This window comes from Pseudomonas sp. DSP3-2-3 (assembly GCF_049898225.1).
Lineage (GTDB): Bacteria > Pseudomonadota > Gammaproteobacteria > Pseudomonadales > Pseudomonadaceae > Aquipseudomonas.
This window is the reverse complement of the sequence record NZ_JAFCXH010000009.1, coordinates 171,967-218,600: the sequence shown is the minus strand read 5'-3', so window position 1 is coordinate 218,600 and position 46,634 is coordinate 171,967. Positions and strand designations below refer to the sequence as shown.

Genomic DNA, 46,634 nt, shown 5'->3' with positions numbered 1-46,634 from the left:
AGCTTGAGGGTCTGGAGCCCACCTCCAGAGGCCTATACCAAGCTCAAAAGCTTGCTGCGCCGCCGCGCTAAACTGATTCAACATCGTGTGGCGATTAAACAAAGCTGGGCAAATGAAAGCCAGTTGAGCGAGCAGTTCGGCGAGGTTTTGGCATCAATTGATCAGTTCGAAAAGGCGATCCAGAAGACGCTGAAAGACCTTGTCGAAGAAGCGGGGATACAACAGCACGTGAAGCGGTGCCAAGCCGTAGAAGGTGTAGGAGTGCTAACTGCGACGGCAACGGCGACCGCTTTTCTGCGAGGTGACTTTTCCAATAGCGACGCGTTTATCGCTTTTTTGGGGCTTGATCTGCGCGTCAGAAGCTCAGGGCAAAAGGATCAACAGCGACGTCTTTCCAAACGGGGCGACTCGGAGTACCGGCGTCTGTTGCACACTAGCTCAATGGCGGCCAGTCGATCTGAAACCTGGAAACCTTATTACCAAAGCTACCTGGCCCGAGGGTTCAAACCCACTCAAGCGCTGGTAGTCCTCGCCCGAAAGCTCGCGCGGGTCATGTTCGCCCTAATGAAAAACCAAACGGAGTACACCCCAAACTTCATGTCTGGGGGTTGCTCACGAACATAGAATCTCCAACGGGGCCGGTATTTGCTGCACGACAACGCGGCGTCTGGACGACAGGGGATCTCCCACAGGTGAAATGAAATACGCCCCACGTTGACGGCTTAACCATAAGAAATTAACTTTCATTTATTGATATATATTTAAGTTTTCGTGTAAATTAATTTCACAACGAAAACAGAGATAACAATAATGATTACCTGTGTTCGCACCTGCTGCACCTTTGCTCCGTCCTGGGAGCGTTTAGCGATACCTCTGCCGAGATCTTCTGGAACGCCGCTGCATTGATGGGTTAACGCCCCCACTGCGCTGCGCTTTTCATACCTCCCTCTTGAGCAAGGAACCGCTGTATGCCGCCCTCCTCTGGCCTGTCGCTGCTGATTTACGCTGCTGTCGCGATCATCGCCCTGATTGTCCTGATCGCGCGCTATCGTCTTAATCCGTTCATTGTCATCACGCTGATATCCATTGGCCTGGCACTGGTCGCCGGCATGCCTGCAACCGGCGTGGTTGCGGCCTATGAAGGCGGCGTCGGCAAAACACTGGGGCACATCGCTCTGGTGGTGGCGTTGGGCACCATGCTTGGCAAAATGATGGCCGAATCAGGCGGTGCCGAGCAGGTGGCGCGTACGTTGATCGACCGCTTCGGCGAACGCAATGCCCACTGGGCCATGGTTTGCATCGCATTCCTGGTCGGCCTGCCGCTGTTCTTCGAAGTCGGCTTCGTGCTGTTGGTGCCGATTGCCTTCACTGTGGCGCGCCGCGTCGGGGTGTCGATTCTGATGGTCGGCTTGCCGATGGTCGCTGGCTTGTCGGTGGTTCACGCCTTGGTGCCGCCGCACCCGGCTGCGATGCTGGCGGTGCTGGCGTATCAGGCGTCTGTCGGGCAAACGCTGTTCTACGCCATTCTGGTCGGCATTCCGACAGCGATTATCGCCGGTCCGCTCTACGCCAAGTTCATCGTGCCGCGCATTCAGCTGGCCGACGACAATCCGCTGGCCAAGCAGTTTCTGGACCGTGAACCGCGCGCGGAACTGCCCAGCTTCGGCCTGACCATGACCACGATTCTGCTGCCGGTGGTGTTGATGTTGCTGGGCGGTTGGGCCAACCTGATCAGCACGCCGGGCAGCGGTTTCAACAGCTTCCTGTTGTTCATCGGCAACTCGGTGATCGCCCTGCTGCTGGCGACGTTATTGAGCTTCTGGACGCTGGGTATCGCGCAAGGTTTCAGCCGCGACTCGATCCTGAAGTTCACTAATGAATGCCTGGCACCCACCGCGAGCATTACGCTGTTGGTCGGCGCGGGTGGCGGTTTGAACCGGATTCTGGTCGACAGTGGTGTGACCAATCAAATCGTCGGCCTGGCTCAGGATTTTCACCTGTCGCCGTTGCTCATGGGTTGGTTGTTTGCAGCCTTGATGCGCATCGCCACCGGCTCGGCAACGGTGGCAATGACCACCGCATCAGGTATTGTCGCCCCCGTCGCGCTGGGGCTTGGCTATCCGCACCCGGAACTGTTGGTATTGGCCACCGGCGCAGGCTCGGTGATTTTTTCCCACGTCAACGACGGTGGTTTCTGGCTTATCAAGGAGTATTTCAACATGACCGTGGCGCAAACCTTCAAGACCTGGACGGTGCTGGAGACGCTGATTTCCGTGATCGCGTTCGCCTTCACCCTGGTTCTGGCGCAGGTACTCTGAGTGGACATTCTTTACCAGATCCGCGCACGCCAGGACTCGTTCAGTGCCGGTGAAGGACGCATCGCCAAACTGATCCTCAGCGATGTGGCTTTCGCCGCCAGTGCCAGCCTGGAAGATCTGGCAGCGCAGGCCGAAGTCAGCAGCGCTACCTTGTCGCGGTTCGCCCGCAGCATCGGTTGCCGTGATTTGCGCGACCTGCGCCTGCAACTGGCCCAGGCCACTGGCGTCGGCAGCCGCTTTCTGAACCCGGAACGCGCACCCGAGCAATCGGCCTTTTTCAGCCAGATTGTCAGTGATATTGAATCGACACTGCGCCAGCACCTGACGGGTTTCGACGAAGCGCGCTTCGCAGCGGCTGTTGGCCTGTTGAGCGGCGCGCGGATGATCCACGCGTTTGGCATGGGCGGCTGTTCGAGTTTGTGCAGCGAGGAATTGCAGACCCGACTGGTACGCCTCGGCTATCCCATCGCCGCCTGTCGTGATCCGGTAATGATGCGCCTGATCGCCGCCACGCTGGGCGCCGAGCAAAGTCTTATCGTCTGCTCGCTGAGCGGCCGCACCCCGGAACTGCTGGAAGCGGTGAAGCTGGCGCGCAGCTATGGCACGAAAATCCTGGCGATCACCTTGCCCGATTCGCCTTTGGCGCAGTTCGCCGACGTGCTGCTGCCCCTGCAAATCGCCGAAACCAATTTCATCTACAAACCCACGGCAGCGCGCTACGGCATGCTGCTGACCATCGACGTGCTGGCCACTGAACTGGCCTTGGTCGCTCCTGAAGAAAATCAGGAACGCCTGCGGCGGATCAAGCTCGCCCTCGATGACTACCGCGGCGGCGAAGATGGCTTGCCGCTTGGAGACTGAATCATGCTTTACGACCTGATCATTCGCGACGCACTGGTGATCGATGGCAGCGATACCCCAGGCTTCCGCGCCGATGTGGCCATTCGTGACGGACGCATCCAGCGCATCGGCAGCCTCGACGGCGTGTCCGCCAGCGAAGAAATCAATGCGGCGGGCCGCGTCCTGGCGCCGGGCTTTATCGACGTGCACACCCATGACGATACCGTGGTGATTCGCAAGCCAGCGATGCTGCCGAAGATTACTCAGGGCGTCACCACCGTGATCGTCGGCAATTGCGGGATCAGCGCTGCGCCGGTGACGCTGGCGGGCGACCCGCCCGACCCGATGAACCTGCTGGGCACCCGCGAAGCTTTCGCCTATCCGCGCTTCATTGATTACCGCAACGCCGTGGACAAGGCCCGTCCGGCAGTGAACGTCGCCGCGTTGATCGGCCACACGGCGCTGCGCAGCAACCACATGGCGGATCTGCTGCGCACCGCCAGCGCCGAAGAAATCAGCGCCATGCGCGAGCAACTGCGCGACAGCCTGCAAGCCGGTGCGCTCGGGCTTTCCACCGGTTTGGCCTACGCTTCGGCTTTTTCGGCCGAAACCGATGAGGTCAAGCAGTTGGCCGAAGAGTTGACCGCGTTCGGGGCGGTCTACACCACCCACTTGCGCAGTGAGTTCGAGCCGGTGCTGGAAGCCATGGATGAGGCTTTCGCCATTGGCCGCCACGCCAAGGCGCCGGTGGTGATCTCGCACATGAAATGCGCCGGCGCGGGAAACTGGGGGCGCAGTCCGCAAGTGTTGGCGGCTCTGGAAAAAGCCGCGCTGGATCATCCCGTCGGGTGTGACTGTTATCCGTATGCCGCCAGTTCTTCAACGTTGGACCTGAAGCAAGTCACCGATGCTTTCCGCATCACCATCACTTGGTCGACGCCGCATCCGGATCAGGGCGGCCGCGACTTGCAGGATATCGCCACCGAGTGGAATCTTTCGTTGCAGGACACCGCCCGTAAATTACAACCCGCAGGTGCGGTGTACTACGGCATGGATGAACAGGACGTACAAAATATTCTGCGTCATCCACTGTCGATGATCGGCTCCGACGGCTTGCCGGAAGACCCGTTTCCGCACCCACGTTTATGGGGCGCATTTCCGCGGGTGCTCGGGCATTTCAGCCGCGATCTTGGCCTGTTCCCGCTGCACACAGCCGTGCACAAGATGACCGGGCTTTCTGCGGCGCGATTCGGGCTGCATGAACGCGGGCTGATTCGCGAAGGTTATTGGGCCGACCTGGTGTTGTTCGACCCTGAAACAGTGCGCGACATCGCGGACTTCAAAGACCCGCAGCGCGCTGCCGAAGGCATCGATGGCGTGTGGGTCAACGGTCAATTGAGCTATGCCGACGGCAAGGCTCAGGGTGAACGGCAGGGGAAATTCCTGCCGCGTGAAGGATCGTTGGTTGAAGGGTTTTCGGCCTTTTAAGAAGTTTGAGCAATTTGTGGGAGCAAGCTTGCTTGCGAAGGCTGTATTTCAGCTTAAAGCATGCGTTGAAGGTACCTCACCGTTCGCGAGCAAGCTCGCTCCCACACATCATCAGCCCACCACAACACCTCGACATTCGCCAAACCCGATGGAGACCTGCCCTTCGCGCTTGCAGCGGGCGCGCAGGATCACTTCATCGCCGTCTTCAAGGAAGCGTCGCTCCTCGCCGCTCGGCAAGGTGACGGTAGTTTTGCCGCCTTCGGTCATTTCCAGGAGGCTGCCAAATTGCCCGACTTGGGGGCCGGACAACGTGCCGGTGCCGAACACATCACCCGGCTGCAATTTGCAGCCGTTGACGCTGTGATGGGTGACCATCTGCGCCAGGGTCCAGTACATATTCAGCGTGTTACTCAGGGCCAGCCGCTCGGCGGGCAAGCCTTGTTCCTTCATCTGCCGCGTCAGCAGCAGGACTTCCAGTTCAATATCCAGCGCGCCGTTCTGTTGATCCGCTGCATCAAGCAGGTACGGCAGCGGCTGCGGATCGCCATCAGGTCGTGCGGGTTGCGGGCTGCGGAATGGCGCAAGAGCTTCAGCCGTCACCACCCAGGGCGACAACGTTGTGGCGAAGCTTTTCGACAGAAACGGACCCAGTGGCTGGTATTCCCAAGCCTGGATATCCCGCGCCGACCAGTCGTTGAGCAGACATAAACCGGCAATGTGTTGCGACGCCTCGGCGATATCGATTGCCTCGCCGCTGGCATTGCCCGGCCCGATCCACACGCCCATTTCCAGTTCGTAATCCAGGCGCTTGCAGGGACCAAACTGCGGCATGTCCTGGCCCGGTGGCAGTGTCTGGCCGTTGGGCCGTTTGACCGGCGTGCCCGAGACACACAGCGTCGAGGCGCGGCCGTGATAGGCAATCGGCACATATTTATAGTTGGGCAACAGCGGGTTGTCGGGGCGGAACAGCTTGCCGATGTTCATGGCGTGATGGATTCCGACATAGAAATCGGTGTAATCGCCGACCCGCGCCGGCAGATGCATCTGGCATTCGCTCATCGGGTGCAACAACGCAGCGGTTGCGGCTTGCAGGCGCGCACGTTGCGGGCTGTTTTCATCCAGCAGATGCAGCAATTCACGACGCAACGCCTGACGTGCACTCGTGCCGAGGGCGAAGAAATCATTCAACTGATCGCGGCTGGCGGCCTCGGCGGCGGCTCGTGGGGCACCGTTGAAATAACCCGCCTGGAGTGCCGCTTGCAGATCAAAAATCGAATCGCCGATGGCAACGCCGCCGCGCGGGGTCAAGCCTGGGCGACTGAACACACCCAAGGGCAGATTCTGCAACGGGAAATCAGCGTGGCCGTTGGCGGTCTCGACCCAGCTGCGAGTATTTGAAGAAGCATTCATTGCGGCATTTCCCTGTTGAAAGTCTTGGCCATGCCGGTCCAGCAGGCGTCGTAGTCGGGTTGCAGTTGCGGGCATTCCAGCGCGAAGCGGCTCGGGCGCAACACTTTGCCGGTCTCGAACATGAAGGCCATGGTGTTTTCGATCTTATGCGGCTGCAATAGCGTGGCGACGGCTTTTTCCGCCGTGGCGTTATCCGGCCCGTGAGCGCTCATACAGTTGTGCAGCGACGCGCCGCCCGGCATAAAACCTTCGGCCTTGGCATCGTAGGCGCCGTCGATCAGGCCCATGAATTCGTTCATCAGATTGCGGTGGAACCACGGCGGGCGGAAGGTGTTTTCCGCCACCATCCAGCGCGGCGGGAAGATCACGAAATCGATATTGGCTTGGCCATGCACAGCACCCGGCGCAGTGAGCACGGTAAAAATCGACGGATCGGGATGGTCAAAACTCACCGTGCCAATGGTGTTGAAACGGCGCAGGTCATATTTGTACGGCACGTTATTGCCATGCCAGCCCACCACGTCGAACGGCGAGTGATCCAGCTGCGTCCCCCATAGCTCGCCAAGGAACTTCTGCACCAGCAGCGTTGGCTCGTCGCGATCATCAAACCAGGCAACCGGTACCTGGAAATCCCGGGAGTTAGCCAGACCGTTGCTGCCGATGGGGCCCAGATCCGGCAAACGCAGCGCGCTGCCGTGGTTTTCACAGACATAGCCCCGGGCGCAGTCGTCCAGCAGCTGTACGCTGAATTTCATGCCACGCGGCAGCACGACGATTTCCTGAGGCTCGACGTCCAGCAAACCCAGCTCGGTAACGATGCGCAGGCGGCCCAGTTGCGGCACGATCAGCCATTCGCCGTCAGCATTGAAGAACGCCCTTTGCATCGAAGCATTGACCACGTAGTTGTAAATGCTGACGCCGTCAGCCTGCTCCGCCGAAGCGGTGCTGGCCATGACGTGCAGGCCATCGATGAAATCCGTCGGCTGAGTGGGCAGATCGAAAGCGTTCCAGCGCAGTCGATTGGGCGTGATCTGGCCCATTTCCCGACCGTCGATCTGCTGTTCCAGACGTTCATATCGAGGATGACTGGCAGAAGGTTTGATGCGATACAGCCAGGTACGCCGCGCTTCAGCACGGGGCACGGTGAATGCTGTGCCGGAGAGCAATTCAGCGTACAGGCCCCGAGCATGTTTTTGCGGGGAGTTTTGACCTACCGGCAAGGCGCCGGGCAGCGCTTCACTGCTGAACTGGTTACCGAAACCTGTCAGGTAATTCAGAGACTCGGCGTGTGGATGCGTGAACATCTCGACCTCTTATTGTTTTCTTCAGGTTATACCAAACCGAATAAACGTAATTCGATTACGCATAACGTAATTTGAGTTTGAAACCGGGTCAAGCTATAAAGCAGCCTTCCCAGACCGGCGCACCTGTGTAATGACCGTTGAAATCGAAAGTCCCTCAAGCGGACGCCAACAAAAGGTGCAAGCCGCCGAAGTCGGCGTGGGTGTCCTCAAGGCATTGGCTGAACTGGCGCCGTCGACCTCGCTGTCCCGGCTTGCCGAGCACGTTGGTATGCCCGCCAGCAAGGTGCATCGCTATTTACAGGCACTGATCGCCAGCGGTTTTGCCGAACAGGACGCGGTCACCAATCACTACGGCCTGGGCCGCGAAGCGTTGTATGTCGGGCTGGCGGCGGTCGGTCATCTGGACGTACTGAAAATCACCGCGCCGCATCTGGCAACGCTGCGTGACGAGCTCAACGAAAGCTGTTTCCTGGCGGTGTGGGGCAACAAGGGGCCGACGGTGGTGTATGTCGAGCCTTCCAGCGGCGCGGTGACGCTGGTGACCCAGATCGGCTCGGTGCTGCCACTGCTCGGTTCGTCCACCGGACTGGTGTTCAACACCTTCCTCAACGCCAGCGAAACCGCCAGCTTGCACCAACAGGAATGGGCCGCCTTGAATACTGGCCAACGGCAGATGGTAGAACAGCATGTGCAGGATATCCGGACCACGGGCGTGCATCAGATTCATGGCTTGTTGATGGCCGGCGTCAACGCCGTGTCCTCGCCACTGTTCACCGTTGGCAATAAGCTGGCCGGGGTGATCACCATGGTCGGTTCGGCCTCGGTGTTCACCGGTGCCGTGCAGGCTGATGCCGCGCAACGCTTACGGGCGACTGCGCAGGTGATCAGCGCCAGGATGGGTGGGCAAAACCCTGTTGGTCCGGGATTTAATCCGCCGTCAATACGCCGCGCTTGATCTGATCACGCTCGATGGATTCAAACAGCGCCTTGAAGTTGCCTTCGCCAAAGCCGTCGTCGCCCTTGCGCTGGATGAATTCGAAGAACACCGGTCCCATCAGGGTTTCCGAGAAAATCTGCAATAGTAGACGCCGCTCGCCGCCGTCTGACGTTCCATCGAGCAAAATCCCTCGGGATTTGAGCTCAGCTTCCGGCTCGCCATGATCGGGCAGCCGCCCCTGGAGCATTTCGTAGTAGGTTTCCGGCGGCGCGGTCATGAAGCGCATGCCCATGGCTTTCAGGGCGTCCCAGGTCTTGATCAGGTCGTCGGTGAAGAACGCCACATGCTGAATGCCCTCGCCGTTGAACTGCATCAGGAACTCTTCGATCTGCCCCGCGCCCTTGGAGGACTCTTCATTCAACGGAATGCGGATCATGCCATCCGGTGCAGTCATGGCCTTGGAAGTCAGGCCGGTGTATTCGCCCTTGATATCGAAGTAGCGCAGCTCGCGGAAGTTGAACAGTTTCTCGTAGAAATTCGCCCAGTACGCCATGCGCCCGCGATAAACGTTATGCGTCAGGTGATCGATGAATTTCAGACCCGCGCCGACCGGATTACGGTCCACGCCTTCGATGAAATTGAAGTCGATGTCATAGATCGACGTGCCTTCGCCAAAACGGTCGATCAGATACAACGGCGCGCCGCCAATGCCTTTGATCGCCGGCAAGTTCAGCTCCATCGGGCCGGTGGCAATTTCCACCGGTTGCGCGCCCAGCTCCAGCGCGCGCTTGTAGGCTTTGTGGGAATCCTTGACCCGGAACGCCATGCCACACACCGATGGACCATGCTCGGCCGCGAAGTAGGACGCAACGCTGTTCGGCTCGTTGTTGAGGATGATATTGATGCCGCCCTGACGGTATAGCGTCACATCCTTGGAGCGGTGCGTAGCGACTTTGGTGAAACCCATGATCTGGAACACAGGTTCCAGGGCACCGGGGGTTGGCGAGGCGAATTCAATGAATTCAAAGCCCATCAGGCCCATCGGGTTTTCGTATAGATCAGCCATGGTCTGGCTCCTTGCAGGAAAGTGGAATTCTGGTGGTCAGATCACTTTCCAGCGGGCGGCGCGCAGGGAATTCCGCGCACACTGCGAGCGAGGAAATCACCGAAGATCAGTTGCAGGCCGAGAATTTTCATAAGGCCAAGACTACTCCGGCTTGTCGGATTGCGCATCGGGATGCGCCTGTTGGAATGCCCGATGTTCCAGGGCCATTTGCTCGACCCGGACAATGCGCGGGTAGGGGCCAAGGTCAACATTGAAACGTCGAGCGGCATAAACCTGAGGCAGAACGTACACATCGGCCAGGCTCGGCGACTCGCCAAAACAGTAACCTTGCTCGCCGATCATTGCCTCGACGGCAGCGAATCCCTGATTGATCCAGTGGCCAATCCAGGCGCCGATATCGTCTTCGTCATGGCCAAGGCCGCGCAAGCGATTGAGCACTGCAACGTTATGCAGCGGATGAACATCGCAGGCAATCAATGCCGCGACTGACCGCTGAGCAGCACGAAGCTCGATATCCGCAGCCAGTAGCGGCGGCTCGGGATAGCGGTCTTCAAGGTACTCGATGATCGCCGGAGATTGCGTCAGCACCCGACCATTATCCAGGCGCAACACCGGCACTCGACCTTGTGGATTGATGGCCTTGAAGTCGGGTTTGAGGTGCTCGCCGCCGTCGCGAATCAGGTTGACGGGGATCGCAGTGACGTCCAGCCCCTTCAAGGCCAGCGCGATGCGTACCCGGTAACTTGAAGTGGATCGGTAGTAAGTAAAGAGGTCCACGGCAGATCACACCATTGTTGTTATTTTTCGTAATCGGTTTACGTAATGCGTAAATTGCGGGATTGACGAGGCAGTGTCAAGAGAACACGGATCGGGTCGAATGCGCTGTCCTGTGCAGGCTGTGTGAAAACGTCACGAGCGAAGGCAAGACAAGGCAAAAACAGACGGAAAAGCGGAGTCCAGGTGTTCTAAATGAGTATTTTCCGCCTGTTTTTAACGCAGTATTGCCGAGCGCAGTAGTTTTCACGCAGTCTGTGTGGGACCGGATTTATCCGGGAATGCGTCGGGTCTGACAAGGACGTTCTGCAGCGTTTGCGCTGACCTCTTCGGGGACAAGTCCCCTCCTACCGGGTTTCCTCAGCCCCACCCCCAATAAACCAGAGCAATTCAAACCCAGCCTTCCAGCCGTAACGTCGCCCGCACCAGGCGTTGTTCCTCATTTTCGATCTCGCGCAGGTTCTCGCAGATGCTTTGAATATGCGCGACCGCCGCCTTGCGTGCCTGCTCTGGCAGACGACCGGTGACGGCGTTGTACAGCCGCGCGTGGTGGCGGTCGATCTGGCGTTTCTGGGGTTCGCGGTGATAGAGGTTGTTGACCGAAGCGAAGACCGTATTGAGCAGCAAGTCAGTCAGTGAGCGCAGGGTCTGCACCAGCACCGGATTGTGCGACGCCTCGCAGATCGCCAGATGAAACGCGTGATCCAGACGGGCATGGCCGGACGCGTCCAGATCACTGCCATGGCCGGCGACCAACGCGTCGTAGCTGCGGGTGATCAGGACAAAATCGGCATCGGTGCCGCGCAACGCGGCCAGGCGCGCCGACTCCCCTTCCAGCAGGCTGCGCACTTCGAACAGGTCATACAGCGTGCGCGGTTGCGAGCCGAACAAGTGCATCAAGGGCGAAGGTTGCTGATGACTGTTCATCTGCGCGACAAACGAGCCCTTGCCCTGCTCCGTTTCAATGATGCCTCGGGCGCGCAGCAGTTTCAGGCCTTCGCGCAAGGCAGTGCGCGACACACCCAGCTTTTCCGTGAGGCGTCTTTCGGAGGGCAATAATTGCCCGACCTTGAGTACGCCATCGACGATCAACCGCTCAATACGCTCGCAAACAACGTCCGCGACTTGTGGCGCTCGTGGTTTTGCAGTGTTTTTCATACAACACCTACTGGTATGACCAGTTGATACGCGAAAACCGATAAAGTGCGCGATCAACTTCAAGCCATTGTTTTTGTTTGGTTTTATTTAATTATTAAAACCTCTCAAAGCAAAAAACTGGTTCGACCACTGTTTTAGGTGATAGACAGTAGTCCCTGCACGGCCAATGATGCAACTCAGCCGTTCACTGCCTGATTCAATCGAACAGCCCACTATAAAAACAACTCAGGGTCAGAAGCCCATCATGAATATTCTCTACGACGAACGCGTTGACGGCGTTCTGCCTGTCATCGACAAGCAAGGCTTGCTGCAAGATCTGCAACGCCAAATGCCCGACCTGGACATCCTGCATCGTCCCGAAGAGTTGCGTCCGTATGAGTGCGACGGGCTGTCGGCCTATCGCACCACGCCCATGCTGGTCGCCCTGCCTCGCCATCTGGAAGAAGTGCAGACGCTGCTGAAAATCTGTCACCAGCGGCGCGTGCCAGTGGTTGCTCGTGGCGCAGGTACCGGACTTTCCGGTGGCGCCTTGCCACTGGAAAAAGGCGTGTTGCTGGTCATGGCGCGGTTCAACAAAATCCTCGAAATCGACCCCGCAGCCCGTTTGGCCCGCGTGCAGCCAGGCGTGCGCAACCTGGCGATTTCCCAGGCCGCAGCGCCGTTCGACCTGTATTACGCGCCAGACCCATCGTCGCAGATTGCCTGTTCCATCGGCGGCAACGTTGCAGAGAATGCGGGCGGCGTGCACTGCCTGAAATACGGCCTGACTGTGCACAACCTGCTCAAGGTGGACATCCTCACGGTCGAGGGCGAACACATGACGCTCGGTTCCGACGCGCTGGATTCGCCGGGCTTTGACCTGCTGGCGTTGTTCACCGGCTCGGAAGGCATGCTCGGCATCATCACCGAAGTCACCGTCAAGTTGCTGCCCAAACCTCAGGTCGCCCGGGTCCTGCTCGCAGCGTTCGATTCGGTAGAAAAGGCCGGTCGCGCCGTGGGCGATATCATTGCTGCCGGGATCATTCCTGGCGGGCTGGAAATGATGGACAACCTCGCCATCCGCGCCGCCGAGGATTTCATTCATGCCGGTTATCCGGTAGACGCCGAAGCCATTCTGTTGTGCGAACTGGACGGCGTCGAAGCCGATGTTCATGACGATTGCGCAACGGTCCGGGAAGTGCTGACCAACGCTGGCGCCACCGAGGTGCGCCAGGCAAAAGACGAGGCCGAACGGGTACGCTTCTGGGCTGGACGCAAGAACGCCTTCCCGGCGGTCGGGCGGCTGTCGCCGGACTATTACTGCATGGACGGCACCATTCCCCGTCGGGAATTACCAGGCGTTTTGCGTGGTATATCCGCGCTGTCCGAAGAATATGGCCTGCGGGTCGCCAACGTGTTTCATGCGGGCGACGGCAATATGCACCCGCTGATTTTGTTCGATGCCAACCAACCCGGTGAACTGGATCGCGCCGAGGCGTTGGGCGGCAAGATCCTCGAACTCTGCGTGAAAGTCGGCGGCAGCATTACCGGGGAGCACGGCGTCGGCCGCGAAAAAATCAATCAGATGTGCGCCCAGTTCAACAGCGATGAGCTGACCTTGTTTCATGCGGTGAAAGCCGCATTCGATCCCGGCGGCATGCTTAACCCCGGCAAGAACATTCCGACCCTGCATCGCTGCGCCGAATTCGGTGCCATGCATGTGCATATGGGCAAGCTGCCCTTCCCTGAACTGGAGCGTTTTTGATGGCTGTCGACAATAACTTCCAAGGCCGGGACACCAGCGAGCAACTGCTGGAACAGGTCAATCGGGCGCTGCAAAAAGCTACGCCACTGCGCATTCAGGGCGGCGGCAGCAAGGCTTTTCTCGGCCGTGAAGTCGCGGGGGAAATACTCGATGTACGCGCCCATTGCGGCATCGTCAGCTATGACCCCACCGAACTGGTGATCACCGCGCGCGCCGGTACGCCCTTGAGCGAACTGGCCGCCGCGCTGGACGCGGCCGGGCAAATGCTGCCCTGCGAGCCGCCGGACTTTGGCGACGCCACCGTCGGCGGCATGGTTGCCGCCGGGTTGTCTGGCCCGCGTCGTCCATGGTCCGGCTCGGTTCGCGACTTCGTGCTCGGCACACGAGTGATTACCGGGCTTGGCAAACATTTGCGCTTCGGCGGCGAGGTGATGAAAAACGTTGCCGGTTATGACCTGTCGCGCTTGATGGCTGGCAGCTTTGGCTGCCTTGGTGTGCTCACTGAAGTTTCTCTCAAGGTGCTGCCCAAGCCGCGCCTGTGCAGCAGCATTGCCCTGGAAATGGACAGCGAACATGCCCTGCGGCGCCTGGCCGAATGGGGCCAGCAACCGATTCCGATCAGTGGCGCAAGTCATGACGGACGCGTGCTGCGCCTGCGTCTGGAAGGTGGCGAAGGTTCGGTGGCTGCGGCTCACGAGCGTCTGGGCGGCGAACAATTCGACCCGGCGTATTGGCAGGAACTGAACGCCCAGCGTCTGGAATTTTTCACCAGCGGCCTGCCATTGTGGCGCTTGTCAGTGCCCAACAATACCGGCGTACTGGAGCTGCCTGGCGAGCAACTGCTCGACTGGGCGGGCGCCCAGCGCTGGCTGAAATCCGCTGCCGACAGCGCGACGATCCGCGCCATTGCCAGCGCCGCCGGTGGCCACGCTATGTGCTACAGCCATGGTCTGGAGGACAGCCCTTTTCACCCGCTGCCTTCGCCACTGCTGCGCTATCACCGCCAGTTGAAGGCGCAACTCGACCCGCACGGAATCTTCAATCCGGGCAGGATGTACGCGGAGATCTGAACCATGCAGACCACCCTGAGTGACAAAGCCCGCCAGCTGCCCCGCGCCGAGGAAGCCGAAAGCATTCTGCGCAGTTGCGTGCATTGCGGTTTTTGCAACGCCACCTGCCCGACTTATCAGTTGCTGGGCGATGAACTGGACGGCCCACGCGGCCGGATCTATCTGATCAAGCAGGTGCTGGAAGGCAACGAAGTCACGGAAAAAACCCAACTGCATCTGGACCGCTGCCTGTCCTGTCGCAACTGCGAAACCACCTGCCCGTCCGGCGTGGATTATCACAACCTGCTGGACATCGGCCGCGCCGTGGTCGATGCCGCCGTGCCGCGCCCGTTGGGCCAGCGTCTGCTGCGTGAAAGCCTGCGCGCCGTAGTGCCTAACGCGACGCTGTTCAAATCCCTGACGCAGCTGGGCAACACGTTTCGCCCGCTGCTGCCGGGCAGTCTGAAAATCAAACTGCCATCGAACATTACGCCAGCCAAGGCGCGACCTGCGGCTCGCCATGCGCGCAAAGTGTTGATGCTTGAAGGCTGCGTGCAACCTGGCCTGTCGCCCAATACCAATGCCGCCACTGCGCGGGTTCTGGATCGATTGGGCATCAGCGTCACGCCCATCGCTCAGGCCGGTTGCTGTGGCGCGGTGGATTATCACTTGAACGCGCAAGAGGCAGGCCTGAATCGGGCGCGGCGCAACATCGACGCGTGGTGGCCGAGTGTCGAGGATGGCGCGGAAGCTATCGTGCAGACCGCCAGCGGTTGCGGGGCGTTCGTCAAGGATTACGGGCATCTGCTCAGCGGCGATCCAACCTATGCCAGCAAAGCGCAACGCATCAGTGCGCTGACCAAGGATCTGGTTGAGGTGCTGCGCGATGAACCCCTGGAAAACCTCGGGGTTGCCAGCGATCTACGTCTGGCGTTTCATTGCCCCTGCACGTTGCAGCACGCGCAGAAACTCGGTGGCGCCGTAGAAAGCGTACTATCGCGACTCGGCTTCAACCTGACCGCCGTGCCGGACGCGCATCTGTGCTGCGGTTCGGCCGGTACGTATTCGATCACGCAACCGGAGCTTTCCCGACGGCTGCGCGACAACAAAATGAATGCCCTGGAAAGCGGTCGGCCGGAGGTCATCGCCACCGCCAACATCGGCTGCCAGACGCATCTGGCTGGCGCAGGCCGCACGCCGGTGCGGCACTGGATCGAACTGATTGAAGAAGCCTTGCACTAAACAATGATCGCCTATAACAACTCGCCTATCACAACCTTGTGGAGACACCGATGAAAACCAAAGCTGTCCTGACCCAGACCGAAGTCACCCAGATCCTGGCCGCCGCACGTACCGAAGCCAACAGCAACAGCTGGGCGGTGTCCATCGCCGTGGTGGACGATGGCGGTCACTTGCTGGGTTTCGAACGTCTGGACGGTTGCGCGCCAATTGGTGGCTACATCTCGATCGAAAAAGCCCGCACCTCGGCGCTCGGCCGTCGCGAATCCAAAGGTTACGAAGAAATGGTCAACGGCGGCCGCACGGCATTTCTGTCCGCACCGCTGCTGACCTCACTGGAAGGCGGCGTTCCGCTGATCGTTGATGGTCAAGTCATCGGCGCGGTGGGCGTGTCCGGCGTCAAGGCTGATCAGGATGCACAAGTGGCCAAGGCCGGTGTTGCAGCGATTGGCTGATTAAGCCTTTGGTGGGAGGGAATTTATTCCCGAAGAGGTCAGTGCAGACGCTGAAGCCCCAAGTGCGTTCACGACCGCTTTCCCGGATAAATCCGGTCCCACATGACCGCGCCCTGAGATAAAAAATCCATTCAACCGGAGAACCCAGATGACCGATTTCGTCCAATGCCAACGCCTGAAGGTGGCAGTCAATCTGCAACGCTTCGTCAACGACGATGTACTGCCCGGCACGGGCCTAGATCAGGAGGCTTTCTGGGCCGGATTCGATGCGCTGGTTCACGAACTGGCGCCGATCAACCGCAAGCTGTTGGCCGAACGCGACCGCCTGCAAATCGAACTCGACACGTGGCACAAGGCTAATCCCGGACCCATCACGGACATGCCGGCCTACCGCACCTTTCTCGAATCCATTGGCTATCTGCTGCCGGTTCCGCAGCAGGTCGCGGCTACCACCGCCAACGTCGACATCGAAATCAGCGAACAGGCCGGCCCGCAATTGGTGGTGCCGGCAGTCAATGCCCGTTATGCCCTGAACGCCGCCAATGCGCGCTGGGGTTCGCTGTATGACGCGCTGTATGGCACCGATGCAATTTCCAGCGCCAACGGCGCCGACATCAGCGCCGGTTACAACCCTTTACGCGGTGCGAAAGTCATCGCCGCCGCCCGCGCCTTGCTCGACGAAGCGGCGCCGCTGCTCAAGGGTTCCCACGTCGACGCGACCGGCTACAGCGTCGCAACCGGCCAGCTCAGCGTAACTCTGGCCGATGGCAGCCAGACATCTCTGCAACAGCCAGAAAAATACCTCGGTTATCAAGGTGAACTGAACCAGCCCAAGGCGATTCTGCTGAAGAATCATGGCCTGCACATCGAGATCCAGATCGACCCGCAAAGCCCGATCGGCAGCAGCGATCCGGCGGGCGTGAAAGATCTGCTCCTGGAAGCGGCCGTCTCGACCATCATCGATTGCGAAGACTCCGTGGCTGCCGTGGATGCCGACGACAAAGTGTCGGTCTATCGCAACTGGCTGGGCCTGATGAAAGGCGATCTGACCGAAGATCTGGTCAAGGGTGGCAAGACCATCACCCGTCGTCTCAACGCTGACCGCCAATACACTCGCGCCAGCGGCGGTGAAATAACCCTGCACGGCCGTTCCTTGCTATTCATTCGCAACGTCGGGCACTTGATGACCAATCCGGCGATTGTCGACGGCGAAGGCCACGAGATCCCCGAAGGCATTCTCGACGGTGTGATCACCAGCCTTATAGCCCTGCACGACCTGCAACGACGCGGCAATTCGCGCACCGGCAGCGTCTACATCGTCAAGCCGAAGATGCACGGCCCGTTGGAAGTAGCATTCGCCGAGCAACTGTTCAGCGGCATTGAAGACATCCTCAAGCTGCCGCGCAACACCCTGAAAATGGGGATCATGGACGAAGAGCGACGCACCAGCGTCAACCTCAAGGCGTGCATCAATGCGGCTTCGGCGCGGGTAGCGTTCATCAATACCGGTTTCCTGGATCGCACCGGCGACGAGATTCACAGCGCCATGCAGGCAGGTCCGATGCTGCGCAAAGGCGACATGAAAAACACGCCGTGGATCAAGGCTTACGAACGCAGCAACGTGCTGGTCGGCGTGGCGTGCGGCCTGCGCGGCCGGGCACAGATCGGCAAAGGGATGTGGGCCATGCCCGATCGCATGGCGGACATGCTCGAACAGAAAATCGCCCACCCGAAATCAGGCGCAACCACTGCCTGGGTGCCCTCACCTACCGCCGCAACCTTGCATGCACTGCATTATCACAAGGTCGATGTCCGGGCGATTCAGGAAGACCTCGAACAGGTCAGCCTGACCAGCGTCAGCGAAGAAATCCTCAACGATCTGCTGACCATTCCGGTGGCGGCAGAAGCCAAGTGGACCACCGAACAGATTCGCGAAGAAGTGGAAAACAACGCGCAGGGTTTGCTGGGTTATGTGGTGCGCTGGGTCGAGCAAGGCGTCGGCTGCTCCAAGGTGCCGGACATCCACAACGTCGGCCTCATGGAAGACCGCGCGACATTGCGAATTTCCAGCCAGCACCTGGCCAACTGGCTGCATCACAAAGTCATCGATGATAGCTTCACGCGCGGCATTCTGGAACAGATGGCCAAAGTGGTGGACAAGCAAAACGCCGGCGACGCGCAGTACACGCCGATGGCCGCTGATTTCAAGAAGTCGGTAGCCTTCCAGGCGGCTTGTGCGCTGGTGTTCAAGGGTCTGGAACAGCCGAGCGGCTATACCGAACCGTTGCTGCATGAGTTCCGGTTGGAGTTCAAGAAGGCGCAGTGATCGCAGCCCTGTTGGAGCGAAGCTTGCCCGCGAATCGGAATTTCAATCGACATATTCATCGGCTGAAATAAAGCCTTCGCGAGCAAGCTGGCTCCCACAGAGTTCGCGTTTTCACACAGCCTGTGTGGGTGAAATGCGGTCATCTCGTGGGACCGGATTTATCCGGGAAGGCGTCCCACAGGTTGTACGCCTTCAGGAGCTCTCCCGCACCACCAACTCAAATCCCAGGTCCACCTGGGGTTGTTGTGCAATGCCATCGATCAAACCCAATAGCAACTGCGCGGCGCGCTGGCCGACTTCCTCGCGAGGGGTGCGGATCGACGTAAGGCGCGGGACCATATGCGCCGATCCCGGCAAATCGTTGAAACCGATCAGCGACACCTGTTGTGGAATCGCAATGCCATGGCGCAATGCTTCCAGCGCCGCGCCCTGGGCCAGGTCATCGTTACAGAAAAACACCCCGTCCACGTCCGGATGCTCAGTCATCAACTTCATGAACAACTCGCCACCCAGGCCGATCGACGAAGGCAGTGGCGTGGAGACCTGCAGTTCAGGGTCATAGATGCCCTCTTCCTCCAGCGCCTGCCGAAATCCCTTACCCCGAAGCAGCACACGTGGATCAAGCTGCGCGGCGATATAAGCCAGACGCTTGCGCCCGCGCCCCACCAGATGTCGCGCGGCCTCGGCCCCGGCCTGTTCCTGGGAAAACCCGACGCAGTACGCGCCGCTGACGGTATCCAGTTCCATCATGTGCACGCAGGGCACCCCGCTGGCGGCGAGCAACTGACGCAACGCAGGCGTGTGGTCGAATCCGGTCAGCAACATACCGCGCGGCCGATTCGCCAGATAATTGCGCAGCAGGTTTTCCTCTTCCACCGGCGAGTAGTGATAGTTGCCGATCACCACTTCGAGGCCGCGAGTGCGCAGCACGTTTTGAATGGCTTCCAGGGTTTCGATGAACAACTGGTTGGACAGCGATGGCACCAGCACCACCACCGTCTGGCTTTGAGAAGAGGCCAACGCACGCGCCGCCGGGTTGGCGACATAGCCGAGGCTCTGCGCGGCGGCGCGAACTTTCTCTACCAGTTCGGGCGCAACCGTCGTAACGCCGCGCAAAGCACGGGAGGCAGTGATGGGGGAAACAGCCGCCAGACGTGCGACTTCATTGAGGGTCGGACGACCGGTGGAACGGGAACCAATGCGTGTCATGCGTTGCCAACTAACATAGGAATGAGCAAGGGGGTTGCCAAAAGTGGCGAATGGGCTCTAAGGTAGCGCTGTCTCACGGCCCCTACAATGCTTATTCGCGGTTCATGTAACTGACGCGAGTAGCTCCGATGACGACCGATGCAACTAAAACAATGACAAGAACTGGAAGCAGAACTGACTGTATTTTCGTCCACGACGACAAAGACAGCGCTGTCTCCGGAAGAGGTGGAAAATTGTGACAACTGCGAATTCTGCAATTACCGCCCTCGTGGTGATGGGTGTTTCCGGCTGCGGCAAAAGTGTCGTCGGCGATGATATAGCCAAGAAAAGTCAGGGCGTTCTGATTGAAGGCGATTCTTTCCACCCGCAGGCCAACATCGACAAGATGAGCCACGGGCACCCTCTTGATGATCAGGACCGCGAAGGTTGGCTGAACCGCCTTGGCGAGGAAATGGCCACTGCCCTGCGCAATGGTCAGCATCCGGTGCTGACCTGCTCTGCACTCAAGCTTATTTATCGTGAACGCCTGCGTAAGGCCGTGCCGGGCCTGGGCTTTGTGTTTCTGGAGCTGACCAAGGAAGTCGCTACTGATCGCTGCTCGCATCGTCCCGGTCACTTCATGCCTGCCAGCCTGGTCGATAGCCAGTTCGCAACGCTCGAACCGCCTTATGGCGAAGATCGCACCTTGGTAGTCGATGCCACACAATCGATCAGCTCGATCGGCACGCAAGCCGCCGACTGGTGGAAAGCGTCTAAAGCCGATTAAAGGCGTGAGCGCGAAAGACAGCGCTGTCTCATCGCCGAAACAGGTCGATGTGGCAGCGCCAACAGTAGCTCCATAAAAAACAATGACAACCGGAGAGACATCCAATGTTCGGCATGAGCCATGACACGTACCTGTTGGTCGATGCGGTGGTAACCATCATCGGCCTGATTTTGTTGATCACCAAATTCAAGGTCCACCCCTTCATCGCGCTGACGATTGCCGCAGGCTTTCTCGGCCTGACTTCCGGCATGCCGGTGGACAAGGTGATGAAAGCCTTCCAGGACGGCTTTGGTGGCGTACTGGGCTTCGTTGGTATCATCCTCGGCCTGGGCACCATGCTCGGCAAGCTGATGGCCGACTCCGGTGGTGCAGACCAGATTGCCCAGACCCTGATTCGGGTATTCGGCAAACAGCGCGTGCACTGGGCGATGATGTTCGCCGCGTTCCTGGTGGGCATCCCGCTGTTCTTCGAAATCGGCTTCGTCCTGCTGATCCCGCTGGTCTACATCGTCGCGCGTCGTACCGGCGTGTCCATCGTCAAGATCGGTATCCCGTTGCTGGCTGGCCTGTCGGCCGTACACGGTCTGGTTCCGCCGCATCCGGGTCCGCTGCTGGCCATCGGGATCTTCGGTGCTGACATCGGCAAGACCATTTTCTACGGCCTGCTGGTTGCCCTGCCGACCGCGATCATCGCCGGTCCGATCTACGGCAAGTGGATTTCCAAATATGTACCCGGCACGCCATCACCTGAACTGATGGAACAGATTGGCAAGGAATCCAGCAGCGACAACCTGCCGGGCTTCGGTATCACTCTGGTGACGATCCTGCTGCCAGTGTTCCTGATGCTGCTCAAGACGTTCGCCGATATCGTGTTCCCGGACGGCAATACCTTCCGCATCTGGATGGACTTCATCGGTCACCCGATCACCGCCCTGCTCGCGGCCCTGCTGCTGGCGTTCTACACCTTTGGCGCGGCCCGTGGCTTTGATCGCACCAAGATCATGAAACTGCTCGACCAGAGCCTGACGCCGGTTGCGGCCATCGTGCTGATCGTCGGTGCTGGCGGTGGCTTCAAGCAGATGCTGGTAGCCAGCGGCGTGGGCGATCTGATCGGCCACATGGCGGTGCAGGCGCAGATCAATCCGATCATGCTGGCCTGGCTGGTGGCAGCGGTGATTCGCATCGCGACCGGTTCGGCAACCGTGGCGACCATTACCGGTGCGGGCATCGTCGCTCCGGTGGTCGGCCTGATTCCAGGCGTGAACCGCGAACTGCTGGTGTTGGCGACGGGTGCAGGTTCGTTGATTCTGTCTCACGTCAACGACGCTGGTTTCTGGCTGGTGAAACAGTACTTCAACATGACCGTGACCGAGACGTTCAAGACCTGGACTGTCATGGAAACCATCCTGTCGGTGGTGGGCATCATCTTTATCATGTTGTTGTCGATGCTGGTCTGAGTTGAGTGATGTATGACGACGCCTTGAACCGAGTGGCCCCAACAGCATTCGCATTGTGGCTTATTGAGGTTTCGCCCTGACGGTCGACCCCCTTTGTTTCGGCAAAGGGGGGAAACCATTCTGCGCTGACGTCCGGCCCCTGCTTCGCAGGGGTTCCTTCGCTCCGGTGGCGTGGTGTGGTGTCTGCCAGATCGCGGTACGGAAAGCTAAAATCTCAGCGCTTCATCCCGATCCGCTTGCGCATATCCGCCGTAATCGTCTGTTTCACCTTTGCATATCCCGCCCACGGATCGTCCTGATCCGCCAGCCGCTCCATGAAATTATGAATATTCCAGCTATTGGCGCCTTTAAGCTGGGCGACTTCTTCGCGCAAAACCGGTACTGAAATCGGCAATCCATCCCGCGTACGCGCCGAGAAGGCACAAATCGTCGTCGCGCCCTGACTGTTGCGCAGGTAATCGATGAAGATCTTGCCCACCCGATTCTTCGGTCCGGACACTGCGGAAAAGCGCTCCGGCAATAATTTAGCCATGTGGGTGACGATGGCCTGGCTGAACGCCTTGACGTCGTCCCAGCCAGCCTTGGGTTTGAGCGGCACGACAATGTGAATGCCTTTGCCGCCACTGGTTTTCAGGAATGACTGGAGGCCCAGCTCATCCAGGATGGTCAGGGTCAGTTGCGTCGCCTCGACCATATGCTTCCAGGGCAAGGCCGGATCGGGGTCGAGGTCCAGAATGAAGCGGTCAGGATGTTCCAGATCAGCCGAAGTGGCGTTCCAGGTGTGCAGCTCGATGGTGCTCATCTGCACCGCACCAATCAGCGCTTCGGGGTTATCGATGATCATGATGGGCTGGCCGGCGTGCTCCTTGCCGAGGCTGATCAGACCTGGAATCGCCAGCTTGTCGGCGTTCTTCTGGAAGAACAGCTCTCCGGCGATACCTTCCGGCGCCCGGACCAGCGCAACCGGCCGGTCCTGCAAATGTGGCGCGATCCATGGGAAAACCTGCGCGTAATACTGCGCGAGCTGCATTTTTGTCGCGCCGCTGCTGGCATCAATGACGCGCTCGGGATGGGTGATGCGGATCTTGCCGTCGCCGGATGCCTTTTCGGCAACTTTGGTTTTAGCGGGAGCCGTTTTCCCGGATTTGGGCGAATCTTTTTTCGCGTTATGGGGTTTCGGCTTCTCGACCTCGGCGGCGGGCCTGGCCTGTTCCTCACTGATCTGGGTGGCGGCTTTGTCATCGCGCAAACCCTGGAATACCGAATGGCGCACCGAACCTTCCCGAGTGATTTCCGCAAAGGCTACTTCGGCCAACAATTGAGGCTTGAGCCAATGCACGCCTTTGGCTTCAAAGCCGGTGGGCGGATTGACGACGGGAATGGTTTTGGTTTCCAGAGGCTTGAGGCGTGCATGAATGCTGCGCAGCGTGGCCTCGTTGAAGCCGGTACCTACTTTGCCCGCGTAACGCAATTCCCCGCTGTCAGCATCATGCAGCCCCAGCAGCAAAGCACCGAAAGCGCTGCGACTACCCTTGGGTTCACTGAAGCCGACCACCACGAATTCCTGACGATGCTTGCACTTGAGCTTGATCCAGTCCGTGCTGCGTCGGGACTGATAAAGGCTGCCGACGCGCTTGCCGATCAAACCTTCCATCTTCATCTGGCAGACACTGTTGAGCATGTTGTCCGCCGATTCGCTGAAGTCCTCGGAGAAACGCAGCGCCTCCTCGGTAACCGGTTGCAGAACCGCCGCCAGTGCGGCGCGGCGTTGTTCGAGCACCACCTCGCGCAAATCCATGCCATTGAGATACGGCATGTCGAACAGGTAAAACACGATGTTGTCGTGACGCCCGCTTTCAAATGCATTTTGCAGCGCCTGAAAATCCGGCAACCCCTCTTCGTCCGCCACGACCACTTCGCCATCCAGCCAGGCAGACTCCAGGCCGAGGTTTTTCAAGGCCTTGGTCTGGCGCGGCATTTTTGCGCTCCAGTCATGGCCGTTGCGGGTAAACAGCTGAACCTTGCCATTATCGATGCGGGCCATGATGCGGTAGCCATCGAACTTGAGCTCATAGCGCCAGTCACCGTCAGGCGCACTTTCCACCAGGGTCGCCAGTTGCGGCTTGATGGATTCCGGTAATTGGGCGACCTGAGCGCCGGTCAGGGCGATGACCGGCTGGGCGGTGGTTTTGGAGTTCTTCTTTGCAATTTGTTTCTTGGGTTTTGCCGGGGCTTTTTCGGTGGCGCGCTGCTTTGCGATCAGGGTGCGCTCGCTCAGGACGCTATCAGGCTGGTCCTCGACAATGTCGTATTCGGCTTTGGCGCGAGCGAAGGAATCCTTGGATTTGATCAGAAACCACTGTTCCTGCTTACCCTCCAAATGAGTGCGAACCAGGTTCCACAGGCCGCCGAGCTTCTCCCCTTCGAGCTGGAACTTGAGCCGGCCTTTTTCATACGCCGCCTGCGGATCACCTTGGGGAATCCAGACTCCGCGATCCCAGACAATCACATCGCCCGCGCCGTAATGACCTTCCGGAATATGGCCCTCGAATGCGGCGTAATCCAGCGGGTGATCCTCCACATGTACGGCCAGGCGCCGCACTGTCGGGTCCAGGCTAGGGCCTTTGGGCACGGCCCAGCTCTTGAGTGTTCCGTTTATTTCCAGGCGAAAGTCATAATGCAGGCGAGTAGCGTCGTGCTTCTGGATACAGAATTGGAGGGCGTGCTCGGGAACCTGTTTCCTACGCGACCTGACGCCTTTTTCTATTTTATTGCCGGAAGGCTCCGGCGTAGCTTCAAAGTCACGCCTACGCTGATACTCGTCCAGGGATCTGTTCATGGTTCACCTCTGCGCATTGCAATAAAGAGCAAAGCGGTCGGTGATAGTTCAGCGCCAGGGAATGAAAGCTTTTTTAGACCCCCAGTAAACTCGGGCATTTGCAAGCAAAAACAGGCAGAATTGGCGTACTCACCACGTCAGTGATTCAAATACCCGTGACAGAAGAACGAGCCAAGGGAATTAAATTCACCCCGGCACCGTCATACTGATGGACGCATTTGGATGTACTCGGCAATATTCACCACGCAAAGGCAAACGCCAGCTTCTTGGTAGAGGCGTTTCAAGAGGCCATCAAGGAAAAGATTATGTTGATACTCACCCGCAAAGTAGGCGAAAGCATAAACATTGGTGACGAGATCACCGTCACGATTCTTGGCGTTCAGGGTCTTCAGGTCCGGCTAGGCATCAACGCACCAAAAAATGTTTCTGTGCATCGTGAAGAAATCTACAAACGCATTCAGGCGGAGCTTGCGCCCAACCAAGACCCACAATGAATTCGTAGCGTCACCCAAATTCAAGCCGACCTGCCTCTTCGTAGCAGGCAGATCGGCCGCACGGCGTCCACTATGACGCCGTTTTTTATGCGTGGGATTCAGTCGAATGTACTGGCCTCTTCGCGGGCAAGCCTCGCTCCAACAGATCCCGCAAGGCATCTCCTACCATTTGTCTGACTTTCAGAACTCTGCGAAAAAATCACCCCTCCATCTCAAGTAAGCATTGAGACCGACGCTGAGCCCGTTGTCCCCGCTGTCGTTGTGAGCTGAGCACGTCTTCTTTTGGTGAAACAGAATGGACGGTGAATAAGAGATGAACACAACTTCTGAGAACTCGACTGGCAACACCCAACATACAAGTGCGCCGCCCGAAGAACATCTGCAGCACCTGCAGGATGATGCCAAGGCTGCTCTGGAAAGTGCCAAGGAGCATGGAACGGCACAATTCGAGCAGTATCGGGACACCGCTGCCGAACAGCTCAATGCACTGGCGCAAGGAGCGCAGTCCGCTGCGCAACAAATGGAGGGCAGCGATACCCTCGGCCTCTCGCACTACGTCACTGACATTGCGCAGAACATGACCACTCTGGCCGACAACCTGCGTGGTAAAAGCGCTGACGAACTGTTGCAGCAGGCGGGCAAGCTTGCGCGGGACAATCCGGCGCTGTTTCTGACCGGCAGTGTTGCGCTGGGCTTTGGCTTGTCACGCTTCCTGCGCGCATCGAGCCCTTCGACAACGTCTACGCCTTCGTTTTCCTCGGCGACGTCCTCCGAACCAAGTAATTCATCGGATGATCGTGACCAGACTGAAATCAACCCGGCCATCGCCGCTGACGAAGAATTGCCTGTAACGCCAGCGCATACCGATGACGTTTATCACAGCGCCAGGCCTGGCATTCCCGACCGCGCGGCGTCGCCCGACCCGTTGGGCAGCTCTGCCACCTATCCGGATACCCATGGCTCGGACACCGGTCCAGACAAGTTGCCTAAAAGCGGCTCTTCCAGAGGAGACCTGTAATGGCCACCACACCCAATATTCCACCAACCGGCCCTGAGAACGAGACGTCGGTGCTCGGCCTGATCCGCCAGCTGGCCCATGAAGTGCCAGCGCTGGTCACCAAGGAACTGGCCCTGGCCAAAGCCGAACTGAGGGAAACCGTCGAGACCACCAAGGCTGGCGTGGCTGCAGTCAGCGGCGGCGCCGTGGTGATGCTCGCGGGCCTGATCATCGTTTTGCTGGCGGCGGTGTACGCGCTGGCGATGATCATGCAGCCCTGGCTCGCTGCGCTGATCGTCGGCGTGGTGGCCATGGTCATAGGTTTCATCATGATTCAGTCAGGTAAAAAACAGTTCGAAGCCTCGAACCTCACGCCTGAGCGCACGGTTAACTCATTGCAAAAAGACAAGGAAGCCATCCAGAGGAAAGTCTCATGAGCATTGATAGCAGCTTTGAAAGCAGCCTTGAAAAGAAGGAATCCTTTGCCGTGGAATCCGAAAAAAGTCCGGAAACCCTGGAGCGCGAAATCGACGCCCAGCGTTCAAGCATCGGCAACATCGTCGACGCCCTGGAAAGTAAATTCTCCCCCGGCCAACTGGTCGACCAGGCTTTGGCGTATGCCAAAGGCAATGGCGGGGAGTTTTTCGGCAATCTGGGCAATACGATCAAGGCCAATCCGGTGCCGACCGTCCTGACCTCGGTAGGCCTGTTGTGGCTGATGCTGGGCCAGAATCGCAGTCCTGCGCCCTCTTCCGCCGCTACGGGTTCCGGGGCTTCCAGCCTTGGTCATCTTGGCGAACGCCTCAGTGACATGGCCCACAATGTGACTGACTCACTGGGTAACGCGCGCAGCCGCATTGAAGAAACCGCCCATCGCATGCACGACAAGACCAGCGATGTGACCGACAAGGCCGCTCACCTGACCGGCAGCGTCAGCGTCAGCGACACGCTCTCATCCGCCGGAGAACGGCTGAACAGGAGCAGTCACGACGCCAGCGACGCTTTGCTGGAGCAAGCCCGCAAGGCGCAGTCGAGCTTCAACTACCTGTTGCGCGAACAACCATTGGCCCTGGCGGCCATCGGTATCGCGCTGGGCGCAGCGATAGGCGCGGCGTTGCCTTCGACCCAGCGGGAAGATCAGCTGATGGGTCAGGCCAGCGATCAACTGACTGACAAGGCCAAACAGGTCGCGACCGAGGGTTACGACAAGGTCAAGGAAATGGGCGCTGATCTGGCGGGCGAAGCCAAATCGGTTGCGTCGTCAGCAAGCTCACCCAACACCGGCAATATGGAGTTCAGCAGCCCGAGTAACACCGCACCCAATGCAGGTACCGGCCTGGGCTAGGCAGCCATCTGTCGGCAATAACGCATGAAAACAAGAATCGGGCCGTAATGGCCCGATTTTTTTACTGCTCCCGTCACTCGGGACTGGTGAGTCGCTGGACGATCTTGTCCTTGATCAGCAGGCGTTTTTCCTTGAGCTTCTTCAACTCGTCATCGCTGATATTACCCGCCGAACCGGATTCGGCATCGAGCACGCCAGTGTCTATCTGGCCGTAGTCACTGAGCAGCTGGTGGAGTCTCTTGTCTTTTTTCGTGTGCTCGGCAACCTGCTCTTTGGTAAGCCCCAAATCCTTGTACAAATCGTGTTTGACCGGCATAGCGACACCTCTCTTCTGACTGCGATGATCTTAAGGTTATGAGGCTGGGCGCTGTCTTAGGTTCGATGCAATCGTCATTGCTCGCGTAGCCGCCGCGCTTCATAGGCCTTCAAATGAGTGTAGGCAAACTCAAGTACTGACAGCTCGCCCGATGCTACGCCCTGTGCATCGCGCCGGGCCAGCAGGTCACCGAGGACGTGCCCGGCTTCCGTGGGCGCCCCGCGCTCGATGTCACGCAGCATCGACGCCATCATTTTCGAGCCCGGTGCAGTCAGCATCTTCAACAATCGCTGACGAACCGGTTCACGCAGTGGAAAACCGCACGCCGCCGCGACACTGGCACATTCTGCGAACAACCTGACGATCAGCGGTTTGCCGTCGGCGACCAATATATCGCCGAGACTGGCACGCATGGCACAGGTGATACCGGCACCGGTGGCGATGAAGCACCATTTTTCCCACATCTCCTGCACGATGAACTGGCTGAGATTGGCCTCGAAGCCAGCGTCGGCCAGGGCTTCCGCGACGCGCAGGATGCGCGTGGTCAGGGCGCCGCTCAACTCACCAAACGACAGCTGGTTGGTGTCATTCAGATGCAGGATCGCGCCCGTGGCGTCCCGGTCCAGGGAAATCAGGCACTGGCCGCCCAGCACGTTGGCGCCGTCGAAACGCGCGCAAAGCCGGTCCAGATGAGCCATGCCGTTCAGCAACGGCAGGATTACCGTGTCGGGACCGACTGCAGCAGCGAACGAGTCCATGGCGGCATCAAGATCGTAAGCCTTGCAGCTGAGAATGATCAGTTCATACGGATCGCTGAGCATCTGCGTCAGTACGTGGGGCGGCGATGGGTACTGGATGTTGCCCAGCGGGCTGCGCACGACCAGACCATCGCGGTTCAGCTCTTCGGCGCGGCCGGGACGCACCAGAAAGGTCACATCGCGTCCGGCCTCAAGCAACCTGCCGCCAAAATAACCGCCTATCGCTCCCGCCCCAACGATCAGAATCCGCATGATGTCGTTCTCCTGTCAGTCTGCTCGCGCCCACCCAAGTATCGAGAGTAGTGGATGTGCAACGGGTGCTCAACGAATGATCAATAATGCGGAGGGTGCGCAGGACAAAAAAATCCCGAGCCGCCCTGGAGCGACTCGGGATTTCTTGTGCCTGCGACTGTCCGGCGTGTCAGCTATTGGCGCTGCTCAGGCTCGGAAACAGAAACGGCAACCCTTCCTCCAGACGCTCTGCCAGGCTGCGGCTCGGTACCGCAAGCTCCGGCGTAGTCTGTTGCAGCCTGGCAACCACCGATTCGATGACCGCCCGGCTCGCATCGTTGTGGAACTGCCACACGCCATAGATGCGCCCATCAAAGGATGGCTCACTGCCCAATCGAGGATCAATGCCCAACCCTGATCCAAGCCCGAACAGATGCAAACCGTGAAGGCGCAGACCTGTGGTGTCCATGGGACAGCCCGCAGAGTCCGAATCCACACCACCTTTGACTTCGCGCAGCGTGATAGGCGTGCCGTCCGCATAGCTCATAGTCGGCAGATTCGGCTGATAACCCGTGCATTGCACCACGGTATGCGACTCAAGCAACGCCAGGGCAGCGGCCTCGTAATCTCCCGGTGCGCCGCCTTCGGTCTGGAACGCCTGGACGCGCACGCCGGTCTTGCCAACCCGCGCCTGCTCGATAACGGCGCGCCCCACATCCAGAGCGCGGTAACGCAGGCCGCCGGAACGATTGACCCTGCCGGAGACCGGACAGATATCCTGGACGGGATCGAATGTATAACCGGCAGCCGCCGCCAGTTCGGCACTTTCGTAGAACAGTCGGATCGCCGAGCGATGGATCAGGGTAATCTCCTGCAAACCGGCAAATTCAAGGGCATCAGCCAGATTCTCAAGCATGGAAAAGGCACTGTGCGAACCGCCAACCACAGTGATCCGCCCGGAACAGGCGAGCGCTGGCGCAAAGGTTTCGCGCAATTTGACGGCATTCATGCGCAGCAGTTCATCAGCGCTCTTGATCATGGCAGAGGGTGCTACCCGTAAACCTTGCTGCGCGAGCCCCTTCACCAGATGCTGCGGATCCTGCCGCCCGCCGAGGTTGAGCACCAGCGTACGGCAACGAATACGCCGCGTACGCCCCTGAGCCTGGACCCAGACAAAGAATTCGTCGTTATCGCGCACCACTTCGGTGATGGTCGTGTTGCGCCAGAGCCTCGCTCCGTAATGCTGGACTATAAAGTCCAGCACCAGCCGCGAGGCCTCGGCCAGCAACTCGCCGATGTCCGACAGCTGAGGCGCATGTTGGGCTTGACGCCGGATGCGCCAATACGCGGGCGATTGCTCAAGCGGGGCAAAAACATCCCTCAAGGCAGGATCGCGCAGACATTCGAGGATCACGTCGCCGACCGAGTTGGCCGTAATGCGGTACTCGCCGAGGCGGCCGGTTCCCGGATCGGCGCTGGCATCGACAATGATCAGCCCGTCTCTGGCCAGCTCGGGCAAGGTTCCGCTTTTCAAGGCATTGAACAGCATGCCCATACCCGCTGGCCCGGCGCCGCCAACCACACAACCGCAAGAAGTTTCCAGATAATCTCCAAACATAGCGCTGCTCCATAGTTTGATCGACGAGTTAATACAATCCAACAGTTCCTGAGCAGTCCGTTGTTACGAGGGCTACTGCACTTTCCCGGGCCGAGCAACAGCCTGCCGCTTAGCGGGCATACAAGAAAGCGTGTCGCATCGATCTAGCATCGGCGGGCCGACTTTTAATACATACGCAAGGGATGCGGCAATTGTTAAAGCACCGGTTACTGCTCTGTTTAGCGTGCAGACAAAGCTACCGCCTGGTGCAATTCTGGAGGCTGTTTGGAGTATGGAAGTAAGTACACACAAGAAAGGTATGACGGCTGGACTCGCCGCTCGCATTTTATTGCCAACCGTCCCGCCTAGAAACCGCGGCGACGTTAACATCTGGCAAAGACAGCCAGAAATCAACACCTTAGGCAAACCGCTTACTACCAAGGCCCGACAAATGATGTACGGGATGGCAAGATAATTCCAAAGATCACTGCAAGTGTCAACTTTTCGTTAAATGTACAGAACCGGACACAGCTCATGTTAACCCATTGATAATATTCATGTTTATTTTTTGACGGTTGTTTAGCAGCCTAAAAACCCGGAAAAGAGCACTGTCGCGCATCATTATATTTTTAGTTAGCCGGAATTTAATTAACCAAACGCCAGCGCCGGTAAGTTGACGATTTGCAATTCAACTTTTTAGCCTGAGTGCACCCAGAGGCTTGATAAGCTTTTCCCTTCACAAATTTTGACGCGCAATAAGAAATACGTGCAACACCCGTTACTTTCGGTGTATGGGCATGGCATCTAAGGTGCTTACAGTTCTGCAGAGACTAAGGGCGGTCGATCAACGGCGCTGCCTCTCAGTACTGAAAGCAGAACTATTCAGATTCACAGGTATCAATGCATTAACGACGGAGAACTGATGTATAGGAGCAATCGCCATGAGCACTGACCAAGACGACCGAACAAGCATCGCCGAAATCGACTACTCACGCGATACCCTGTTTGGGCCGATTCCGATGCAAGCCACCTGCCGGGTCCGCTTGACAACCGTGGAGCATGGCGGACACCACTTGCGCGAGTTGACCATCCTGGGGGATGTGCCCGATTACCTGTCCAAATCGACAGTAATCCGGGTTGCATTGAACGGCCGTATCGAGGCAGGACCGATTCGCGACCAGTTTTCAATTCCCGCCGCCGATGAAGCCCAGTTCAAATTGCTGTTTGAGAATGAACACCAGCCTGCGACGCCCTGACAGGCAAGGCCCAGCTTGCAAGCTGTCCCTGGGCTCTGGAACTGGCATGGAGATATGCAGCCCCCAGCGCTAACGGCGAAATTCGCCTGCTGGGTAATACCTGTTGTTCGCGGATGTCAGATGTCAGACATGTGTCTCGCGCCTGTAACGGCGCGTGTTTAGATGATTAAACCCTTATTGAACTTGATTCTAATACAACATATCGTACAACTAAAAATCCCAGCAACGCGGCTGACTGCGAGATTTACTTTCCGCCAGGCAAAAAAAAGCCGCTAGTTTCAGCAAGCTGCTCATAAACATCGCGGCGTTTACAACCTGTCAGATACCTTCTATCTAACCGACGGAACGTACTGGCATTTGCATGTGTCTCGCATTGTCCAGATCGTAGCGCAGCTCAGCGACAAGCTCCGCAATCTCCCGACTGGTGTTAAGTCGATCCAGTGATATACCGGTAACGAAAAGTTCTACGCGACCGGTGGTGGGGTCTACGATTTGCACCGTCATCGAAGAGCGCGGCGCTACGCTGCAAATGCAGCGTAAAGGCAGGAAAGCCCCCTCGATGATGCTCCGTAATTCGAGGGTGGAAAGTCGGCAAGCAAACATGTGCATATCTCCTTATCGCTGCTGAACGCGACCAAGTCGCAGACGACAGCATTTTTGTTGATCCAGAGGGTTGAATATCCTTGGCCTGACAAGTAAATGTCGCCATTTATTTGAGGGCATAATTCTTTATACGCTGCACGTCCTCGCTTTCGCAACTTTGTTTTTTGATGTAACAACTTGTTAACTTATTGAACTTTCAGAGAATCCAATAGCAGAAACGATTCACTCAACGCAGTTATTTGTTATTCACCTGACTTGGATCAAGCCAGGTGAATCTTCATTTTTTCAAAAAGCCCGCCGATTGGGTAGGACGTCGACTCGACTGACCGTTAATCGGGACTGCGCGGCAGACGGAAATGAATCAGAGCGACTCGACCCCCATGCTTGTCCCGACGCTCATCCACGGCGTACGGCCGAAACCCCAGCTTCGGGTAGAACAGCAGACCCGGTACGTTATGGTTATAGCAGGAGGCCGTCATCTCCGTGGCCTCGTGCTTATCGAAGGCCAGATCTTTCATGCAGCCGATCAGATAACGGCCTACCCCACGCGACCTGGCCTTCGGTGCAATGATCACGTTGCCCAGCGAGCAGCGCCCGCGAAAATCGCTGCGCGAAAAATTGGCGTAGCCGACGACTTCGCCGTCCATCTCGATGACCGTCGAGTCTGAATGATTGTCCAGAGCATCCACGAGCTGAGGGGGCGTCAGCGGATAAATGGCCCGGGGGAACATATAGAACAATTCATCGACACTCTGTGGCAGCTCACACACGACGGCTATGTCTTTTTCTTCCAGGGGACGATGTAGGAACATTTAGAAGTAACCTCTTGAAGAATCAGGGTAAGGCACCTAGACACTATATGCGATATGGCGTGTTGCGCACCCGTGGGATGCGAATCCAGCAACACTCAGCGCGCCTGCCCGCCATACGTCTGTGGGTAAGACGGAACACGGCGGATCAAGTTCAGGCGATCCACCCCGATTGCGCATGGATTCACCGGACAAGGCCGTTCAGCTTCGTTACGTAACCCCTTGAAGCCCCTGTCATTACAGCTCATGCATTACGCCTGCTGAAAACCTCGCGACCTTGCAAAATGCATGAAGCCGATTGCAAGTTTCATTTTCAAGCCATTGAATTCTTTGAGTTTTTGTTTTTTTAGAATTGGCATAGACGCTGCAATACTCCCATTGGAAAGATGTAACAACATTATTCATGGAGTAGAACAACAATGATTTCATCCCCCGATACTTACGTAACTGCCCCGCAGGATTCGCAAAATCACTCAGGTGTATCCTGGGGTGCGATCTTTGCCGGTGCCGCTGGCGCCGCTGCGTTGTCCCTCATCCTCGTCCTGTTGGGCTTCGGCCTGGGCTTCTCTGCTGTTTCGCCATGGGCTGACAGCGGTATAAGCGCAAAAGGACTGGGCATTTCCACGATTATCTGGCTGGCGCTGACGCAGATCATTGCATCGGGCCTGGGCGGCTACATTGCCGGCCGACTGCGTGTTCGCTGGGCAAATCTGCATGGTGACGAGGTCTACTTCCGTGACACGGCACATGGCTTCCTGTCATGGGCTGTGGCAACGCTGGTTGCCGCGACACTGATTGTCGGCTCGATCGGCAGCATCGTCAGCGGTGGCGTTCAGGCTGGCGCGAGCATGGCCTCCGGCGCAGCTGGCGCGGTGACTCAGGTTGCCGGCAGCGCTGCCAGCAACACCAGCAGTCAAGACTACGGCTACTTCATCGACAGCCTGTTCCGGGACGATCGTCCGGCTGCCGTCAGCGATGACGCTGCCCATGGCGTGGTGTTCCGCATCTTCGCCAAGACCCTGAACAACGGTGGTGACATGGCTGCTGAAGACCGTACGTATCTGGCGCAGATGGTTGCCCAACGTACCAACCTCAGCCAGGCCGACGCAGAACGTCGTGTGGATCAGGTCTATGGCCAGGCTCGCAAGGCTGTTGAAGACGCCAAGCTGGCGGCCAAAAACGCTGCTGACACCGCTGCAAAAGTGGCTGCCTGGACTGCGCTGTGGATGTTTATCTCGCTGCTGTGCGGTGCGTTCTTTGCCAGCTACGCAGCTATCTTCGGTGGTCGTCGTCGCGATGCAGTGACTTACACCGAAGCCCGCGCCTACACCACTACAACAACGGCTCGATAAGCCAGGAGAAAGACAATGCGCTCATTACTACTGCTGTTCCTCGGCGTGCCGATCCCGATCATCATCCTGATCGCGCTGTTCATGCACTGATGTGCTGACCGGCTAAATAAAGAAGCCGTCTTCTCTCGCGAGAAGACGGCTTTTTTGTTGCGGCTGTAAATGAGATTTTACTTACGGCATGCCCAGCCAGTCAGGCAGTGCCAGCGAGATAAACGGTACGTAGGTCACCAGAATCAGGAACGCCAGCAGGATCGTCAGCCAAGGCATCGCTGCACGAATGGTCTGACCCAGCGTGAGCCCGGTTACCGCCGACGTCACGAACAGGTTCAGCCCGACTGGCGGATGCACCAGTCCGATCTCCATGTTCACCACCATGATGATGCCCAGGTGAATCGGATCAATACCCAGCTTCATGGCAATCGGGAAGAAGATCGGCGCCAGGATCAGGATGATCGCCGAAGGCTCCATGAAGCTACCCGCCACCAACAGCACGATGTTGACCATGATCAGGAAGCCGATAGGCGTCAGCCCTTCGGAAAGCACCCAGCTGGTGATCTGTTGCGGGATTTGTTCAGTGGTCAGTACATGCGCGAACAACATTGCGTTGGCAATGATGAACATCAGCATGATGGTCAGTCGACCCGACTCCAGCAGCACCTTCGGGCAGTCGCTGAATTTCATGTCCTTATAGATGAACAAGGCAACGAAGGCTGAATAGACCGCTGCAACTGCCGCCGCCTCGGTTGGCGTAAACATGCCGCTGTAAATCCCGCCAAGAATGATCACCAGCAGTAACAGGCCCCAGAACGCCCGTTGTGCGGTGTGCAGCCATTGGCGAAAGGTCACCCGTGGCTGGGCAGGTAATTTCTTGACCCGGGCGACGATGTAGATCACGACCATCAGGATCACGCCGAGGAGAATCCCCGGAATCACGCCGGCAATGAACAACTTGCCTACCGAAGTTTCAGTGGCAGCGGCATATACCACCATCACGATGGACGGCGGAATCAGAATGCCCAGTGTGCCGGCATTACAGATAATCCCTGCGCCGAACTCCTTCGGATAGCCGGAGCGCACCATGCCCGCGATGGCAATGGAGCCCACTGCTGCGACGGTTGCGGGCGAGGACCCTGACAAGGCGGCGAACAGCATGCACGCCAGCACGGCGGCGATAGCCAGTCCGCCCCGGATATGCCCTACGCACGCGTTGGCGAAATCGATCAGGCGTTGCGCCACGCCGCCGGTGGTCATGAACGCACCGGACAACAGGAAGAATGGGATGGCCAGGAACGTGTAGCTGTCAGACGTTTCGAATAACTTGATCGCCAATGAACTCAGAGAGTCCTGGCTGAACATCAGAATCGACACCGCGCCCGACAAACCCAGGGATATCGCGATGGGCACCCCAAGGAACATGAACACGAACAGCAGCAGAAACAGACATATGACTGTCATCAGTGTTGCTCCTCGTTAGACTGCGCCAGTTTGCTGGCTTCGGCAGCTTCATCAGCCAGCCCGAGTCCGGTTTGACGATGGGTATAGATGCGCCAGAGGATTTCCAGATAACGCACCAGCACCAGGGTGAAGCCGATTGGCACGATGATCGCGATGTGTGAAACCTGGATGCCAAAACGGTCAAGATCCTCGGCACCGATGTGCGCCGTGAAGAGCGCAGACACCCACTTGTAACTGGCAACCACGAACAGCCCTGCGTAGACCAGGCAGCACACACAGGCAAGCATGGCCAACAGACGCTGGACCGGTTTACTGGTGAGCTTGACCAGCGCGTCGACGCCCAGGTGGCCGGCAGTGCGCACGCCATAAGAGATACCAAAGAAGATCAACCAGCCGAACAGCGCCTTGGTCAGGGCCACACTCCAGGTCATGCCTTGGGCATAACCCATCATGTGGTCACCGATGTAGCCGAAGAAGCCGCTTGTTACCGCCCATTGATCGCTCAGGGTATAAAACAGCGTGTAAATGTTGTTGAGCGCCACATAGACGAATGTCACCAGCGTCATTGCGGCCAGCAGGAAGGCAATCATGCCCTCCTCAAAATGCTCCCAGAGTCGCGTCAGCGAATGCATAGGAATTCTCCGTATATAGAGAGAGAGTGGCCATTCAGAACGAATGGCCAGCTGCCTTGATTACGTCATGACGAGGGCGTTACAGGGCTTTGTTCGAGTCGTCCGCAGCCTTGATCAGGTCGGCACCGATGTCCTTGGAGAACTCTTCCCAGACCGGCTTCATGGCGTCGCGCCATTTTCCACGCTGTTCAGGGGTCAAGGTCACGATTTCGCTGGTCTTGGAATCGATGATTTTCTGCTTGGCTGACTGGTTGAGTGCTTCGGCCTGTTTGTTAACTTCGACCGATACTTCGGCGAGGATCGCTTCCAGCTCGGTACGTACATCAGGTTGCAGGCCGCCCCAGAACTTGGAGTTGGTGATCACCATGTAGTCGATCAGGCCATGGTTGGACTCGGTGAAATACTTCTGCACCTCGTTAACCTTCTGGCTTTCGTAGTTGGACCAAGTGTTCTCGGTGCCATTTACGGTGCCGGTCTGCAAGCCTTGATAAACCTCGGCAAAGCTCATTTTGCGCGGGTTGGCTTTTAGTGCGACGAATTGGGCTTCCAGGATGCTGGAAGCCTGCACCCGGAACTTCAGGCCACGGGCGTCTTTGGGCTCAACCATTTTCTTGTTGGCTGAAAGCTGCTTCAGGCCATTGTGCCAGTAGGCAAGGCCGTGAATCCCCTTGTCGTCCATGGAGGTCAGCAACGCCTTGCCCTGCGGCCCTTGCTGGAAGCGGTCGACAGCGGCGAGGTCGTCGAACAGGAACGGCAGGTCGTAGATTTGCACTTGCTTGGTGTAATGCTCGAACTTGGCCAGGGATGGCGCCAGCAATTGCACGTCGCCCAGCAGCAGCGCTTCCATTTCCTTGCCGTCACCGAACAAGGAGGAGTTCGGGTACACCTCGACCTTCACTTTCCCCGCCAGACGCTCTTCGGCAAGTTTCTTGAACAGCAGCGCGCCCTGGCCTTTGGGCGTGTTTTCCGCCACGACGTGAGCAAACTTGATAATGACGGGATCGGCGGCCTGTGCGAGCGACGCCACGGACACAGCGGCGGCGCAGAACAGCGCCCTGGTCAACTTCAACATTGATTTCACCTTCTTATTGTTGTGTAAGAGTCAGCCTCTACGGGCCTTCTTTAGCGAAGCAGTAGTAGCAAGATGCCCAACTGTCTGTGTTTGTAGAATCAGCTTTTATGTAACCCCGCGTTTGGTTTAGCTGAATGCTGGCATTTTGCACGACAAACGTGGATTTTTTCGCCGTTGCACACGGCATCATGCCGTTTCAGAGGGCTGCTTGACCATCAGCAGGCGCTGGGCACGGATCAGCACTGGCGCGTCGATCATCTGCCCGTCAAGTTGAAAGGCCCCTGCCCCACTCGCTTGAGTACTGGCGTCGACCACGCGTCGGGCCCAGGCCAGATCGTCGGCGCTGGGTGCCAGGGCCTCATGAATGATCGGGACCTGTTTAGGGTGGATGCATAGAGCGCCGCCGAAGCCCATGTCGTAGGCGTGACGAACCGAATGCCGCAGCCCTTCAGGATCGCCAATGGCCGGATAAACCCCGTCCAGCGGCGCCAGCAATCCGGCCGCGCGGGAATGCAGCTGCACGGACATTCGCGATTGGTCGAGGACGAACGCAGCAGCCGCCGAACCGTTATTCAAGTTAAGGTCCAGCGCCAGGTCCAGACCGCCAAATGACAAGCGCTCGACGCCCGGGGCCTGGGCGATCTGATCAACAGCGAGCAAACCTCTGGCGCTCTCGATGATCGGCCAGATCGGCTTGCCGCCTTGCCACACCGCTGCAATCTGTGCAGCGGTTTCCACTTTGGGCAACAGGACTCCGGCCACGCCAGGCTGCGCAGCGCAGAACTGCAGATCCGCGTCATGTTCGGCGTGGTCAGGCGCATTGACCCGCACCCACACTGCGGCCTCGGGATTGGTCGCCAGAAACGCCGCAAGGTTATCCCGCGCCTGACGTTTGAGAGGTTCTTCGACGGCGTCTTCAAAATCGACGATCACCGCATCGGCGCCGGCGGCCAGCGCCTTGGCGAACCGCTCGGGTCGACTGCCCGGCACAAACAGTGCGGAGCGGATGATGGGTTGAGGCATGGTGGTGTTCCTCATGAGTGGATGGTTGTGCCATTTCCTTGTGGGAGAGGACTTGTCCTCGATGGCTGTAATTTCAGCACTGCATGTGGGTCAAGCGGATCACGGTCGTCTGGGCTAGCTATCGAGGACAAGTCCTCTCCCACAGAGTCGGGATCGGAGGCTCAAACTACCCCCGCCGCCGCCAACCGCGCATGATCCGTCGCCGACAATCCCAGCTCATCGAGAATGCTCGCGGTGTGCTGCCCCAGCGCCGGCACGGCGTCCATGCGTGGGGTGAAGGCGGCGTTGCGGCCCGGCGGCAACAGCGACGGCAGTTTGCCAGCCGGGCTGTCGACTTCGCGCCAGCCATCCCGAGCCTTGAGTTGCGGATGGTCCCAGACGCCTTGCATGTCGTTGACCCGGGCGTTGGCGATTTGCGCGGCTTCGAGCCGTGCGACCACTTCATCAACGCTCAGTTGCGAGAAACCGTCGACAATGATCTGGCGCAGCACCTCACGATTTTCCGAGCGCTTGAAGTTGGCGGAGAAACGTTCGTCGGTGATCAAGGCACTATCAAGCAGGACTTTCTCGCAAAACAGCGCCCATTCGCGCTCATTCTGTAAACCGAGCATGATCGTACCGCCGCCTTTGGTCGGGAACGGGCCATAGGGATAAATCGTTGAGTGCGACGCTCCGGCTCGTGGCGGTGGCGGCGCGCCGTTGTAGGCGTAATACATCGGATAGCCCATCCACTCCACCAGGCTTTCCAGCATGCTGACGTCAATACGGCTGCCGACGCCGGTCTTGCCGCGCAGCAACAGCGCGGAAAGAATCCCGGTGTAGGCGTACATGCCAGCGGCAATGTCGGCAATGGAGCAACCGGCCTTGGCCATTTGCTCTTCACCCGGCCCACCGGTGACCGACAGGAAACCGCCCTCGCTCTGAATCAGCAAGTCGTAGGCTTTCTTCTTTTCATAAGGGCCGCCCTCGCCGTAGCCGGAAATGTCGCAAACGATCAGCTTCGGGAACCGCGCATGCAGCGCTTCAAAGGACAGGCCCATGCGCGCAGCGGCGCCGGGCGCAAGGTTTTGTACCAGTACATCGGCCTTGCCCAGCAGCGATTCGAGAATATCCCCGGCTTCGTCGTGCTTGAGGTCCAGGGTAAGGCTTTCCTTGGAGCGATTGGTCCAGACGAAGTGCGAGGCCAGGCCATCGACGCGCTGGTCATAGCCACGGGCGAAATCACCGCTGCCGGGACGCTCGATCTTCACCACGCGGGCGCCCATGTCTGCCAGTTGCCGGGTGCAGAACGGCGCGGCAATGGCGTGTTCCAGGCTGACGACGGTGATGCCGTCCAGAGGACGGGGGTTTTGTTGATTCATGTTGGTCCACCTTGATGTCGCGGTAACTCTGAAAGAACTGGTGTGGGAGCGACCGGGGTGGCGATCCACCTTGCTCGCGAAGCTCTTCGCCAACCAGCTGGCTCCTACAGGATCGGGTTACCAATCAAATGAGTTCAGTTAACGTCTGCGCATCCCGCAAACCCCAGACCTTGTCGATCAGCTCCTTACCCTGTTCAGGCGTGCGTGCGCCGGAGAACGCCAGCAGGCGCTGGAATTTGTCTTCCAGCTCAGGCCGCGACAAGGTATTGCCCGGATCGCCCTTGGGTTCGTCGATGGCGCCGCTCAGCGTGCGGCCATCGGTGGTGGTGACAATCACGCGGCCCAGCCAGCGCGCGGGATAGGCCTGATCGACCTCGTCATCCAGCTCCATGCTGACTTTCTCGCGAAACGCCGCCACGGCCGGATCGGTCAAGGCGTGCTGCTGGAATTCGATCAGTTGCGCCTTGCCATGCACGGCAATGAGACCCAGCACGGCGCCCATGGAAAACTTCGCCTGATGCACCGTGGTCGGCACGACAACTCGCCCCAGCACGTCAATCGCACCCTGATGCACCCGCGTAATCACTTTGGCAATTTGCTCGTGACCCAAGCCTTCGCGCTGCATCAAATCCAGCAAAGCGTCGGCGGCAGGATGGGTGTGACGGCAGGACGCGTGGAACTTGAACGAGGTCTCGACCAACGCCCAACGGCTGCCGAGGCGATCCGACAATTTGCTTGGGTCAGCGTCGCTGGACATCCCCGCCGCCATGCCTTGATCGCCTTCGAGAATGTTGCGTGCGCCGGTCAGACCTTCTTCGGTCATGTACGCCGCGAGCAAACCATCGGCTGCGGCCTTGGCGGTGTGCAGTTGTTTGGAGTCGGCCGCATCGCGCAGGAACTCCCACAAACCGGCCGCCTGAGTGCCGGCGTTGCCCAGCAGGTTGATGAACTGCTCCTTGTCAAAACCGAGCAACTTGCCTACGCCGACAGCGGCCGCAAGGGTGCCGACTGTCGCTGTGGTGTGGAAAATCCGGTAATGGGAACGGCCCATGAACTCGCCGATGCGAATCCCGGCTTCGTAACCGGCGACCGACGCCAACAGCAGATCCTTGCCGGATTTGCCGTGATCCTGGGCCGCCGCCAGCACCGCCGGGAACACCACCGTGGCCGGGTGCAACACTGAGCTGTTGTGCAGATCGTCCTGCTCGACCAGGTGCGAAGACGCGCCGTTGACCAGCGCGGCGAAATACGCCGAACTGCCTTGGCCATTGACGAGGATTTTCGCCGGGCCATCAGCCGGGCCCATTTTCGCTGCGTAACGCTCGAACAGCGGGATCGGCCGCGAGCCCTGGCTGGCCAGCGCGGAACCGACCCAGTCGAGGAACAAATCCTCGGTGCGGTCCAGCACGGAGTCGGGAATCTGCGAGTATTCGAGGTCGGCCAGAAACGCCGCCAAGGCTTGGGTATGGCTCATGTTCAGGCCCTCAGAAGCTGCGTGGCAGTTCGAGCAAATGCTCGGCGACGTAGGAAAGAATCAGGTTGGTGGAGATCGGCGCGACCTGATAAAGACGGGTCTCGCGGAATTTGCGCTCCACATCGTATTCACAGGCAAAGCCGAAGCCGCCGTGGGTTTGCAGGCAGGCATTGGCCGCTTCCCAGGACGCCTTGGCGGCCAGGTATTTCGCCATGTTGGCGCTGGCCCCGGCGTTCTTGCCGCTGTCGTACTCCTCGCAGGCGCGCCAGCGCATCAGGTCGGCGGCTTCGATTTCGATGTGCGCTTCGGCAATCGGGAACTGCACGCCCTGGTTCTGGCCGATGGGCCGCCCGAACACCACCCGGTCGCGGGCATAGGCGCTGGCTTTCTCGACAAACCAGCGACCGTCGCCGATGCATTCGGCCGCGATCAGCGTGCGCTCGGCGTTCAAGCCATCAAGGATGTAGCGGAAGCCCTTGCCTTCTTCGCCGATCAGGCTGTTCAGCGGCAGTTCGAGGTTGTCGAAAAACAGCTCGTTGGTTTCGTGGTTGACCATGTTGGCGATGGGCTGCACGGTCAGGCCGTTGCCGATGGCATCGCGCAGGTCGACGAGGAAAATCGACATGCCTTCGGATTTCTTCTTCACCTCGGCCAATGGCGTCGTGCGCGCCAGCAAGATCATCAGGTCCGAATGCTGAACCCGGGAGATCCACACTTTCTGGCCGTTGATCACATACTTGTCGCCCTGCTTGATGGCGGTGGTCTTGATCTTGGTGGTATCGGTGCCGGTGGTCGGCTCGGTGACGCCCATGGATTGCAGGCGCAATTCTCCGCTGGCCAGCTTGGGCAGGTAATAGCTTTTCTGCGCCTCGCTGCCGTGACGCAGCAAGGTAAACATGTTGTACATCTGGCCGTGAACCGTGCCGGAGTTACCGCCGCAACGGTTCACCTCTTCGAGAATCACCGAAGCTTCAGCCAAACCCAAACCGGAGCCGCCATATTCGGTAGGGATCATTGCCGACAGCCAACCCGCGTCAGTCAGCGCCTTGACGAAAGTTTCCGGAAAGCCTTTTTCTTCATCGATCTTGCGCCAGTACGCCGCGTCGAATTCAGCACACAAGGCACGCACGCCTTCGCGGATGGCATTGAAGTCTTCATTGTCGTTGGGATTCATCAATCTGCTCTCTTGAGTTCGCGCGCCAACAGAACCGGCACGGTCTGGCTAATAAGTGAAGTGCATGCGTGAAGTGCTGCCGCGCTATTGGTCGAACAACACTTCGGCACTTTGCGCGACACCATCCTGGTTGCCGACCCACAGCTGCGCCTTGCCCGGCTCAGTGACACGGCCGCTGACCGTGAAGGGCGTCGGTACATTCAACGGACGCACGCCGCGATAGGCGAAATGCCGCAGACGCGCTTCGGGATGGGCGCGACAGAACGCGCGCAGGTTCAAGGTGGCGATCATCGGTCCATGCACGACGAGCCCCGGATAGCCTTCGGTGGCGGTGACATACGGATAGTCGTAATGGATGCGATGGCCATTGAAGGTCACTGCCGAGTAACGAAACAGCAGGGTCGGCGTCGGCGTGACGACTTCGTTCCACTCACCGGTTTCGGCAGCGTCGCCACTGTGCAATTTCGGCGGATTCGGCTCGCGATAGACAATGTCCTGCTCTTCGCGAATGCACAGTTGGCCGTCTTGCGAGTAATCATGGCGAACGGTGACGAATAGCAACGCGCCAGTGCGGCCGTGCTTTTCTTCGATGTGGGTGATGGTGGACAAACGATGGGCTTGGGCGCCGACTTTCAGCGCCTCGATGAACTCGACACGACCACCGGCCCACATGCGATTGCGGTTGTCCGCAGGTGGCAGAAAGCCGCCGCGTGCCGGATGGCCATCGGTGCCCAGCAGCGATTCTTCAACCGGTTCCTGGAAGAAACACCACTGCCACAACGGCGGCAGCGCATCGCCATCGGCTGGCGTGGCTTCGCCGAACGTGGCCGCGATGCGTTTGATCAGGTTACGGCTCAGATGATCGTGAGCCTCTTCAGTGCGTCCAAGCCAGGCAGTGAAATCCTTTGGCGACTCTGCAGCGCTCATGCGGGTAACCCCTTAGCATTTGTTGTTATGCCGGAATCATGCAAGGCGCTGGGCATTCTGTGAATTTGCATTTGCGTAAGGCCGCGTTCATATATGCTGAACACAGCTGACACCGATAATTCCAATAACTTTCACCGGACGCCCCCCATGCATTTCGACCTGGCCGATCTACGCCTCTTCATCCACATCGGCGAATCCCCGAGCCTGACCCAGGGCGCGCGCCGCGCATTTCTGTCGCCCGCTGCTGCCAGTGCGCGGATCAAGGCACTGGAAAGCCAGTTCGATACACGCCTGCTGTATCGCGACAGCCGTGGCGTGGAGCTGACCCCGGCCGGGCAACGTCTGCTCAAGCACGCACGGCTGATCATGCGTCAGGTGGAGTACCTGAAAAGCGAGTTCACCAGCTACGGCACCGATTCGGCCGGGCACATTCGCATCTTCGCCAACACTACGGCGGTCACCGAGTTCCTTCCGGAAGTACTGGCCGGTTTTCTCGCGCAACGACCCGGCGTTACCGTCGATCTGCAAGAACGCCTGTCCCGGGACATCGTGCGCGGCGTGCTGGATGGCAGCACCGACATGGGAATTATCGCCGGGCCGGTGGAAGCGGCGGGTCTGCAAGTGATGCACTTCAGCACGGATCGCCTGGTGCTGGCGGTGCCGGTGGGCCATGCTCTGGCCGACCAAAGCCCGGTGACCCTCAAGCAGACGCTGGCCTTCCAGCATATCGGCTTGCATGAAGGCAGTACGTTGCTGAGTTTTTTGCGCGATCACGTCGAGCGCCTCGGCCAGAACCTGTCGTTGCGCATTCAGGTGTCGAGCTTCGAGGCGATCTGCCGCATGGTCGAAGCGGGCGTGGGCATCGGCATCATTCCCGAGTCCGCCGCGATGCGCCACAGCCGCACCATGAAACTGGTGACGGTGCAGCTGGACGAACCCTGGGCGATTCGCGAACGGAGCATTCTGGTTCGCGAACTGGATGCGTTGCCCGGCACAGTCCGCGCCTTGATCGCGACCTTGATGCCGGAGGCTGAGGCGCCTTGCGCTACGGCTGCGGACGCCTGAGAAACGGCAGTCCCGCCAACGTCAGCGCCACGCCAACCAGCGCGCTGACGGCCAGCGGATCACCGAATTGCAGATACGCCCAAAGCATCGTCACCGGCGGTGTCAGGAACAACGCGCCGCTGACGCTTTGCAGGGTGAAACGGCGCAGGCACATCCAATAAAATCCGTAGCCACCCAACGTCCCGAATACCACCAGCCAGAGCACACCCAAGCCAAAGCCCGACGTCATCACCGGACGCAGACTGCCTTCCTGCCGCGCCAGCAGGGCAAACACCGGCAATATCGCGCAAACCTGAATGAACAAGCCCAGTAGCCCCGGCAATGGCGGGTGACGCGACTGTTTCTGATAGATCGTCGCCAGGGCCAGTGATACCACCCCAAGCAGCGGCAACGAGTACGCCCAGATCGACGCCCGGGAAAACTCCAGGCTGCTGCCACTGGCGATCAACATGCCGATCAGGCACAAGCCGATGCCCAGCCACTGCCAGCCACGCGTTGCCTGGCCGGGAACGAAACCCGCCAGCAGGACGATGCTCAGCGGCAGCAGATTGGCGATCAACGAACTGGTGCCCGGCGCCACGCCCAAAGCAATAGACGCGGCGATGGGCCCGATGTAACCGGCGATGCCCAGCAAACCCACCACGCCCTGATCCGCCCAATTGCGCCAACTCAGCGTGCGCAATTGCCGCCATACCAGCGGCAGCAACAGCAAGGCCGCGAGCACGAATCGCCAGAACGTCGCGAGCATCACCCCGCTCTGCTCCGACACATAGCGATAGCCGATAAACCCGGAACTCCAGCTGAGCACCATGGCGACCAGCAGCAGCGCGCTGATCCACGTAACTGAAGATGATCTGTGTGGGAGCAAGCTTGCTTGCGAAGGCCGCGCCGCCGGTTTCGCCTCATTGAAACTGCAAAAGTCAGCCTGCTGCCCGCCTCTATGCATGTCCATCATCCCCGCCCCCTTTCCATCACATGAACCTGATGGTATGAATGACCGGGTGATTCAATCAAACGAGATGATAAGCATCACTGATGCAGGATTTGTGAACCATGCAAAGTACTCTGGATATCGACCTGCTGCGCACCTTCCAGGCGGTGCTGCGCTTCGAACAGTTCCTCGCCGCCGCGACCTTCCTTAATCGCAGCCCGTCAGCCGTGAGCCTGCACATTCGGCGCCTTGAAGACATCACCGGCGGGCGTTTGCTGGAGCGCGACAACCAGACCGTCACGCTGACGCCCCTGGGTCGCCGCTTTGCCCTGCAGAGTGCGGAATTGCTGCAGATGCACGACCGAATGCTGGCCGGTTACAACGCGCCTTCGGTCAGCGGCAAAGTCCGGCTGGGGATTTCCGAGGAATATGCGGGCGCGCTGTTGCAATGCGCCCTGCCGCCCTTGTCCGAAGGTTTTCCCCACATCGAACTGGAAGTCGAAACGGCGTCCAGCGGCCGCCTGCATAGCCAATTGCAACGCGGGCAAATGGACCTGGCGTTGGTGGTTGAGCTGCTGGATGCGCAAAGCGCGGGCGAGCCGCCGCTATTTCGTTTCGGCACCACCGAGCCGGTCTGGGTCGCGGCCCACAGCTACCTGGCCGACCCTGACAAACCGCTGCCGCTGGCGTTGCACGGCAATGGTTGTCCATATCGCAGCGTGGCGCTGGATGCGCTGACCCGACTGGGTCGACCCTGGCGCACCATGGTCATGAGCGCCGGCACCAGCGCGCTGGAAGCCACTATTTGCGCCGGTCTGGTGATCGGCATCATCGACCGGGACCGGGTCAGCCCGCAGATGCGCATCCTGACCGAAGAAGACGGCCTGCCGACCTTGCCGCTACACGAACTGCAACTGGTCAAAGCTCCCGGCTCACCCAGCGCGGCGTGTGAGGTGTTGATACGGTTGATCGGGGATCATTTTCGGTTGTGAAGATATCGGATTGCCCGTTGGCGAGGCTTGCCCGCGAACTAAACGACGCGGTGGCCCAGATTCACCGCGTCATCGTTCATCGCGGGCAAGCCTCCAACGGGAGTTGCAATGTACAGCCGATGCATTTGTATCTGGTGGAATGCCGTCTTCCCGGATAAATCCGGTCCCACAAAATCAGCGCGAGCCAGTGGGACCGGCTTTAGCCGGGAAGGCGTCGGTTCAGACAACACTTCTGCGGCGCCTGGCGGTTGCCCCCCAGACATAGAATCTCCAACTGGATTTGCAATATCCTGTAACCAACCGGTTAATCGGTATCATGACAACGTCGTTACAGTCGGCACTTGGCCATTTCGTTGGGGAATCGATCCATGCCCTATTTTTCCCTGGCACG

Annotated in this window: 42 protein-coding genes (1 of these 42 running past the window's edge); 21 read left to right on the top strand and 21 right to left on the bottom strand. The window is 58.8% G+C overall.

Features of this window, described 5'->3' with window-relative positions; all coding sequences use genetic code 11:
- The 4 genes from ACP7E4_RS13300 to ACP7E4_RS13285 form a co-directional block, all read left to right on the top strand.
- A partial coding sequence (locus ACP7E4_RS13300; protein WP_426114282.1) for a transposase occupies window positions 1-624 on the top strand: 624 nt, incomplete at its 5' end.
- A gap of 344 nt (window positions 625-968) precedes the next feature.
- Window positions 969-2,318 (top strand): GntP family permease, encoded by a 1,350-nt coding sequence (locus tag ACP7E4_RS13295; RefSeq protein WP_426114280.1) that lies wholly within the window; start codon window positions 969-971, stop codon window positions 2,316-2,318.
- Window positions 2,319-3,179 carry a MurR/RpiR family transcriptional regulator gene (locus ACP7E4_RS13290; RefSeq protein WP_426114278.1) on the top strand — a complete coding sequence of 287 codons (861 nt, stop codon included), beginning with the start codon at window positions 2,319-2,321 and terminating at the stop codon, window positions 3,177-3,179.
- 3 nt (window positions 3,180-3,182) lie between these two features.
- Entirely contained in the window at window positions 3,183-4,646 is a 1,464-nt protein-coding gene (locus tag ACP7E4_RS13285; RefSeq protein ID WP_426114276.1) for an N-acyl-D-amino-acid deacylase family protein, read from the top strand.
- 111 nt (window positions 4,647-4,757) lie between these two features.
- Here the strand turns inward: ACP7E4_RS13285 and fahA are convergent, their stop codons facing one another.
- Together fahA and hmgA are read right to left on the bottom strand one after the other, a co-directional pair.
- On the bottom strand, window positions 4,758-6,056 hold the full coding sequence (gene fahA / locus ACP7E4_RS13280; RefSeq protein ID WP_426114274.1) for a fumarylacetoacetase: 1,299 nt from the start codon (window positions 6,054-6,056) through the stop codon (window positions 4,758-4,760).
- Window positions 6,053-7,360, bottom strand: a complete 1,308-nt coding sequence (hmgA, locus tag ACP7E4_RS13275) for a homogentisate 1,2-dioxygenase (protein WP_426114272.1) — start codon at window positions 7,358-7,360, stop codon at window positions 6,053-6,055. Before hmgA ends, fahA begins: the two co-directional genes overlap by 4 nt.
- Before the next feature lie 130 nt (window positions 7,361-7,490).
- Between hmgA and ACP7E4_RS13270 the strand changes: the two genes are divergently transcribed.
- The gene (locus tag ACP7E4_RS13270; RefSeq protein ID WP_426114270.1) at window positions 7,491-8,315 is read left to right on the top strand and encodes an IclR family transcriptional regulator; all 825 of its coding nucleotides are present in this window, start codon (window positions 7,491-7,493) and stop codon (window positions 8,313-8,315) included.
- On the opposite strand, the gene hppD is transcribed toward ACP7E4_RS13270, so the two are convergent.
- From hppD to glcC, 3 genes are all read right to left on the bottom strand, one after another.
- Window positions 8,287-9,363 (bottom strand): 4-hydroxyphenylpyruvate dioxygenase, encoded by a 1,077-nt coding sequence (hppD, locus tag ACP7E4_RS13265; RefSeq protein ID WP_426114268.1) that lies wholly within the window; start codon window positions 9,361-9,363, stop codon window positions 8,287-8,289. The genes ACP7E4_RS13270 and hppD overlap by 29 nt on opposite strands.
- 141 nt (window positions 9,364-9,504) lie before the next feature.
- The gene (gene maiA, locus ACP7E4_RS13260; RefSeq protein ID WP_426114266.1) at window positions 9,505-10,140 is read right to left on the bottom strand and encodes a maleylacetoacetate isomerase; all 636 of its coding nucleotides are present in this window, start codon (window positions 10,138-10,140) and stop codon (window positions 9,505-9,507) included.
- A 387-nt stretch (window positions 10,141-10,527) separates the two neighbouring features.
- Window positions 10,528-11,295: a transcriptional regulator GlcC gene (glcC, locus tag ACP7E4_RS13255; RefSeq protein ID WP_426114264.1), complete on the bottom strand. Its 768-nt coding sequence runs from the start codon at window positions 11,293-11,295 to the stop codon at window positions 10,528-10,530.
- 244 nt (window positions 11,296-11,539) lie between these two features.
- Between glcC and glcD the strand changes: the two genes are divergently transcribed.
- The 5 genes from glcD (at window position 11,540) to ACP7E4_RS13230 (ending at window position 18,108) form a co-directional block, all read left to right on the top strand.
- On the top strand, window positions 11,540-13,039 hold the full coding sequence (gene glcD, locus ACP7E4_RS13250; protein ID WP_426114262.1) for a glycolate oxidase subunit GlcD: 1,500 nt from the start codon (window positions 11,540-11,542) through the stop codon (window positions 13,037-13,039).
- The gene (glcE, locus tag ACP7E4_RS13245) at window positions 13,039-14,109 is read left to right on the top strand and encodes a glycolate oxidase subunit GlcE (protein WP_426114260.1); all 1,071 of its coding nucleotides are present in this window, start codon (window positions 13,039-13,041) and stop codon (window positions 14,107-14,109) included. The genes glcD and glcE overlap by 1 nt, the downstream gene beginning before the upstream one ends.
- 3 nt (window positions 14,110-14,112) lie before the next feature.
- The gene (glcF, locus tag ACP7E4_RS13240) at window positions 14,113-15,330 is read left to right on the top strand and encodes a glycolate oxidase subunit GlcF (protein ID WP_426114258.1); all 1,218 of its coding nucleotides are present in this window, start codon (window positions 14,113-14,115) and stop codon (window positions 15,328-15,330) included.
- Window positions 15,331-15,380: 50 nt separating this feature from the next.
- Complete coding sequence (locus tag ACP7E4_RS13235) at window positions 15,381-15,782, top strand: heme-binding protein (RefSeq protein WP_020292860.1); 402 nt, start codon at window positions 15,381-15,383, stop codon at window positions 15,780-15,782.
- Between the two features lie 148 nt (window positions 15,783-15,930).
- Entirely contained in the window at window positions 15,931-18,108 is a 2,178-nt protein-coding gene (locus tag ACP7E4_RS13230; protein WP_426114256.1) for a malate synthase G, read from the top strand.
- 192 nt (window positions 18,109-18,300) lie between these two features.
- On the opposite strand, the gene ACP7E4_RS13225 is transcribed toward ACP7E4_RS13230, so the two are convergent.
- Entirely contained in the window at window positions 18,301-19,317 is a 1,017-nt protein-coding gene (locus tag ACP7E4_RS13225; protein WP_426114254.1) for a LacI family DNA-binding transcriptional regulator, read from the bottom strand.
- 274 nt (window positions 19,318-19,591) lie between these two features.
- Between ACP7E4_RS13225 and ACP7E4_RS13220 the strand changes: the two genes are divergently transcribed.
- Together ACP7E4_RS13220 and ACP7E4_RS13215 are read left to right on the top strand one after the other, a co-directional pair.
- Complete coding sequence (locus ACP7E4_RS13220) at window positions 19,592-20,083, top strand: gluconokinase (RefSeq protein WP_331150086.1); 492 nt, start codon at window positions 19,592-19,594, stop codon at window positions 20,081-20,083.
- 104 nt (window positions 20,084-20,187) lie between these two features.
- Window positions 20,188-21,540, top strand: a complete 1,353-nt coding sequence (locus ACP7E4_RS13215) for a GntP family permease (RefSeq protein ID WP_065831955.1) — start codon at window positions 20,188-20,190, stop codon at window positions 21,538-21,540.
- Window positions 21,541-21,754: 214 nt separating this feature from the next.
- On the opposite strand, the gene ligD is transcribed toward ACP7E4_RS13215, so the two are convergent.
- Window positions 21,755-24,379, bottom strand: coding sequence for a DNA ligase D (ligD, locus tag ACP7E4_RS13210; RefSeq protein WP_426114252.1), 2,625 nt, complete (start codon window positions 24,377-24,379; stop codon window positions 21,755-21,757).
- A gap of 305 nt (window positions 24,380-24,684) precedes the next feature.
- Here ligD and csrA point away from each other — a divergent pair, with 305 nt between their 5' ends.
- The 4 genes from csrA (at window position 24,685) to ACP7E4_RS13190 (ending at window position 27,215) form a co-directional block, all read left to right on the top strand.
- Window positions 24,685-24,873: a carbon storage regulator CsrA gene (gene csrA, locus ACP7E4_RS13205; protein WP_002554157.1), complete on the top strand. Its 189-nt coding sequence runs from the start codon at window positions 24,685-24,687 to the stop codon at window positions 24,871-24,873.
- A gap of 313 nt (window positions 24,874-25,186) precedes the next feature.
- A complete protein-coding gene (locus tag ACP7E4_RS13200) occupies window positions 25,187-25,891 on the top strand; it encodes a hypothetical protein (protein ID WP_426114250.1) in 705 nt (234 codons plus the stop codon).
- On the top strand, window positions 25,891-26,307 hold the full coding sequence (locus tag ACP7E4_RS13195) for a phage holin family protein (RefSeq protein ID WP_426114248.1): 417 nt from the start codon (window positions 25,891-25,893) through the stop codon (window positions 26,305-26,307). The genes ACP7E4_RS13200 and ACP7E4_RS13195 overlap by 1 nt, the downstream gene beginning before the upstream one ends.
- Entirely contained in the window at window positions 26,304-27,215 is a 912-nt protein-coding gene (locus ACP7E4_RS13190; protein ID WP_426114246.1) for a DUF3618 domain-containing protein, read from the top strand. The genes ACP7E4_RS13195 and ACP7E4_RS13190 overlap by 4 nt, the downstream gene beginning before the upstream one ends.
- A 73-nt stretch (window positions 27,216-27,288) precedes the next feature.
- On the opposite strand, the gene ACP7E4_RS13185 is transcribed toward ACP7E4_RS13190, so the two are convergent.
- The 3 genes from ACP7E4_RS13185 to ACP7E4_RS13175 all read right to left on the bottom strand — a co-directional run bounded on the left by ACP7E4_RS13185 (window position 27,289) and on the right by ACP7E4_RS13175 (window position 30,138).
- Window positions 27,289-27,531, bottom strand: coding sequence for a DUF465 domain-containing protein (locus tag ACP7E4_RS13185; RefSeq protein ID WP_426114244.1), 243 nt, complete (start codon window positions 27,529-27,531; stop codon window positions 27,289-27,291).
- A 74-nt stretch (window positions 27,532-27,605) separates the two neighbouring features.
- Window positions 27,606-28,541: a ketopantoate reductase family protein gene (locus ACP7E4_RS13180; RefSeq protein WP_426114242.1), complete on the bottom strand. Its 936-nt coding sequence runs from the start codon at window positions 28,539-28,541 to the stop codon at window positions 27,606-27,608.
- A gap of 169 nt (window positions 28,542-28,710) precedes the next feature.
- Entirely contained in the window at window positions 28,711-30,138 is a 1,428-nt protein-coding gene (locus ACP7E4_RS13175; protein ID WP_426114240.1) for a pyridine nucleotide-disulfide oxidoreductase, read from the bottom strand.
- 920 nt (window positions 30,139-31,058) lie between these two features.
- On the opposite strand from ACP7E4_RS13175, the gene ACP7E4_RS13170 reads away from it, so the two are divergent.
- Complete coding sequence (locus ACP7E4_RS13170) at window positions 31,059-31,373, top strand: hypothetical protein (RefSeq protein ID WP_426114238.1); 315 nt, start codon at window positions 31,059-31,061, stop codon at window positions 31,371-31,373.
- A 333-nt stretch (window positions 31,374-31,706) separates the two neighbouring features.
- Here the strand turns inward: ACP7E4_RS13170 and ACP7E4_RS13165 are convergent, their stop codons facing one another.
- Window positions 31,707-31,976, bottom strand: coding sequence for a DUF1652 domain-containing protein (locus ACP7E4_RS13165; protein WP_426114236.1), 270 nt, complete (start codon window positions 31,974-31,976; stop codon window positions 31,707-31,709).
- Between the two features lie 329 nt (window positions 31,977-32,305).
- Window positions 32,306-32,788 carry a GNAT family N-acetyltransferase gene (locus ACP7E4_RS13160; protein WP_426114234.1) on the bottom strand — a complete coding sequence of 161 codons (483 nt, stop codon included), beginning with the start codon at window positions 32,786-32,788 and terminating at the stop codon, window positions 32,306-32,308.
- Window positions 32,789-33,204: 416 nt separating this feature from the next.
- Here ACP7E4_RS13160 and ACP7E4_RS13155 point away from each other — a divergent pair, with 416 nt between their 5' ends.
- Window positions 33,205-34,137: a hypothetical protein gene (locus tag ACP7E4_RS13155; protein ID WP_426114232.1), complete on the top strand. Its 933-nt coding sequence runs from the start codon at window positions 33,205-33,207 to the stop codon at window positions 34,135-34,137.
- A 171-nt stretch (window positions 34,138-34,308) separates the two neighbouring features.
- On the opposite strand, the gene dctM is transcribed toward ACP7E4_RS13155, so the two are convergent.
- From dctM to ACP7E4_RS13115, 8 genes are all read right to left on the bottom strand, one after another.
- On the bottom strand, window positions 34,309-35,592 hold the full coding sequence (gene dctM / locus ACP7E4_RS13150; protein ID WP_426114230.1) for a C4-dicarboxylate TRAP transporter large permease protein DctM: 1,284 nt from the start codon (window positions 35,590-35,592) through the stop codon (window positions 34,309-34,311).
- The gene (locus ACP7E4_RS13145) at window positions 35,592-36,224 is read right to left on the bottom strand and encodes a TRAP transporter small permease (RefSeq protein WP_426114228.1); all 633 of its coding nucleotides are present in this window, start codon (window positions 36,222-36,224) and stop codon (window positions 35,592-35,594) included. Before ACP7E4_RS13145 ends, dctM begins: the two co-directional genes overlap by 1 nt.
- A gap of 79 nt (window positions 36,225-36,303) precedes the next feature.
- Entirely contained in the window at window positions 36,304-37,296 is a 993-nt protein-coding gene (locus tag ACP7E4_RS13140; protein WP_426114226.1) for a TRAP transporter substrate-binding protein, read from the bottom strand.
- A gap of 186 nt (window positions 37,297-37,482) precedes the next feature.
- Window positions 37,483-38,319, bottom strand: a complete 837-nt coding sequence (locus tag ACP7E4_RS13135; protein WP_426114224.1) for an HpcH/HpaI aldolase/citrate lyase family protein — start codon at window positions 38,317-38,319, stop codon at window positions 37,483-37,485.
- 161 nt (window positions 38,320-38,480) lie between these two features.
- The gene (locus ACP7E4_RS13130; RefSeq protein ID WP_426114222.1) at window positions 38,481-39,680 is read right to left on the bottom strand and encodes a CaiB/BaiF CoA transferase family protein; all 1,200 of its coding nucleotides are present in this window, start codon (window positions 39,678-39,680) and stop codon (window positions 38,481-38,483) included.
- Between the two features lie 124 nt (window positions 39,681-39,804).
- Window positions 39,805-41,154 (bottom strand): MmgE/PrpD family protein, encoded by a 1,350-nt coding sequence (locus tag ACP7E4_RS13125; protein WP_426114220.1) that lies wholly within the window; start codon window positions 41,152-41,154, stop codon window positions 39,805-39,807.
- Window positions 41,155-41,164: 10 nt separating this feature from the next.
- Window positions 41,165-42,328, bottom strand: a complete 1,164-nt coding sequence (locus ACP7E4_RS13120) for an acyl-CoA dehydrogenase family protein (protein ID WP_426114218.1) — start codon at window positions 42,326-42,328, stop codon at window positions 41,165-41,167.
- 84 nt (window positions 42,329-42,412) lie between these two features.
- The gene (locus tag ACP7E4_RS13115) at window positions 42,413-43,255 is read right to left on the bottom strand and encodes an FAS1-like dehydratase domain-containing protein (protein ID WP_426114216.1); all 843 of its coding nucleotides are present in this window, start codon (window positions 43,253-43,255) and stop codon (window positions 42,413-42,415) included.
- A 147-nt stretch (window positions 43,256-43,402) separates the two neighbouring features.
- On the opposite strand from ACP7E4_RS13115, the gene ACP7E4_RS13110 reads away from it, so the two are divergent.
- On the top strand, window positions 43,403-44,320 hold the full coding sequence (locus ACP7E4_RS13110) for a LysR family transcriptional regulator (RefSeq protein WP_426114214.1): 918 nt from the start codon (window positions 43,403-43,405) through the stop codon (window positions 44,318-44,320).
- Here the strand turns inward: ACP7E4_RS13110 and ACP7E4_RS13105 are convergent.
- Window positions 44,301-45,188 carry a DMT family transporter gene (locus ACP7E4_RS13105; protein WP_426114212.1) on the bottom strand — a complete coding sequence of 296 codons (888 nt, stop codon included), beginning with the start codon at window positions 45,186-45,188 and terminating at the stop codon, window positions 44,301-44,303. The genes ACP7E4_RS13110 and ACP7E4_RS13105 overlap by 20 nt on opposite strands.
- Before the next feature lie 185 nt (window positions 45,189-45,373).
- Here ACP7E4_RS13105 and ACP7E4_RS13100 point away from each other — a divergent pair, with 185 nt between their 5' ends.
- Both ACP7E4_RS13100 and ACP7E4_RS13095 read left to right on the top strand, forming a co-directional pair.
- Complete coding sequence (locus tag ACP7E4_RS13100; RefSeq protein WP_426114210.1) at window positions 45,374-46,243, top strand: LysR substrate-binding domain-containing protein; 870 nt, start codon at window positions 45,374-45,376, stop codon at window positions 46,241-46,243.
- Window positions 46,244-46,611: 368 nt separating this feature from the next.
- On the top strand, window positions 46,612-46,634 hold the beginning of the coding sequence (locus tag ACP7E4_RS13095) for an alpha/beta hydrolase (protein WP_426114208.1). Its footprint extends 934 nt past the window's final position; only the first 23 of its 957 coding nucleotides appear in the window; it begins with the start codon at window positions 46,612-46,614; the stop codon falls past the right edge of the window.

Excerpts from the sequence above, each read along its gene's own strand:
- hmgA (WP_426114272.1), bottom strand. The coding sequence starts at position 7,360 with ATGTTCACGCATCCACACGCCGAGTCTCTGAATTACCTGACAGGTTTC.
- ACP7E4_RS13225 (WP_426114254.1), bottom strand. The coding sequence starts at position 19,317 with ATGACACGCATTGGTTCCCGTTCCACCGGTCGTCCGACCCTCAATGAA.
- fahA (WP_426114274.1), bottom strand. The coding sequence starts at position 6,056 with ATGAATGCTTCTTCAAATACTCGCAGCTGGGTCGAGACCGCCAACGGC.
- ACP7E4_RS13215 (WP_065831955.1), top strand. The coding sequence starts at position 20,188 with ATGTTCGGCATGAGCCATGACACGTACCTGTTGGTCGATGCGGTGGTA.
- ACP7E4_RS13175 (WP_426114240.1), bottom strand. The coding sequence starts at position 30,138 with ATGTTTGGAGATTATCTGGAAACTTCTTGCGGTTGTGTGGTTGGCGGC.
- glcF (WP_426114258.1), top strand. The coding sequence starts at position 14,113 with ATGCAGACCACCCTGAGTGACAAAGCCCGCCAGCTGCCCCGCGCCGAG.
- ACP7E4_RS13195 (WP_426114248.1), top strand. The coding sequence starts at position 25,891 with ATGGCCACCACACCCAATATTCCACCAACCGGCCCTGAGAACGAGACG.
- ACP7E4_RS13170 (WP_426114238.1), top strand. The coding sequence starts at position 31,059 with ATGAGCACTGACCAAGACGACCGAACAAGCATCGCCGAAATCGACTAC.
- ACP7E4_RS13220 (WP_331150086.1), top strand. The coding sequence starts at position 19,592 with ATGGGTGTTTCCGGCTGCGGCAAAAGTGTCGTCGGCGATGATATAGCC.
- ACP7E4_RS13230 (WP_426114256.1), top strand. The coding sequence starts at position 15,931 with ATGACCGATTTCGTCCAATGCCAACGCCTGAAGGTGGCAGTCAATCTG.
- ACP7E4_RS13295 (WP_426114280.1), top strand. The coding sequence starts at position 969 with ATGCCGCCCTCCTCTGGCCTGTCGCTGCTGATTTACGCTGCTGTCGCG.
- ACP7E4_RS13190 (WP_426114246.1), top strand. The coding sequence starts at position 26,304 with ATGAGCATTGATAGCAGCTTTGAAAGCAGCCTTGAAAAGAAGGAATCC.
- dctM (WP_426114230.1), bottom strand. The coding sequence starts at position 35,592 with ATGACAGTCATATGTCTGTTTCTGCTGCTGTTCGTGTTCATGTTCCTT.
- glcC (WP_426114264.1), bottom strand. The coding sequence starts at position 11,295 with ATGAAAAACACTGCAAAACCACGAGCGCCACAAGTCGCGGACGTTGTT.
- ACP7E4_RS13160 (WP_426114234.1), bottom strand. The coding sequence starts at position 32,788 with ATGTTCCTACATCGTCCCCTGGAAGAAAAAGACATAGCCGTCGTGTGT.
- hppD (WP_426114268.1), bottom strand. The coding sequence starts at position 9,363 with ATGGCTGATCTATACGAAAACCCGATGGGCCTGATGGGCTTTGAATTC.
- ACP7E4_RS13165 (WP_426114236.1), bottom strand. The coding sequence starts at position 31,976 with ATGTTTGCTTGCCGACTTTCCACCCTCGAATTACGGAGCATCATCGAG.
- csrA (WP_002554157.1), top strand. The coding sequence starts at position 24,685 with ATGTTGATACTCACCCGCAAAGTAGGCGAAAGCATAAACATTGGTGAC.
- glcE (WP_426114260.1), top strand. The coding sequence starts at position 13,039 with ATGGCTGTCGACAATAACTTCCAAGGCCGGGACACCAGCGAGCAACTG.
- glcD (WP_426114262.1), top strand. The coding sequence starts at position 11,540 with ATGAATATTCTCTACGACGAACGCGTTGACGGCGTTCTGCCTGTCATC.
- ACP7E4_RS13115 (WP_426114216.1), bottom strand. The coding sequence starts at position 43,255 with ATGAGCGCTGCAGAGTCGCCAAAGGATTTCACTGCCTGGCTTGGACGC.
- ACP7E4_RS13285 (WP_426114276.1), top strand. The coding sequence starts at position 3,183 with ATGCTTTACGACCTGATCATTCGCGACGCACTGGTGATCGATGGCAGC.
- ACP7E4_RS13125 (WP_426114220.1), bottom strand. The coding sequence starts at position 41,154 with ATGAGCCATACCCAAGCCTTGGCGGCGTTTCTGGCCGACCTCGAATAC.
- ACP7E4_RS13270 (WP_426114270.1), top strand. The coding sequence starts at position 7,491 with ATGACCGTTGAAATCGAAAGTCCCTCAAGCGGACGCCAACAAAAGGTG.
- ACP7E4_RS13110 (WP_426114214.1), top strand. The coding sequence starts at position 43,403 with ATGCATTTCGACCTGGCCGATCTACGCCTCTTCATCCACATCGGCGAA.
- ligD (WP_426114252.1), bottom strand. The coding sequence starts at position 24,379 with ATGAACAGATCCCTGGACGAGTATCAGCGTAGGCGTGACTTTGAAGCT.
- ACP7E4_RS13155 (WP_426114232.1), top strand. The coding sequence starts at position 33,205 with ATGATTTCATCCCCCGATACTTACGTAACTGCCCCGCAGGATTCGCAA.
- ACP7E4_RS13200 (WP_426114250.1), top strand. The coding sequence starts at position 25,187 with ATGAACACAACTTCTGAGAACTCGACTGGCAACACCCAACATACAAGT.
- ACP7E4_RS13185 (WP_426114244.1), bottom strand. The coding sequence starts at position 27,531 with ATGCCGGTCAAACACGATTTGTACAAGGATTTGGGGCTTACCAAAGAG.
- ACP7E4_RS13100 (WP_426114210.1), top strand. The coding sequence starts at position 45,374 with ATGCAAAGTACTCTGGATATCGACCTGCTGCGCACCTTCCAGGCGGTG.
- ACP7E4_RS13120 (WP_426114218.1), bottom strand. The coding sequence starts at position 42,328 with ATGAATCCCAACGACAATGAAGACTTCAATGCCATCCGCGAAGGCGTG.
- ACP7E4_RS13145 (WP_426114228.1), bottom strand. The coding sequence starts at position 36,224 with ATGCATTCGCTGACGCGACTCTGGGAGCATTTTGAGGAGGGCATGATT.
- ACP7E4_RS13235 (WP_020292860.1), top strand. The coding sequence starts at position 15,381 with ATGAAAACCAAAGCTGTCCTGACCCAGACCGAAGTCACCCAGATCCTG.
- ACP7E4_RS13130 (WP_426114222.1), bottom strand. The coding sequence starts at position 39,680 with ATGAATCAACAAAACCCCCGTCCTCTGGACGGCATCACCGTCGTCAGC.
- ACP7E4_RS13180 (WP_426114242.1), bottom strand. The coding sequence starts at position 28,541 with ATGCGGATTCTGATCGTTGGGGCGGGAGCGATAGGCGGTTATTTTGGC.
- ACP7E4_RS13135 (WP_426114224.1), bottom strand. The coding sequence starts at position 38,319 with ATGCCTCAACCCATCATCCGCTCCGCACTGTTTGTGCCGGGCAGTCGA.
- ACP7E4_RS13140 (WP_426114226.1), bottom strand. The coding sequence starts at position 37,296 with ATGTTGAAGTTGACCAGGGCGCTGTTCTGCGCCGCCGCTGTGTCCGTG.